The sequence below is a fragment of the Variovorax glucosi genome (genome assembly GCF_051216695.1).
Classification (GTDB): Bacteria; Pseudomonadota; Gammaproteobacteria; order Burkholderiales; family Burkholderiaceae_C; genus Variovorax.
This window is the reverse complement of the sequence record NZ_JBPJZE010000001.1, coordinates 1-54185: the sequence shown is the minus strand read 5'-3', so window position 1 is coordinate 54185 and position 54185 is coordinate 1. Positions and strand designations below refer to the sequence as shown.

Here is a 54185-nt window from a genome sequence, read left to right as displayed (position 1 = left end):
GCCGTGACCTTGTTCTCGGGAATCTCGAGATTGATGCCTTTCAGGGCGTGGAACTTGCCGTAGTAGAAGTTCAGGTCCTTGACCGAGAGCTTCGAGCGAAGCGGCGGCGGTGCAATGGTGGTCGGCATGGTGTGTTTACCCGCTTTCGGTTCGTGTTAGTGCTTGTTGCGGGTCACGACCCGCGCCAGGATGTTGAGTGCCAGGACGGCGACGGTGATGAGAAAGACACCGGCCCATGCCAGCTTCTGCCAGTTCTCGTACGGGCTCATCGCGAACTTGAAGATCGTCACCGGCAGGCTGGCCATCGGCTGGCTCACGTCGGCGGTCCAGAACTGGTTGTTCAGCGCGGTGAAGAGCAGCGGCGCGGTCTCGCCGGCGATGCGGGCAACGGCCAGCAGGATGCCGGTCACGACACCGGCGCGTGCGGCGCGCAGCGTGATGCTCATGATGACCTTCCACTTCGGCGTGCCGAGCGCGTAGGCGGCCTCGCGCAGACCCGGCGGCACCAGTTGCAGCATGTTCTCGGTGGTGCGGATCACGACCGGAATCACGATCAGCGCCAGAGACAGCGCACCGGCCAGGCCCGAGAACGACTTGAAGTACGCCACGACCACCGCATACACGAACAGGCCGATCACGATCGACGGTGCCGACAGCAGGATGTCGTTGACGAAGCGCGTCACCGCGGCAAGCCAGCCCTTGGGGTCGTATTCGGCCAGGTAGATGCCGGCCATGATGCCGATCGGCGTGCCGACGAAAGTCGCCAGGCCGACCATCACGAACGATCCGAAGATCGCGTTGGCGATGCCGCCGACTTCGTTCGGCGGCGGCGTCATTTCGGTAAAGGTCGCGATCGCGATGCCGCCGATGCCTTGGCGCAGCGTTTCCCAGAGGATCCACATGAGCCAGAACACGCCGAAGGCCATGGCGGCCAGCGAAAGTGCGAGAGCGAGCTGATTGACGCGCTTGCGGCTGGCGAAGCGCGCGGCGCGCGTCTCGTGGAGCTTGCGGGCGCTGAGAAGGCGTTCTGCAGTGGTCATGATTTCGTGCCTTCGCTTTTCTTCATGCGCTGGAGCAGAACCTTGGAGAGCGTCAGCACGACGAAGGTGATGAAGAACAGGACGAGTCCGAGATACATCAGCGCTGCCTGGTGCAGGCCTGCGCCGGCTTCGGCGAATTCGTTGGCGAGTGCCGAGGTGATGCTGTTGGCAGCCTCGAAGACCGACGGCGAATTCAGCTGGTTCATGTTGCCGATCACGAAGGTCACGGCCATCGTCTCGCCGAGCGCCCGGCCGAGGCCGAGCATGATGCCGCCGATGACGCCGGCCTTGGTGTACGGCAGCACGACCTTGGAAACCACTTCCCAGGTCGTCGAGCCGAGTCCGTAGGCCGATTCCTTGAGCAGCGGCGGCGTGACTTCGAACACATCGCGCATCACCGAAGCGATGAACGGAATGATCATGATCGCCAGGATGATGCCGGCCGACAGGATGCCGATACCCACCGGCGGACCCGATACCAGCGCGCCGAGATAGGGCACGCCGTCGAAGAGCCGTTGCAGCGGTTGCTGCACATAGGTCGCGAGGATCGGCCCGAACACGAGCAGACCCCACATGCCGTAGACGATCGAAGGCACGGCCGCCAGAAGCTCGATGGCGGTGCCCAGAGGGCGCTTGAGCCAGGCCGGCGACATTTCGGTCAGGAACAGCGCGATGCCGAAGCTGACCGGCACGGCGATGAGCAGCGCGATCGCCGACGTCATCAGCGTGCCGTAGATCATGACCAGGCCGCCGTACTCTTCCTGCACAGGGTCCCAGACGCTGCTGGTGAGAAAGCCGAGACCGTACTTGGCGATGGCGGGCCAGGCGCCGACGATGAGCGAAGCCAGGATGCCGATCAGCAGTGCCAACGTCAGCAGCGCAGCGCCCCTGGCGGCCATGCCGAACAGGCGGTCGGTCGCGGCGCCGGTGCGCGGACGCTTTGCCGGCGGCGGAGTCGCCGTCGCGCGGTTGCGGTCGGCAGAGGCAGCCGATGCAGCAGAAACAGGAAATGTGGATGACACGGGTCGCTCCAGGGGGTCTGGGGAAGGGATCGGCGCGTCGTTCAGCTCACGGGGAAGCGAGGGGCTGGACATGCGGCGCGCCGGTCGTTTCTGCTTGGCTTACTTGAACGCGACAGGCTTGCCCGACGCGTCCTTGATCTCGCCCCAGGCCTTGCCGATGGTGGCCTTCACGCTGTCGGGCATCGGCACGTAGTCGAGGTCGGCAGCCGTCTTGTCGCCGCTCTTGTAGACCCAGTCGAAGAACTTCAGCACGGCGGTGGCGCTGGCCGGCTTGTCCTGCACCTTGTGCATCAGGATGAAGGTGCCGGTCGTGATGGGCCACGAATCCTTGCCCGGCTTGTTGTTCAGGATCTGATAGAAGGTCTTGTCCCAGTCGGCGCCTGCAGTGGCGGCCTTGAAGGTGTCGTCATCCGGGGAAACGAAATTTCCGGCCTGGTTCTGCAACTGGGCATAGGCCATCTTGTTCTGCTTGACGTAGGCGTATTCGACGTAACCGATCGAGTTCGGCAGGCGTCCGACGAATGCGGCGACGCCTTCGTTGCCCTTGCCGCCCGCGCCGGTCGGCCAGTTCACGGCCGTGCCTTCGCCGACCTTGGACTTCCATTCCGGATTGACCTGGCTCAGGTAGTTGGTGAAGGCGAAGCTGGTGCCCGAACCGTCGGCGCGGCGCACCGGCGCGATGGTGGCATCAGGCAATGCCAGCGAACCGTTGAGCGCCTTGATGGCCGGGTCGTTCCACTTGGTGATCTTGCCGAGATAGATGTCGCCGAGCACCTGGCCGCTGAGCTTGAGTTCGCCCGGCTTGACGCCCTGGATGTTGACGACCGGCACGACGCCGCCGACCACGGTCGGGAACTGGATCAGGCCCTTGGCCTGCAGTTCTTCGTCTTTCAGAGGTGCGTCGGAAGCGCCGAAATCGACCGTCTTGGCTTCGATCTGCTTCAGGCCCGCACCGGAACCGACGGATTGATAGTTGATCTTGACGCCGGTGGCCTTGTTGTAATCCGATGCCCACTTGGCATAGAGCGGTGCCGGGAAGCTTGCGCCAGCGCCCGTGATGTCTTGAGCGAGAGCAGGGACTTGGGCGAAAGCGGCGGCGAAAAGGCCGGCTGCTGCGAATTTGAAGGTCGTTTTCATGAGGCTTCCTTGGTGGAGAGGTGCTGCCGGACTGTAGGAAGCTTGTGTGACATCGATATGACACCGCTTTCGACGCCGTCACACAACCGTCACAAGGGCGTCGTCTGCCGCCGGATACCATCGGAGCTACATGCAAAACGGCACACTTCTCGCAGCAGTCGACCTCGGCTCCAACAGCTTCCGTCTCGAAATCGGTCGCGTCGACCACGGCCAGATCCGCCGTACCGAATATCTCAAGGAAACCGTCCGGCAGGGCAACGGACTCGACAAGGACCGCAATCTGACAGCCGAAGCGATGCAGCGCGGCTGGGATGCGCTGGCGCGTTTCGGCGAACGGCTGGCCGGTTTCAAGCGCGCGCAGGTGCGCGCGGTCGCCACGCAGACGCTGCGTGAAGCCCGCAATCGCGACGAATTCCTGCTGCGCGCGCGCACCATCCTGGGTTTCGGCATCGACGTGATTCCCGGGCGCGAAGAAGCGCGGCTCATCTATCAGGGCGTCGCGCACATGCTGCCGCACAACGACGCATCCGACCGCGAACGCCGCCTTGTGATCGACATCGGCGGCCGCTCGACGGAAATGATCATCGGCCGCGCCTACGAGGCGCAGGTGATGGAGTCTTACCGTGTCGGCAGCGTGGCTTGGTCGATGAAGCACTTTCCGCAAGGCTTGTTCACGCCGGCTGCGTTTCGGGAGGCGGAAATCGCAGCCAAGGCGGTGCTCGACGACGCACTCGGCAGCTATGGCGCCGATCAATGGGACGTGGCGTACGGTGCTTCCGGCACCATCGGCGCCGTCGGCGATGTGCTGGTGGCCGCCGGCGCAGCACCGGGGGCGGTGACGCGCGAAGGCCTCGACTGGCTTCTCGACCGGCTGCTCAAGGCCGGCAGCGCCGAGAAATTGCGCATGGAGGGCATGCGCGACGACCGCAAGGCGGTGATCGGCGGCGGCATCAGCGTCTTGCGTGCGGTGTTCGACCTGCTCGACATCCGGGAAATGAAGGTCGCCCAGGGGGCACTGCGTCATGGCGTGCTTTACGAATTGCTCGACCGCGACCAGGGCGTGGCCGATCTGCGCGCGGCGACCGTGGCCGCCCTGGCAAAGCGTTTCGCAGCCGATGCGGCACAGGCGCGACGCGTGGGCGAAACAGCCGCTGCGCTCTACATGCAGATCGACCCGACGGCGCGCGACGCCGACGCCGCGAGCCGCCCGGGGCGCGCGCTGCGCAAGCTTGGCTGGGCCGCGCAACTGCACGAGATCGGTGTGTTGATATCGCACAGCGACTATCACAAGCACGGCGCCTACATTCTGGACAACGCCGATGCACCCGGTTTTGCGACCAACGAGCTTCACCAGCTGAGCCAGCTCGTGCTGGGACATCGCGGGAAACTGAAGAAGCTGGAAACCGCCCTGGACGACGAGATTTTCGTCGCTCAGTTGCTGGCTTTGCGGCTGGCAGTAATCCTGTGCCATGCCCGGCGCGATCCGGATGTGCGCGCGCTGCGCATCGCCAAGTCGGAGGCGCGTGCCTTCACGTTCGATTGCCGCTCCGAATGGGTGGAGGCTTTCCCGCAGTCTGCGCACCTGCTTCGCGAAGAAGCCCTGGCCTGGCAGAAGACCGGCTGGCGCGTCTCGCTCAATGGCTGCTGACGCCTGTCTGCAGACGCGCGACGGCCCGGGAACGTAGCACCGTCGGACAGCAGCTGAGAAACAGGAATGCCAGGGTGCGCGGCTTGAAGGCAACGCCGAGCGACCGCCTCAGGTAGCTGCGCGCGGCGCGCGCGTGGTCGAACAGCAGGTTGTCCTTGCCGACGGCGTAGAGCGCGCCAGCCAGGCGCTGCCGCAGCAGAGCGCCGTGGCGCGGAAAGATGCCGGTTTCCAGCAAGGTGCGGTAGATGTAGACCAGGTGCTCATGCTTGTCAGGCGCACGGCGCGTGGTTTCCATCGCGGCGTGGACGCGATATCGCGTCAATCGCTGCGCTTCGTACCAGGCCTTACCACCCGACGCAGCGAGCAGGAGCGAAATCCAGTAGTCGTACGCGCCGCTCACTTCCCGGACCACCCGCTCCCAGTCGATGGCATCGGCACGAAAGACCGCAGCCATCGCCAGCGGAACGCCGTTGCGACCCAGGACCAGCTCGGTCAGATCGGCCACGTCGCCCGGCCGCAACGCGGCACGGCCGTATGTGCGCGAATTGGCGTCGGTCTCCGGGAACTGGATCTCGCCGGCACCGTTCACGAGCCAGTGGTCGCTGAACGCCAATACGCGCTGGGTGTCTGCATCGAGCGGCGCAACGAGTTTCTCGAGAAAGCCAGGCTCCCAGCTATCGTCGTCGTTCAGCACGGCAATGTATCTGCCTCGCGCTTCGGCGACCGCGGCTCGCAGATTGAGCGCAACGCCGAGCGTTATCGGGTTGGCGCGGTAACGGATACGGTCGGATCCGAGCGAATCCGCTATCTGCCGGATAGCAGCACTGTCCGAATCATCGGTAACGACGATCTCGTAATCCTGAAATGTCTGATTCAGCGCCGATTGCAGCGCCTGCTGCAAGAACTCGGTCCGACGAAAAACGGTGACGATTATGGATACTTTGGGCGTGTTCATCGAAAATCCTGCGGCATGGCCGCCAGATGACCGAATCGCCCGTGATTAAAGCAATTCCGGCGCCTGAACTGTAACAACAATTGTCTGAACGTCACCATCGCGTTCGCGGGTTCGGATCCACCAGACTGCGCCTTTTCGCACAGGGCAACTATCCTGCTGCAGTCCGAGAAGCCGCGAAATCGCCTGTCCGATCGCAGGTTGGTGTCCCACGACCAGCACGACCGATTTGCCGTTCGGCCAGCCGGCGGCCTCCAGCACGGTGTCGGCTGTCGCGTCCGGTGCGAGTTCGGGGCGCACCTTGTACTTGCGACCGAGCGCGATGGCGGTCTGCTCGCAGCGCCGTGCGGGGCTGGTGACGACACGCGTGCCCTCGGGCAGCTGGCGGTCGAGCCAGCCGGCCATGCGCTTGGCCTGTTTTTCGCCGCGCGAAGTCAGCGGCCGAGCCATGTCGTCGCAACCTTCGGTCCAGTCGTCGGCTTCGGCATGGCGCCAGAAGATCAGGTCCATTACTCGGTTCCTCCGTTGATTTCGGTGGCGCGGTGTCGACCGCGCGAGGCGTAGCGGTCCATCAGCGCGCGCTGAGCGCCATGGGCCTCGATGCTGCGGGACGCGCCCTCCTCGCCCGCGTGCGTGTCGGCATTGACGCGGCGATAGATTCCATCGGCGCCCAGGTCCCACGCATCGCGGCCGTCGTGCAGATAAGCGACGAGGCATTCGTCGATCAGCCGCTGGCGCAAGCCCGGATCGGTCACCGGCCATGCGAGTTCGACGCGACGCATCATGTTGCGGTTCATCCAGTCCGCGCTCGACAGATACAGCGACTCGTCCTGGCCGTTGCGGAAATAGAAGACGCGCGAATGCTCCAGAAAACGCCCGATCACCGAGCGCACGCGGATGTTGTCCGTCAGCCCCGGCACCTGCGCCGGCAAGGTGCAGGCTCCGCGCACGATCAGGTCGATCTTCACGCCCTTCTTGCCTGCCCTGATCAGCGCCGCAACCAGCAGATCGTCGGTCAGCGCGTTCATCTTGGCGACGATGCGGGTCGGCTCGCCGTTCTCGGCAGCCATGCCGAGCGCATCGATCTGCAGCACCAGATTGCGGTGCAGATCGAACGGCGCCAGCCACATGCGGTTGAGTTTCGGAAGACGGCTCTGACTCGCGAGATGCACGAAGACGGCTTCCATGTCGGCCGTGAGCAGCGGATCGGCCGTCAGGTGGCTGATGTCGGTGTAAAGCGCTGCGGTGCGCGGGTTGTAGTTGCCGGTCGAAAGATGGCCGTAGCGCCGCATCTGCTTGCCTTCGCGGCGCGTGACCAGCAGCATCTTTGCATGCGTCTTGAGCCCGACGACGCCATAGACCACTTGCGCGCCGATCGATTCCAGCATCTCCGCCCAGTTGATGTTCGCCTCTTCGTCGAAACGCGCCTTCAGCTCGACCACCACCGTCACTTCCTTGCCGCGCCGCACCGCTTCGCGCAGCAGGTCCATCAGCGCCGAATCGGTGCCGGTGCGGTAGATGGTCTGCTTGATCGCAAGCACCTGCGGGTCCAGCACGGCCTCGCGCAGGAATGCGAGCACGCCGTCGAAACTCTCGAACGGCTGATGGATCAACACGTCGCCGCGCTGCAGGCGGTCGAAGAAGGCCTGTCCGGGCGAAAGCGTGATCGGATAGGACGCCTTGTATGGCTCGAAGCGCAGTTCCTTGAAGCGCGGATCGTCGATCAGGTCGATCAGCTGCGTCAGGCGCGCCAGATTCACCGGCCCATGCACGCGGTACAACGCTTCCTGCGGCAGGTTGAACTGCGCGAGCAGAAAGCTGGCCAGCGACTCCGCGCAGCTTGCGGAAACCTCCAGCCGCACCGCCTGACCGAAATGCCGGTGCTGCAGCCCCTGGCGCAAAGCGGTACGCAGATTCTTGACGTCTTCTTCGTCGACCGCGAGATCGGAATGCCGCGTCACGCGGAACTGCGAAAAATCGCCGACCTCGCGTCCGGAGAACATGCTCTGCAGATGCGCGCGCACGATGCTCGACAGCGCGACGAACAGGATCTTGCCGCCCGACACTTTCGCCGGCATGCGGATCAGCCGAGGCAGCACACGCGGCACCTTCAGGATCGCGATCGGGTTCTCGCGCCCGAACGCATCCTTGCCGCCCAGCCGGACGATGAAGTTCAACGACTTGTTGGCCACCTGCGGGAACGGATGCGACGGATCGAGCCCGACCGGAATCAGCAGCGGACGCACTTCACGCTCGAAGTACTCCTGCACCCACTTGCGTTGTGCCGGATTGCGTTCGCCATGCGAAATGATGTGGATGCCGTGCTCCGCGAAAGCCGGCATCAGCGCGTCGTTGTAGAGCGCGTACTGCTCGTCGACGAGCGCATGCGCGCTCTCGGCCAGCCGCTGGAAGGATGCGACAGTTTCGTTGCCGCTGGCCTCGCCCGCGTCCGCGGCGATCAGGTGCGGCGCGGCACGCACCTCGAAGAACTCGTCGAGGTTGGAAGACACGATGCACAGGTAACGCAGTCGCTCGATCAGCGGGACATCCGCGCGCTTGGCCCAGTCGAGCACGCGCTCGTTGAAGGCCAGGATGCTGTGATCGCGGTCGAGCAAAGTCAGCTTGGTAGGTGTCGCGACGGGCTTGACCGTCGATGCCGTAGCAGCGGCCGCAGCGGCCGCGGCAACCGACGAAGCCGGAAGTGTCGACGAGGTGGCTGCGGTCGAAGCCGCTGCGGATGGCGCAGCCGGCTCGGCGCCGGTCGACATTTCAGCCGGAACGCTCGCCGGAGTGGAAATCGTTGAGGGAAGCATGGTCGATTATTCTTGCGCCCGTTCTACAGGGGCGTTGTCAGCGGAAACATCGAAGTGTCGATGACCTTCATGACAGTCCCGTGACGTTGTCACATGACAGCTGTCATGGACAACGTCACGGGCGCCCGCCCTCATAGCCCCAGGAAATGCTTGCGGTAGCGCGACGGCAGATCGGCGATGCGCATGAGCATGGGAAGGTCGGCGGTATTGAAATCCGGGTCCCAGGCCGGTGCGCCGAGCACCTTCGCACCGAGTCGCAGATAGCCGCGGATCAACGCCGGCGGTTCCACATCGAGCCCGCCGTCGAGCCGTTCGACAGGCAGCGGCAACCGCGGCTGCACCTGGTACTGGATCGGCGCCATGTGCGTGGACGAGAGCTGCCGCCAGATGCTGGCCGCCGCATTGCCGCTGTTGACTCCGTCGTGCGACATCGGAATGCTTGCGCAGCCGATCATCGTGTCGAGCTTGTTCCGGTGCATGAAGCCGGCCAGCGCACCCCACAGCGCCAGGATCACGCCGCCCTGCCGGTGGTCGCGATGCACGCAGCTGCGGCCGAGCTCGACCATGCGTTCGCGCAGGTCGCGCAGCCGGGTCAGGTCGAATTCGGTGTCGCTGTAGGTGCTGCCGATGCGCCGTGCCTGGGCCGGCGTCAGCACGCGGTAGGTGCCGATGACCTGCTGCGTGACGTCGTCGCGCACCAGCAGATGTTCGCAGAAATCGTCGAACAGGTCGATGTCGTGACCGTCGATCGATGTCGACAGGCGCGCGCCCATTTCGCCGGCAAAGACCTCGAAGCGCAGACGCTGCGCGGCACGCACATCGTCGAGGTGGCGTGCCCAGCTCACCGTCAGCCCGGGCGCCTTGGCTGCCTCCGGCTGCGTTGCGGGCTCGAAGACCGGCGTACGGATCGGCTCGGGCACCGAAATCCGCGCAGAAGGCGGTGCGCGCCAGAACGACGGGCGTCCGAGCTGCGAGATGGGAAACATCGGATTGGGCAGTTCTTGCATGGGAGCTTCGCCTTTGAGTTTGCGGAAGTCTCAGGCGAGCCGATGAAAGCGCCGTGTCGTCCAGATGGCAATCGCATGACGACGGGGTTTATGCTGCCAGCTTCACCGAGCAAGCAGGACCCAAGCAAATGAATCAGGCCCCCATCGACGTCTACACCTGGCCGACACCGAACGGCCACAAGGTCCACATCATGTTGGAGGAATGTCGCCTGCCCTACGTTGCACATGCCGTCGACATCGGCAAGGGCGAACAATTCGGGGCCGACTTCCTGAAGATCAGCCCGAACAACAAGATTCCGGCCATCACCGACCCGAACGGACCGGGCGGCAAGCCGATCTCGCTGTTCGAATCGGGCGCGATTCTGGTCTATCTCGCCGGCAAGACCGGCAAGTTCATGCCGAACGGCGACCGCGCGAAGTTCGATGTGCTGCAGTGGCTGATGTTCCAGATGGGCGGCGTCGGCCCGATGCTCGGCCAGGCGCATCACTTTCGCCTGTATGCGCCCGAGAAGCTGCCCTACGCCGTCGAGCGCTACACCAACGAAGCGAAACGCATCTACGGCGTGATCGAGAAGCAGCTGTCGAGCAACAGGTTCATCGCCGGGAAAACCTATTCGATTGCCGACATCGCGATTTTTCCGTGGTTGCGCAGCTGGGAGAACCAGGGCGTGACGCTCGGGGACTATCCGCACCTGAAGGCATGGTTCGATGGCATCGCCGCACGTCCGGCAGTGAAGCGCGGCGTGGCTGTCCTGGCCGACCGGCGCAAGCCGCTGACCGGGGACGCGGAGCGCGAAATCCTGTTCGGAAAGCAGCAGTACGCCAAGCGCTGACGCTGTTTTTGAAACTTTCTGCGGCCGGTCCGGGGAAACAGGGCAATTCGCAGGCTAGAATCTGAGGCTCGTCGGGGTGTAGCGCAGCCTGGTAGCGCATCTGGTTTGGGACCAGAGGGTCGAAGGTTCGAATCCTTTCGCCCCGACCATAAAAAAGTGAATGCCCGCAGGGACTCTGGTTCTTGCGGGCATTTTGCTTTGTGCAACACGACGCGCCGCTCGCTATTTCCTCTTTGCAGGCAGGGATGAAACCTCGCTGTAGAGTGAATTTCATTCCTCGGCGAAAGTTGTCGATCCAACTCAAAACCGTATTTCTCCCATGCTCAACCGCCTGATCTACACAAGCCGTGCCGCCGGTGCCTCGCCGCTGCACGAGATCCTGGCTGCGTCGATCGCATGGAACAAGGCGCATGAAATCACCGGCGGACTGGTTTGCGTCGAAGGAACCTATCTGCAATATCTCGAGGGCGAGCAGGAAGCGGTCGATCAGGTATTCGCGATGATTTCCCGGGACAGTCGCCACGACGGCGTGAAGATCCTGGAGCGACGTGCCGTACAGAGACGGATGTTCACCGACTGGTCCATGGCGGTGCTGGACTGGAACGACGAAACCAGAGCCATCTTCAAGAGCTTTTCGCCGGGTCAACGCGTCGATCTGTACGGAACCGATCCGACAACCGCAGCTCCGCTCTTCCGCGCCTGGGTCGCGACGCCGCATTGGAAGACTGGCGTGATCACGGCGTGATGGCCGCTTGCTCGGGAGCCTGCCGAGGCGCTTCGGTCGAAGATGGCGCTGGAGAAACGGAACCGGAAGATATACTCCGCCGCTCGCCTTCCATCGCGGTTCGTGAGCTTGCTGTCCGTAGCTCAGTTGGATAGAGCACCTGCCTTCTAAGCAGGTTGTCGGGGGTTCGATCCCCTCCGGACAGGCCAGAGGCTCACGCCAGCAGATCCGCGATCTTGGTTTCAGCCGGTGCGACCCCGGAATCGGTTGCAGTCTTCTTCAACCGCAATTGAACCGGCCGGTACGACGATTGCGTGAAAACCTGCAACAGCATGCCGACGCCCTTCCGGAAGATCTTGTAGGGCGTGCGAGTCTTCAATGCACTCAGAACCAGATGCGCACCGTTGCGCAATTGCACCTGGGTATTGCTCGCCATCCGGCCGTCTTGCAGGATGCCGCCGTACACGACGGTGCGCTTCGGAAAATTGTCGAAGAGTTCGGTGACGACCTTGACCTCGTCGAAGGGATTGACGCCCTGCTTCGCGAAACTGTCGTAAAGCGTCCCCGTGTAGAACGCACGTGTGTGAGTCATCGTGACTTCGTCGATCACCGCTGCCTTGAACGGCGGGTCCTGCATCAGCATGGCCCAGATATGGTCGGCGCCCCAGCCGCAGACATACTTTTCGATGATGGGTAGCAATGTCTTCATGTACGACGTCTTGATGCACGGCGACATGCATTCGAGGTGGTTCGTATATCGCAACTTGAATCCGGGGCATTGCATCAGAACCGGATAGGAAACGAAGCTGTCCATCGACATCGCAGGCTGCGTGATGGTGAGATCGTGTGCAACGGCGATCTCGAAGATCCGGTTGATCCCGCTGGCCGTCATGAGCAGATCGTCATCCGGCAGCATCACGTAATCGTAACGGTCCAGCAATCCGGGATCGGCGCGAAACTGGCGCGCCAGGCTGTCCCACTTGGTGCCCTGGTCGATCACGGTCGGCAAATCGGCATCGGGCATGTCGACGGCCGCGTCGCCATAAGCATTGAGCTGCAGATCCCAGGTCCTGATGCACGAGGTGTCTTCGGTCCAGGTCTGGTGAAGCGATTTGCCGCCTACACGACCGATGACCAGGAAGCGTCTGGAAGAGTCCGTCATGACATTGATTCCTTGCGGTGCACGCTTCGGGTGAAGCAATCGATTTAGAAGAAAGTCGGGGTGTCCGTATCCAGCAAAGGCCAGGCATCGTCCTTGGCGGAAATGTTGCTGACCGGCAGCGGCCATGCAATGCCGAGGCGAGGATCCGAATAGCGCAGTCCGAACTCCGCTGCAGGTGTGTACTGCGCCGACACCAGATAGCTCACCTCGACATCGTCCGTCAGGCTCTGAAATGAATGAGCGAATCCCGGCGGTACGTAAAGCTGCCGGTAATTGGTTGCCGTCAATTCGAACGCCTGGTGCTTCATGAAGCTTTCCGAGCCGGAGCGCAAGTCCACGATGATGTCCGCGATGGCACCTTTCACGCAGCGCACCAGCTTGGCTTCGACCGCATCGCCACGCTGGAAATGCATGCCGCGAACGGTGCCCCTGTCGGCCGAGACCGATGTGTTCTGCTGGACGAAGGTCGAAAGCAATCCATGTGCTTCGAATTCCGACTTGCACATCGTCCGGGCAAAAAAGCCGCGTTCGTCCCCGCGCTTTTCCAGGTCGATGACCCGGGCATCCTTGAGCATTGTGGGTATGAAGATCATGAGATGTGCATCAGTTCGACGATGGAGAAATCAGGCAGGGAGCAAATGCCGCTTCCTGCTCGGCATAGAGCGCGTCGATGGTGCGTCCCACCGGAATTTCGACGTCGTCGCGGGTGAGAGGTGTGTCTTTGGCAACCGCGCGCACGACTCTGCAACCTACTGCCAATCCGATCGGCAGCAATCGTTCCGCGCGTATCGCTTCGATGTTGTCGGCGACGCCATAGACCTCGTATCCACCCAATTCATCGATCAGTTCACCGGCAACCAGATCTTTCTTGGCTATTGCAATCACGCCGACTTCGGGGCCGGCGAGCGGACTCAGGACCGCATCTGCGAACAGCACCGCCCGCGCAACCGAGGTCGGCACCTCGAAATGGCAGAGGTGATACGGCGTGGAAAAACAGTAATAGGGGCCGGCGCCCAGCTTGTAGAGATTCAGGTAGTGCGCCTGACGCGCGTCGTCATGGGTCGCCAGCACGAAGACGCCGGGTCCGGGACGTGCGCCCACGACGTAATCGACGATGCCCGGCCCGCCGCCATCCAGATGTGCTGCAAACGCACTGACCGTTTCTTCCAGCGGAACCAGCGGCGCGCCAGGATTGCCGCCCGAAAAGTCGGGACCCAGCATGCCGCGGCGTGCGACTTTCATTGCCGTGCCGTTGGCGACGATCGCTTGCTCGAAGGAAATCTTCGTGCCGTCGGCAAAAGACGCCACCATGGCCGGTTTCTGACCCCACTTCTCGGCGAATGCGCGTTGCGTGGTGGGATTTCGATAAGGGTCGTGCAGACCCTTGATATTCCCGCACAGCACCGGCCTGCAACCCAGTCCTGCAACAAAGCGGAACAGGTTCATCTGAACGCCCGGCTGGTCGCCGTCGGAGAAGGTATAGACCACGCCGCGCGCATCCGCCTTCCGTTTGAGGATCGGACCGACGGTTCCATCCAGTTCTGCATTCATCTGCACGACATGCTTTCCGGACTCGATCGCCGCGAGCACCACGGTGGCGGCATGGTCCAGGGAGCCCGTGACTTCGATGATGGCGTCCAGTCCTGCCGCGCGCGCAAGTGCGACCGCGTCTTCGGTCACTGCTGGTTTTCCGGCGGCAATGGCCGCTTCCAGCTCAGCCTGGGTGTCGCAGCGAACCGGTTCGACACCGGCTTCCGAAAATGCCCGGATGGCCGGATCGATGCGCCGGTTGGCGATTGCGCAGAGCCGCATGCCGGGCGTCGATGCAATGATCTGCAGCGCAATTCCGCGCCCCTGAAAACCCGCTCCGACCAGACCGACCTTGATCGGATTGCCAGCAGCGGCGCGCTTCTTCAATGCGGTGTCGATGATGATCATCGAAGAAAGCTCCCGAGTTCCGGCGCATCGGCTTTCTCAATCACGCCAGACCTTCCAGGGAGCCGAAGCGCCCCTGCTCCAGAGGTTCTCGAGCACCAGCTTGTCGCGCAACGAGTCCATGCTCTGCCAGTAGCCCTGGTGGTGGTAGCTCGCCAGCTTTCCTCGTTCGACCAGGCGCGCCATCGGCTCTTCTTCCCACATCTGATGATCCCCGTCGATCACATCGAATATCTCGGGCTCGCAGACGAAGAAGCCGCCGTTGATCAAGCCACCATCCGTGGCGCCTTTCTCCCGGAAACCCCTGACGTGTGCGCCGTCTTCGGAAAGATGAAGCGAGCCATAACGGCCGGGCTGAGTCACTGCCGTCAATGTGCAATGGGCACCCGACTTTTCATGGAAATCCATCAGCTGATCCATGTTCACGTCGGAAACGCCGTCGCCGTAGGTCAGGCAGAAGCGCTCGCCTTCCAGATGTTTTCTTGCACGCCTGATACGTCCGGCCGTCATTGTCTCGAGGCCCGTGTCGAGCACGGTCACGCGCCAGTTCTCGCTTCGGGTTTCGAGCCAGTCGACTTTTCCGGTGCCGAGGTCGATCGTGAAATCCGTGTCCCGCGACTGATGGCGCAGAAAGTATTCCCGGATCATCTCGACCTTGTATCCGCCCAGAACCACGAAATCGTTCAGCCCATAGTGCGAATACAGCTTCATGATGTGCCACATGATCGGCTTGCCGCCGACCTCGACGAGCGGCTTCGGACGCACGGTGGTCTCCTCGCTCAGGCGTGTGCCGTATCCGCCGGCGAGCAACACAACTTTGACCATCGTTCGATTCCTCGCTTGCAGGGTTTGGCTCAGGAAGAGTCGGGCGACCGCCACCTGAAAGACATGTCGAGGCGTTTCTCGTCGACATGGCCCTGCAGGACGTTCAGGCGAATCAGCGGAGACGAACGGAATCCGGCGTCGTTGAACTTCATGCGCCGCAAGCCGGCCAGCAGGTTCTGTATGGATTGCCCCAGGTCGACCTGCGGCTGATGGTCGGGTGCGAGCGATCTGTAGAGCGCGAAGTCGACCTGGTACGAGCGGCTGTCGGCAGGCGCGGAGAGATTGATGGACACCTGGGTGCCCGGCACCGCATCGGCGACGGCTTTCGCGAGATCGCGCACCTGGTAATTGCGATCGTCCGAGCCTGCATTGACGGCCAGATACCGGCCGCCGTTGTCGTTCGTCCGCGTGATGGCCCAGTCGATGGCACGCGCCATGTCTGCGACGTCGATGAGCGGCCGCCACGGCGAGCCGTCCGACAGCACGGTGATCTCGCCCTGACTCAACGCACAGGCGACAAAATCGTTCAGCACGAGGTCGAGCCGCAGCCGGTCGGACATGCCGCAGGCTGTGGCGAAGCGGAGGCAGGTGATCGTCATACCGGTTTCCAGCTCCGACAGCTCGCGCTCCGCGCCGATCTTCGACTTTGCGTACGCGGTGATCGGGTTCAGCGCATCCGACTCCCTGCGCGGGTTGCCGAGGGCGATGCCGTAGACGCTGCAGCTGGAAGCGAAGACGTAGTTCTTGACGCCGGCTGCAGTCGCGGCCCTCGCGATGTCGACGCTCGAGCCCTGATTGATGTCCATCGTGGGCTGCTCGAAGCGGTTGCCCATCGGATCGTTGGAAATCGCGGCCAGCTGCACGACGGCGTCGTAGCCGGCCAAGGTGTCTGCCGCGAGCGTGCGCACATCGCCGTAGAACTGCGCATCGAGACTTCGCTCGGGCAAGACTTCGGTCCCGGTGAGGCCGTGCGCGAAGTACGCGTTGTCGTAGCCATTGAGGACCGCGTCGGGATGCGCTGCGCGAAGGTACTTCGAAACCACAGAACCGACGTATCCCATGTTCCCGGTAAGCAGAATCTTCATACGTAACTTTTGTAACAGATGAACGGCTCATCATGAGCACGTAAGTGTTCATTTACGCACAATATTTAACAAAGCTGAACAATGTAGTCAGGTACGAATTTTTCCACCTTATTGGCGTTTTGCGAGTGAACAGACGGACAAAATTCCGGCCGATGAGCTGGCTTTCCTCTATTGCTTTCGGCGTAGCCCGAAACAATTGTTAAAACGCGGCATAGACCATTTCCCCCCGGCTCCTAGAATCCTCCGATGCCCGCAAAAGCCGAATCCGCCGAACCCGCCGATTTCGAGCAGGCCCGACGACTTTTCGTCGACGGGCTGGCCGACCTGCTCGCCGGTCGGCTTGCGGAGGCGGAACGACAGTTCTGCGCCAGCCTGGCATTGCTGCCCGACCGCATCTCGACACTCGTCAATCTGGCTGCCGCGCGGCTCGGGCTGTCCCGTCCGGACGCAGCGCTGGAGGCTGCCGATCGCGTGATCGCGATCGAGCCCGACAACGTGGAAGCCTGGTTCCATCGCGGCAGCGCCATGACGCAACTGAGCCGCTGGAACGAGGCGCTTCGCAGTTTCGAGCGCGCAGGCAATCTTTCAGCGACGTTCGCGGAGCCGTGGTTCCGCCACGGCCAGGTGCTGCAGCGGCTCGACCGCGACGTCGAAGCCATGCGCTCATACCAGCGCGCCGTTGCCGCGAACGCCGGCTTCGCGCCTGCATGGACGAACATCGGCACGTTGATGCGGGAGGTCGGGCGCATCGGTGACGCGGCGGATGCCTTCCGCAAGGCCAGGGAAAACGGCGCCGACGATGAGCTGAACGACTATTACCTCGCGGCGGTAGGCAGCGGAACGGTGCCGGCGACGGCGCCCGCTGCGTACGTCGAAACGCTTTTCGACGACTATGCCGAGGGCTTCGCTACCCATGTCGTCGAAGCGCTGGACTACCGCGCGCACAGCACGCTGGCTCGAACGCTGCAGCAGATCGCGCCGCAACGACGTTTCGGCCGTACCCTCGACCTGGGTTGCGGCACAGGTCTCTGCGGCGTGTTGATGAAGCCGCTGACCGGCCAGCTCGTTGGTGTCGACCTGTCCGCGGGCATGCTGGCCGAGGCCGAAGCGACGAAGGCGTACGACGTCCTCAGCAAGAATGACATCGTCGAATTCATGACGCTGGAGCGTTCGACCTTCGATCTGGTGACCGCAGCCGACGTCTTCATCTATCTGGGCGACGTGTCGCCCGCCTTCGCCGCGGTCCGAAAAGTGCTGGCGAACGGAGGCATCTTCTGCTTCTCCGTGGAGCTAGCGGCGAACCTGTCGACGGAGTTCCAGTTGCTGCCGAGCCTGCGCTACGCGCATGGAGAACGCTATCTCCGCAAGCTGGCGAGCGATCATGGCTTCCGTGTGTTGCAGACCTCCGAGGGGCAGATCCGCCATGACCAGCGACAGCCCATCGGCGGTCTTTTCATGTTCGTGACGCCGGATTGATTGACCACGGCGCGCGATGGTCGACGGAGGCGTCAATCCCTCAGCGCGTCGCCTGTCGCACGCGCAAACAACGCGCTCAGACGATCGCAATCGATCTCGCAACGCGACAGCACATGGTTCGATTCGGTCGGATCGAAACCTTCCATGTAGCGCGCCATCAGCAGGAGATCGCCGAGCGCCCCTTCGAACGACAGGATGGCCGACTCGATCCGCGGGCTCAGCGCAACCTGCGCAAGCATCTGCTCGCTCGACTGACCGGTGACCACATGCATCAGCGAGAAGATGCCCGCCTGAAAGGCCGCATCGGCAAAAGCGTCGTCGTCAGGCTCGATTTCATGAGCCATCAGCTCCATGAAGCGCGCACGCGTGTTGACCAGCTGCAGCAATGGGTTGTCTTCGAGATGCTTCCCGGAATCGCCGGCAAACAGCAGGAGCTGGGCCAGACGGGCCAGCTGCCGGGTGCCGACACGCGCTATGGCGTCGCCGACGGTGAGCTCACCACGCCCGGAAGCGGCGGCCGAAGCCGAGCCGGCAAACTTCATCAGCTGCGCCAGCAGCACCGGATTGCGTTTCACCTCCAGTTGCAGATCGGACAGCTTTGGATCGGCAGCCAGCACACTGTTCAGCTTGAGCAGCGCCGATTGGGACGCGCTCATCTGGTTCTGGCGAAGAATCTCCGGACGGGCAAAAAAGTAGCCCTGGAACAGGTCGGCACCCAGATCCAGGATCTGCCGGTACTCCTCGAAGCTCTCGACCTTTTCGGCCAGTACCGCACAGCCGGCCTCGTGGGCCTTGCGGATCAGCGAGGGCACCTCTGCCATCACGACGCTGCGCAGGTCGATCTTCACGATGTCGACCAGATCGAGCACGCGCGGAGGTATCCGATCGATGGAGATCACGTCGTCGAGCGCGATCTGGAATCCGGCCTCGCGCAGGCGGCGGCACTCGGCTTCGACCTCGCTGTCGATTTCGACGTTCTCGAGGATTTCCAGCGTGAACCGGTCGGGTTCGAGTAAGAGGATGCTGTCCGAACCCAGGGACGCACGTCCTATGTTGACGAAGCCGCGGTGCTGTCCCAACGATCCCGCCACACCAAACTGCGAGATCGCATTGACTATGACCTGATCGGTCGCGCTCTGGTCGTCCGCGATCGCGGCTTCGTTCATCGGGCCTCCCCTGAAGAGGAGCTCATAGGCGACAAGCGCGCCGACGCGGTTCACGATCGGCTGCCTGCCCAGCAGCACGCTGGCCATCGGATCGTGTTTCGAGTTGTCTGTACCCATCGTCGAACGTGCTTGTGATTGAAAACCGGGAAATTAATCGGCCTCTTACGAATTGTCACCGATTCTTATTCACCGGAACTCCGGAGCTTTGCCATTGCAAGGTTTTTTCAGTCATCGTCATTTGTAGGCACTTTCAGTGCCAGCTCCCGAAAGCGCTGTGCCGCCGCGCCGTGTCCGTCGGTACGCGAAGCCATCGCCAATGCAATCTCCGCCGATGCGGGCAGGTCCGTCACCGGTCTGAAAACCACGTCGCCGGACGCCAGCCGCGCGCTGACGGACGGGACCAGCGCCACGCCCATACCGCTCTGCACCAGACTGATCACGGTCTGTACCTGCGTCGCCTCCTGCGACACCCGTGGCGCCAGGCCAGCCTGTTGAAAAGCCAGCATCACCATTGCGTGCAGGCCCGGAACGCGTGTCGATGCGTAATCGACGAAGGGCTCGCCCGCCAGCATCGCCAGCGTCAGTTCGCAGTGCATCGCCAGCGGGTGGTCCGCCGGCAGCACGGCACAGAACACATCGCGCTCGACGACCTCGAAGCGCAAGGCACTTGCGGAGCCGGTCGGATAACGGACCAGGCCGATGTCGAGTTCGCCGCTGTCGACCAACGCCAGAAGTTCGAGGTTCGTCGATTCGCGTAGCACCAGTTCGACGTCCGGGTAGCGCTTGCGAAACGCCGGCAGCAGCCGCGGCATCAGCGCATACGTTGCCGAGCCAACGAAACCAACCCGTAGCAACCCGCGCTCGCCGCCTGCCGCTGCCTGCGCCGCATCGCGCAGCGCACCTGCGTCGACCAGGCAGCGGCGCGCCAGCACAAGCGCGGCGGCGCCGGCCGCGGTCAGCGCGACACCGCGCGGCAGGCGCTCGAACAGTCGCGCACCGACCTCCGCTTCGAGCTTGCCGATGGCAACCGACAACGGCGGCTGCGCCATGTGCAGACGCTCGGCAGCCCGACGGAAGTTGAGCGCCTCGGCGACGGCGACGAACTGTTGCAGCTGGCGCAGTTCCATTGGTACGACTTACCGCTGATGTATCGCAAACGACATGAACGGTATTGGACGCCTTGGGTCTGCGTTCCTACCATTCGCGCATTCCCCTAGGCAATCCAATGACCGAAACCGTTCTCACCACTTCGCCATACCGTGCGGCTTCCGTCCGCGACCGCGTCAGCGACGCCGAATGGAAGGTCCGCACGGACCTCGCCGCCTGCTACCGGCTGGTCGCGAAATACGGGATGAGCGACCTGATCTACAACCACATCACGGCGAAGGTGCCGGGCGACGCGAAGCACTTCCTGATCAATCCGTTCGGCCTGCTGTACACGGAGATTACGGCCTCCTGCTTCTACACGCTGGACCTGGACGGGAACGTCGTCGACAAGCCCGCAGGCGAGTTCGGCGAGTTTCCGGTGAACCGGGCCGGCTTCATGATCCACAGCGCGGTACACGGCGCCCGCAGCGACCTTCACTGCGTCATGCACACGCACACGCGCGCCGGCATGGCCGTGTCGGCGATGAAGCACGGGCTGCTGCCGCTCACGCAGACGGCCATGCGCTTCTACGGCGCGGTCGGCTTCCACGACTACGAGCAGCCGACGGTCGACATGGGCGAGCGCGATCGCATCGCGCGCGACCTCGGGCCGCACAGCACCCTCATCCTGCGCAACCACGGCCTGCTCGGCTGCGGCCCGTCGATCCAGGACGCCTGGAATCTCATGTACTGGCTCGAAACCGCCTGCAAGGTGCAGGTCGACGTGCTTGCGAGCGGGGCCGAAATCAGCATGCCCAGCCCCGAACTGGCTGCGGTGATGGCCAGGCGTTACGGCCCGGAAGGAAAGATCAATTTCGCGCCGATGGAATGGCCGGCACTGCTGCGCCAGCTCGACCGGGAGGACCCTTCTTACAAGACCTGAGGTCCGGCATACCTGGCGCCAGCACTGCCGGCGACCGAATAAAAAAGGAGACAGACATGTTTTTCAAACCACTTGCCACTGCAATGGCTGCCGCCGCGGCGTTCGCGCTGCCTTTCTCGCCTGCGCTTGCGCAGGACCCTTACCCGTCGAAACCGGTCAAAATCATCGTGCCGTACGCGCCCGGCGGTCCGAACGACATCGTCGCGCGCCTGCTTGCGCAGAAGCTGGGGGAGATGGAGAAACAATCCTTCATCGTCGAGAACAAGCCGGGCGGCGGCTCCAACATCGGCGCGGATTTCGTCGCCAAGTCGCCGGCCGACGGCTACACCTTCCTGATCGCGGCCACATCGCACGCCATCAATATGACCCTGTTCCCGAAGGAACAGCTCAAATACGACCTGCTGAAAGACCTGGCACCGGTCTCGATGATCATGACCGGGCCGCTGGTGCTGGTGACGCGGCCCGACTTTCCGGCCAACAACCTCAAGGAACTGGTCGCGGCCGCGAACGCGAAGCCCGGGGAGCTGTCGTTCGCGTCATCGGGCAACGGTTCGTCGACACATCTCGGCGGAGAGATGCTCAACAGCGCCGCCGGAATCCGGACGATCCATGTGCCGTACAAGGGCAGCGGACCCGGGTTGACCGACGTCATGGGCGGACAGACCACCTACATGCTCGACACGATGATTTCCGCCCTGCCCTTCGTCACGTCGGGCAAGCTGAAGGCGCTGGCAGTCACCGGCAGGAAGCGTTCGCCGGTGTTGCCGGATGTTCCGACGGTTGCCGAACAGGGCTACCCCGCGTTCAAAGCTGTCGCCTTCATCGGAATGATGGCGCCCGCTGCAACGCCCAGACCGATCGTCGACAGGATCAGTGCAGACATGCAGAAGATCCTCGCGATGCCGGAAATCAAGGACAAGCTCGCCGCACAGGGTTTCACCGCCGAATGGATGAAGCCCGCCGATTTCGGAAGCTATCTGCAGAAGGAAGTGCCGAAGTGGGGGGCGATAGTCAAAGGAAGCAACGTAAAGATCGACTGAGGTCAGAGCGGGCGCTCGGCCCTCGCCCGCAGACGCGCCAGGAAGAACGCCAAGCCGAGACGCACCAAGACCGAAGCTGCCGCGACGATGCTGCCGACCCGCAGGATCTCGCGCTCGCGCAACCGTGCGTCTTCCTGCTGGGCGCGCAGCTGAGCTTCTTCAGAAGCGCCGATGCCGGCCACCTCGGCCCGCACCTTGTCCATCAGCTGTTTCCCCTCGCGCTTCGTGATCGCGTTCGAGGCGCCCTGGAAACCTTCGCGACGGCGGATCTCGATCACATCTCCAAGCTCCGCCAGCTTGGCTTCGACGAGACTGTCGAGTTGCGCCACGCGTGCAGCCTGGATCGGCGACGAATCGAGCAGGCGACGCAGATTGGCGATGTGGCCGCTGGTCTGCCCGACGGCGCTCAGGTATGGCTCGAGATAGGCGTCTTCACCCGTGATGATGAAGCCGCGCTGACCGGTTTCCGCATCCTCGACCGAAATGAAGAGCTTGTTGAGCCCGGCCAGGACCTGATAGGTGTGATCGACCCGCTGCCGGCTCTCGACCAGCAGCGAATGGCCGTGGTACGTCAGGATCGCTCCGGCAACGACGACCAGCGCGATAGGCCCCGAAGAGATCATCGACCACATCACCACACGCTTCGGCGGCGCCCCGAGCCTGCGGGCGCGCATCCACCAGTGGCGCCGATGGCCGGTGCCTCGGGCGGCGACAGGAACGGCGGCTTGATTGCTCATGCATCCGATATTGCTGCCCCGCAACAATCCGCGGATGCGCCGCCCTGCGCTTCAGTGTGTAGGGCAAGAGCCCCAACGATCAGTGGCCGGACGCACCCGAGGCGCCGATACCGGTTTCCGAGCGCACCTGCTGCGGCAGGAAGCCGGCGCGATCTTCGGCAGCGCGAGGGCTGCGGTCGAGGATCGAGAACAGCCAGATGCCGACGAAACCGATCGTCATCGAGAACAGGGCCGGCGACGCATACGGGAACAACGCGGAGCCCTTCGGATAACCCAGCGTGGCTTCCCAGACGGCCGGCGACACGATGGTCAGCGCAACCGAGGAGATCAGCCCGAGGAAGCCGCCGATCACCGCGCCGCGCGTGGTGCAGTCTTTCCAGAGCACCGACATCAGCAGCACCGGGAAGTTCGCCGATGCCGCGATCGCGAAGGCCAAGCTCACCATGAAGGCGATGTTCTGCTTCTCGAACACGATGCCGAGCACCACGGCGACGAAGCCGAGCGCGAGGGTCGTGATGCGCGAAACCTTCAGTTCCGAAGCGCTGTCCGCCTTGCCCTTCTTGACGACCGTGGCGTAGATGTCATGCGAGACCGCCGAGGCACCCGACAGCGTCAGGCCTGCAACCACCGCAAGGATCGTTGCGAATGCAACCGCCGAGATGAAACCCAGGAACACGTTGCCGCCGACCGCCTTGGCCAGATGCACGGCCGCCATGTTGCCGCCGCCGAGCAGGCCGCCCTTGGCATCGAGGAACTCGGGATTCGTCAGCACGAAGGTGATCGCGCCGAAACCGATGATGAAGGTCAGGATGTAGAAGTAGCCGATCCACGTCGTCGCCCAGAGCACCGACTTGCGTGCTTCCTTGGCATTCGGCACGGTGAAGAAGCGCATCAGGATGTGCGGCAATCCGGCGGTGCCGAACATCAGCGCCATGCCGAAGCTGATCGCAGAGATCGGATCCTTGATGAAACCGCCGGGGCCCATGATCGAGAAGCCTTCTGCGGCAGCCACGTCGGCCGGCTTGCCCGCCTTGGCCGAGATCGCCGTCTTGATCTCCACGGCCTTGGCGAACATCGCTTCCGGGCTGAATCCGAAGTGCAGCAGCACCATGAACGCCATGAAACTCGCACCGGCCAGCAGCAGGCAGGCCTTGATGATCTGCACCCAGGTCGTCGCCGTCATGCCGCCGAAAAGCACGTAGACCATCATCAGCGCACCGACGATGACCACCGCGATCCAGTACTCGAGACCGAACAGCAGCTTGATCAGCTGGCCGGCGCCGACCATCTGCGCGATCAGGTAGAACGCCACGACGACCAGCGTGCCGGACGCCGCGAAGATGCGGACCGGTGCCTGCTTGAAGCGGAATGCAGCCACGTCCGCGAAGGTGAACTTGCCAAGGTTGCGCAGCCGTTCGGCCAGCAGGAAAGTCACGACTGGCCAGCCAACCAGGAAGCCGATCGAATAGATCAGTCCGTCGAAGCCACCGACCATCACCGCGGCCGAGATACCCAGGAAGGACGCCGCCGACATGAAGTCGCCTGCAATCGCCAGGCCGTTCTGGAAGCCGGTGATGCCGCCGCCAGCCGTATAGAAATCGGAGGCGCTCTTTGTTTTTGCAGCCGCCCATTTGGTAATGAACAACGTACCGACGACGAATACGGCAAACATGCCGATCGCCGTCCAATTGGTCGGTTGTTTCTGCAATTGACCCAGATCGCCGCCCGCCGCATAAACGACCGGTGCGAATAAAAGGAGCGCAATGACGCCCAGCCAGCCGGCTGCTTCTTTTCTCACTTGGAAACTCCCTTTGCGATCTGCTCGGTCAGCGCGTCGTATTCGCGATTTGCCCGGCGGACGTAAATCCCGGTAATGACGATGGTGAAGACAATGACGGCCAGCCCCAGAGGCATGCCGATCGTCGTGACACCCGAACCCAGACGCGTGGTCAGGAAAGGCTTGTTGAAAGCCACCAGCAGGATGAAGCCGTAATAGACGACCATCATCGACAGGGTGAGCCACCATCCGAAACGCGTGCGTTTCGATTTGAGTTCGATATAGCGCGGATCGCTTGCGATGCGCGCCGCGAGGGCATCTTGCATGGGTAGTTTCCTTTGTCTCTGTCTAATTGAATATGGATTCATGGTCGCCAGACTTGCTTTCACCAAGCTTGCACCCGGCGACCGCATTTCTAGTGGTTTTCCATGACACCCATCGGAATCGAAAAATAACCTAGTCAATTCAGCTTGCCGTAAGCTATTTAATGGTGGGCAATTCCTTGCTATTTCGCGCTCCGCGACAGCGCTCGGAACAATACTTGACCTCGTCCCAGTTCTTCTCCCATTTCTTTCGCCAGGCAAACGGCAGTCCGCAGCTGGCGCAAATCTTCTCGGGCAGGTCCGCCTTCTTGCGCATACGCATTTCAAATGCTCCAGATTTCGACGATCGGTTCTCGACCCGCCGGAGTATCCGGCTTTCAGGTTTCCCGGGCTGCGGCATCATCGGACACCATGCCCATTGAACGCCGTCACTTCCTGCAATCCAGCGCCGCAGCCATCGTCGCCCTCCTCGCGCAAGGTTGCGCCCAGCCGTCCGGCGCCGGCGCATCGCGCGAAACCGCCGGCGTCCTGCGCTTCGGACATGTCCCGGCCAACGTCCGCGACACCATTACGCTGCCGGCCGAATACACGTCGCAGGTGCTGTATCCGTGGGGCGCCCCGACCGGCATTGCCGGCGCGATGCCGGCTTTTCTCGCCGACGCCGGCAACAGCGCCGCCGACCAGGCCGCGCAGGCCGGCATGCACCACGACGGCATGCATTTCTTCGCGCTCGACCAGCGCGGCGACCGCGGCCTGCTGGTGCTGAATCACGAATACACCGACGAGCGGCTGCTGCACACCGATGGCGTGACCGAGTGGACCGCGGAGAAAGTGCGCAAGTCGCTGCACGCGATGGGCGTCTCGGTGATCGAGATCGTTCGTGGCGGCGACGGCCAGTGGACGCAGGTACTGCCCTCGCCCTACGCGCGGCGCATCCACGGCCGCACGCCGATCCGGATTTCGGGTCCGGCAGCCGGAACGCCGCTGATGCGCACGGTTGCCGATCCCGAGGGCACACGCGTCTTCGGCACCTTCGCGAACTGCGCGATGGGCGTCACGCCCTGGGGCACTTACCTCACCTGCGAGGAAAACTTCCATGGCTACTTCGGCGGACCGAAAGACGCAGCAGCCTTGGCCAATGCCAAACAGCGACGCTACGGCACGGTTGCCGGCAAGCAATGGGTCGAATACTGGCAGTACGACGAGCGCTTCGACGTCTCGAAGCATCCGAACGAGTCCAACCGCTTCGGCTGGGTGGTGGAGATCGACCCCTTCGATCCGACCTCGACACCCGTCAAGCGCACCGCGCTGGGCCGCAAGCGCCAGGAAAGCGCGACCTGCACGCCGACCCGCGACGGCCGCGTCGCCGTGTACATGGGTGACGACACGGCGTTCGAGTACATCTACAAATTCGTCAGCCGCAACAAGGTGCGGCCCGGCAACGACGCCGCCGCGCGCGCGGCCAACCGCACGCTGCTCGACGAAGGCACGCTCTACGCGGCGCGCTACGACGCCGGGGGTCGCGGCCGCTGGATCGAGCTTGTCCACGGAAGCGGCGGCGTCGATGCCGGCAGCGGCTTTGCTGACCAGGCCGACGTGCTGGTTCACGCGCGACTGGCCGCCGATACCGTCGGCGCCACGAAGATGGACCGCCCGGAATGGATTGCCGTCCATCCGCAGACAGGCGAGGTCTACGTCACGCTGACGCAGAACCCCCAGCGCGGCACGCCGGGCAAACCCGCGATCGACGCGGCCAACCCGCGCGGCCCCAACCTGTTCGGCGGCATCCTGCGCTGGCGCGAAGACGGCGGCGACGCCGGTAGCCTCGGTTTCGACTGGGATCACTTCGTACAGGCCGGCGACCCGGACATCGCAGACGTCGGCGCGCGCTATCCACGTCCGGACGGCGACGGCTTCGGCATGCCCGACGGCCTGCATTTCGACAGCGGCGGGCTGCTCTGGATACAGACCGACATGGGCGGCCCGATGTCCGGTTCCAGCGCGGAAACCGTGCAGGGCAACAATCAGCTGCTGTGCGCCGACACGGCAAGCGGACGCATCCGGCGCTTCATGGTCGGCCCGCCTGGCTGCGAAGTGACCGGCTGCGTCGTGACGCCGGACCGGCGCACGCTCTTCGTCAACATCCAGCATCCCGGCGAACGCGGCGAGAAAAGCACCGGCACGCTCAACAGCGCCTGGCCGGACGGTCAATTGCCGGCCAGCAAGCGGCCCCGGTCGGCGACCGTTGCCGTACGGCGTCGCGATGGCGGCATCGTCGGCACCTGACTTTCTTCCGCTTCCCCGTTCTTTTCAACTACGCCGAGGTCACCGCATGAATAGCGCCAACACCGCCAATACAGACATCGCCACCCAGACTGGGAGCCGCAAAGTCGCCATCGTCACGGGCGCCTCGCGCGGCATCGGCGCCACCATCGCCGAGCGACTCGCGCGAGAAGGTTGCGCCGTCGTCGTCAACTATGCCGGCAGCGCGACGGATGCGGCAGCGGTCGTCGATCGCATCGCGGCCAGCGGCGGCGCGGCCATTGCGGTGCAGGCCGACGTGGCCGATCCCGAGGCCGCACGCCGCCTTTTCGACGAAGCCGTTGCCGCGTACGGTCGCGTCGACGTGCTGGTGAATAACGCCGGCGTTATGGCCGCGGCGTTGCCGATGCTGGCCGACACCGACGATGCGACCTTCGACCGCCTGTTCGCCGTCAATGTGAAGGGCAGCTTCAACACCATGCGCGAGGCCGCCACCCGCATGCAGTCCGGCGGTCACATCGTCAATTTTTCGACCAGCGTGATCGGGCTCGCCCTGCCCGGCTATTCGATCTACGCGGCCACGAAAGGCGCTATCGAGGTCATGACGAACATCTTCGCCAAGGAACTGCGCGGCCGGAACATCACCGTCAACGCGGTCGCACCCGGACCGACCGCCACAACGCTGTTCCTCGACGGCAAGACAACGGAACAGATCGAACGATTCTCGAAGATGCCGCCGCTCGAACGTCTCGGCGAGCCCGACGACATTGCGGGCGTCGTTGCGATGCTCGTCGGCGGAAACGCGAACTGGGTCAATGGGCAGACGCTGCGCGCGAACGGCGGTCTGGTCTAAAACCTCCAGCCGGCCCCGAGCGTCATAAATCTGTCATATGAAGGTTGCGACAATCCGGCAGTAAGTGAAAGGATTTACCCATGAACGCTATCAAATCTGCCCGGAAATTCATCGTTGCCAATCCAGCCAGCGAGTCCGCCAGAACACTGGCGCAGCTGGTGCTGTCGCTGGAGTCGGAGACCCATTTCCAGATCGCCGATCTCTACAAGCTGGAACTGGAAACCTTCGATATCGCGATCGACATCCTGAAAGAATGGCGCATTGACCGTTACTACGCCGGCAAGGCGAAACTGTTCGATCTGTCGCTGCAGGTCTCCAGCCTGAACGCCTGAAAAATCAGTTTCCTTTGCGGATCGGCTTGCGCGGGCCCGGGTTGCCACCCGCACTCTTCCCCGACCCGTTGTCTCGCGGCGGCAGGCCGGTGTGCTGCGTCAGCAGGCGGCCCTTGACGGGCGAATTCACCGGCGACGCCTTCACGCGCTCGACCACAGCCGAAGCACTCGAATTCTTCTTCCGCGCGCTGGTGTAGCTGCCATCGGTCAGCGGCTGCCAGGTCGGGATCAAATGATGCTTGCCGTTGCCGATCAGGTCGGCGCGGCCCATCGACTTGAGCGCCTCGCGCAGCAGCGGCCAGTTGTTCGCATCGTGATAGCGCAGGAAGGCCTTGTGCAGGCGGCGGCGCTTGTCGCCGCGCACGATGTCGACCGTCTCGCTGGTGCGCGTGATCTTGCGCAGCGGGTTGCGGTTGGTGTGGTACATCGTCGTCGCGGTAGCCATGGGCGACGGGTAGAAGGTCTGCACCTGGTCGGCGCGGAAGCCATTCTTCTTCAGCCAGATCGCGAGGTTCATCATGTCCTCGTCGCTGGTGCCCGGATGCGCGGCGATGAAGTACGGAATCAGGTATTGCTTCTTGCCGGCCTCGGCCGAGAACTTCTCGAACATCTGCTTGAACTTGTCGTAGCTGCCGATGCCGGGCTTCATCATCTTGGTAAGCGGGCCCTGCTCGGTGTGCTCGGGCGCGATCTTCAGGTAGCCGCCGACGTGGTGCTGCACCAGTTCCTTCACGTATTCCGGGCTCTGCACGGCCAGGTCGTAGCGCAGGCCGCTGCCGATCAGGATCTTCTTGATCCCGCGCAGCGATCGCGCGCGACGGTAGATCTTGATCAGCGGATCGTGGTTGGTGCCGAGGTTCGAGCAAATGCCGGGGTAGACGCAGCTGGGCTTGCGGCAGGCGGCCTCGATTTCGGGGCTCTTGCAGCCGAGCCGGTACATATTGGCCGTCGGGCCGCCGAGGTCGGAGATGGTGCCGGTGAAGCCTGTCACCGAGTCTCGGATCGCCTCGACTTCCTTGATGATCGATTCTTCGGAGCGGCTCTGGATGATGCGGCCCTCGTGCTCGGTGATCGAGCAGAAAGTACAGCCACCGAAGCAGCCGCGCATGATGTTCACGCTGAAGCGGATCATTTCCCAGGCCGGGATCTTGGTCGCGCCGTCGTGGCCGCCCTTTTCGTCGGCATAGCGCGGATGCGGGCTGCGCGCGTACGAGAGGTCGAACACGTGGTCCATCTCGGCGGTGGTCAGCGGGATCGGCGGCGGATTGATCCAGACATCGCGCGCGGTCGCACCTTCGCCGTGCGCCTGGACCAGCGAGCGGGCGTTGCCGGGGTTGGTCTCGAGATGCAGCACACGGTTGGCGTGGGCATAGAGGATCGGGTCGGCGCGGACCTGTTCGTAGGACGGCAGGCGGATGACGGAACGGTCGCGCGGCGGGACCTTGAGCTTGACGGACGGGTTGGCGACGAAAACGATCGGCTTGACAGCCGGGTTCGCGCCGGCCGTGCGTGCGCGCACCGATGCCAGCGCCTGGGCGCCGGCTGCCTCGGCGGTCGCCGCCACGACCTGTGCCTCGTCTTCCTTCGCACAGGTCGCACCGTTGGCCTTCGCCTGATCCGACACCATCAGATAAGGATTGACATGCGCCTCGACGCGGCCCGGCTCGTCGACGCTGGTCGAATCGATCTCGAACCACGCTTCCGGCGTGATGCGGCGCACGAAAGCCGTGCCGCGAACGTCCGTGATGTCCTGCACCGGCTCTTTCGCGGCCAGACGATGCGCGATCTCGACGATCGCGCGCTCGGCGTTCCCGTAAAGCAGCAGGTCGCACTTCGAGTCCACCACGACAGACCGGCGAACCTTGTCCGACCAGTAGTCGTAGTGCGCGATGCGGCGCAGCGAGCCTTCGATGCCGCCGAGGATGATCGGCACGTCGTTCCAGGCTTCCCTGCAGCGCTGCGAATAGACGATGGCTGCGCGGTCGGGGCGCTTGCCGCCGATGTCGCCGGGCGTGTAGGCGTCGTCGCTGCGAATCTTCCGGTCGGCGGTGTACCGGTTGATCATCGAATCCATGTTGCCCGACGTCACGCCGAAGAACAGGTTCGGCTTGCCCAGCGCCTTGAACGGCTCGGCACTCTGCCAGTCGGGCTGCGCGATGATGCCGACGCGAAAGCCCTGCGCTTCCAGCATGCGGCCGATCACCGACATGCCGAAGCTCGGATGGTCGACGTACGCATCGCCGGTGACCACGATGACGTCGCAGCTGTCCCAGCCGAGCGCCGTCATTTCCTCGCGCGATGTCGGCAGGAACTTGGCCGTGCCGAAACGCGCTGCCCAGTACTTGCGGTAACTGGTCAGCGGCTTGGCGGCACGCGCGAAAAAGGAGACGTCGACTGGGGCGTTCATCAGGTATGTGGAGCTTGCTGGGGCTGTGGTGCCCGCTTGGAGCAACCCGCGATTTTAAGGTTTCGGACACTTTTTGTCGCCCCGTGGTGCAGAAAGGTGCCTCGATGCATGGTCTCCCCGAAGTTACAACGCGCGTTTCCACCGATAAAGTGAACAAATGACAACGCTTCGCAACATTCGCTACTCGTACCCGGCCCTGATCGAGTTCTCCACCGCCCTTCTATCCAAAGCCGGCCTCGATGCAGAAAAAGCCACCGCCGTTTCCGAAATCCTGGTCGAGGGCGACCTCATGGGGCACGACACGCACGGCCTGGGGCTGCTAGCGCAGTATCTGGACGAGTTGGCCGCTGGACGCATGGAGAAGGCCGGCAATCCGGCCGTGATCGCCGATTTCCCCGCCGCAGTCACCTGGGACGGACGGCGCCTGCCCGGTCCGTGGCTAGTGCTGGAGGCGATGGCGCTCGCGACCGAACGCGCGGCAACCCAAGGCACCTGCACCGTGGTCATCCGCCGCAGTCACCACATCGCCTGCCTCGCCGCCTACCTGAAGCGCGCCACAGACCAGGGCCTGATGATGGTCTTGACCTGCTCCGACCCGAACGGCGCCAGCGTCGCGCCGCACGGCGGTCTGGACGCCGTTTTCACGCCGAACCCGATCTCGGCCGGCTTTCCCACCACGGGCGTCCCGTTGCTGCTCGACGTATCGACATCGACGACGACCAACGGCATGACGGGTCGCCTGCACAAGGAAGGCCGGAAGCTGCCAGCCGACTGGCTGGTCGACGCGCAAGGCGTGCCGACGAACGACCCCGCCGTACTGTTCGCGGACCCGAAGGGCACGATCCTTCCGCTCGGCGGCAAGGATTCGGGTCACAAGGGCTACGGACTGACGCTGCTGGTCGAGGCGCTGACGGGTGGTCTGGCCGGGCACGGCCGCGCCGATCCGCCGGAAGGCTGGGGTGCCACCGTGTATCTGCAGATCATCGATCCGCGCGCTTTCGCGGGCGGCGATGCGTTCGCGCGCCAGACCGGCAACGTGAGCGATCGGTGCCATGCGTCCAGATCGATCGATGCCGGTTCGCCAGTCCGAACGCCCGGCGAAAAGGGCATTGCACTGGCCACAAGGCAACGCGATGAAGGCGTTGCGCTCTATCCGACCATCATGCCGAGCCTCGCAGCCTGGGCGGCGAAGCTGGACATCGCGCCGCCCGCCGCCCTGCCCGGCTGAATCAGCTCACTGTTACTGCATGAACCAGCCGTGGCTCACGACGAGCGATTGGCCGGTCAGCGCATTGGTCGGGAAGGCCGCGAACAGCAGCGCAACGCGCGCCACGTCGTCGGTGGTCGTGAACTCGCCGTCGACGCTGTCCTTGAGCATCACCTTCTTGATCACGTCTTCCTCGCTGATGCCGAGGTTCCTAGCCTGCTCCGGAATCTGCTTGTCGACCAGCGGCGTGCGCACGAAGCCGGGGCAGATCACGTTCGCCCGCACGTTGTGCTTCGCGCCTTCCTTGGCGACGGTCTTGGCCAGCCCGATCAGGCCGTGCTTGGCCGTCACGTAGGGCGCCTTCATGACGGATGCTTCCTTCGAATGCACCGAGCCCATGTAGATCATGCTGCCGCCACGGCCCTGCGCGTACATGTGCTTGAGGCAGGCCTTGGTGGTCAGGAAAGCACCGTCGAGATGGATGGCCAGCATCTTCTTCCACTCGGCGAACGTGAATTCCTCGACCGGATGAACAATCTGGATGCCCGCATTGCTCACCAGGATGTCGATCCCGCCGAAAGCGCTGGCCGCCGCTTCGACCGCCGCATCGACCTGCTCTTCGCTCGTGACGTCTACCGCGACGCCCATCGCTTCCGCGCCCGATGCCTTCAATTCGGCAGCCGTCGCATCGGCGGCTTCCTTGTTCATGTCGGCGATCACGATCTTCGCGCCTTCCCTGGCATAGAGCAGCGCTATCTCCTTGCCGATGCCGCTGGCCGAGCCCGTGATGAAAGCGACCTTGTCCTTGAGTTGCATGACGTGTTTCCTTTGACTGTGAAAATTCGGAAGATTGTTCTCGTTCGAACAATTGAAGCGCACGAAGTCAGCGTGAACCTGACTTCGTCGCGATATTCATAGGATGCCGCACGCGGCGCGCATTCGGCTCGGTCAGATCGAAGGTCGTGACGCCGTTGACTTTCGAAGCTTCAAGGAGCAGTTCGGGATGGTCCAGCGTATTGCGGATGTCTCGCAAACCGGTGTCCCAGTGCTCCTCGACCGCGGCGCGCGAAAACTCGTAGTCCTTGGAATCGAGTTCGTAGGATTTGTTGCGGTAGATGAGATGGACGATCTCGATCGGCTCGTGCGTCAGCTGCGCGCGCACCGCAGCCACGCTCGCGTCGTCCTGCAGCCGCTGCGGCAGTTTCTCGATCAGGTCGGCGATCGCCTGTTGCAGATTGAGGTTCGACGCCAGCGCATCGGTATTCATCCGGGTGCGGCTCGAATAGGTGATGTCCTTCTGCCGCTCGAGCGTTTCGGAGATCGTCTGCGGCATCTTGCCGTGTGCGCTGAACAGATCGACCTGCAGCACCAGCAGCGCCTGATCGCGCGGATGCACGTCGAGCACGTACTGTAGCGGCGTGTTGGAGACGATGCCGCCATCCCAGTAGTCTTCGCCGTCGATGTGTACCGGCGCGAAACCCGGCGGCAACGCGCCGCTGGCCATGATGTGCTCCGGACCGATCGTGTCGACGGTGTTGTCGAAGTAGACCGAATTGCCGGTGCGCACATTCACCGCGCCGACGCTCAGGCGCATGTCGCATCGGTTGATGCGGTCGAAATCGACCAGGCGCTCGAGCGTCGAACGCAACGGCGCGGTGTCGTAATAGCTCAACACCGGCGCAGCGCCGCCGAGAAGCAGAGCCGGATTCTGTCGCGGTTCGAAGAAGCCCGGTATGCCGAACAGCGCCGCGGCGCCCGCACTCCACTGGTTCAGCAGCTCGCGCTTTCCAGCCCACGACGGAAGCTGTTGGGCCGGGCCGGAAGAAACCAGATGCCAGAACTCCTTGAGTCGTTCGACGCGTTTCTCGGGCGCATTGCCTGCAATCAGCGCGGCATTGATCGCACCGATCGACACGCCGGCCACCCAGTCGGGCTGACGCTTCTCGGACGCGCCGGCATAGACCCCTGCCTGGTAGGCACCGAGCGCGCCGCCGCCCTGCAGGACCAGGGCGCGCGGGGCATCCGTGATGTCCATCCGCACCGGCGCTTTTCTTTTAGACATGTGAGATCAGTTGGTTCGGGGCGCTTCGTCGCGGGTCGGCGGCGCATGGCCGGCGGTCTGTACCGGCGCCAATTTACCCGCGTTCCGGAACGAACCGAATCGGTGCGCGTACACCCAAGTGAACTCGGCGCCGAGCAGGAAGATCTGCGCGGAGTAATAGACCCACACCAGCAGCACCACCAGCGACCCGGCCGCTCCGTACCCCGACGCCACGCTGCTCTTGCCGATGTACAGCCCGATCAGATGCTTGCCGACGGTGAACAGCAGCGCAGTTACGCCGGCGCCGATCCACACGTCGCGCCACTGCACCGTGACCCTGGGCATCAGCTTGTAGATCATCGCGAAGATCACGGTCACCATCGCGAAGCTGAAGACGAAATTCACGGCCTGCGCCAGCGTCGCCCAGCCGCCGAACATCGGCGACCACCACTTGCCCACGGCGGCCAGGGCGGCACTCGCGACCAGCGAAACCATCAGCAGGAATCCGATGCCCATCACCATGCTGAACGAGAGCAGACGCACGCGGACCAGGCTCCAGATTCCGCTGCTGGTGTCGCGGGCCGGCGCGCGCCAGATGCGGTCCATGGCGTCCTGGAGTTCGCCGAACACGGTCGTGGCGCCGATCAGCACCAGCACGATGCCGACGACCGTCGCGACGATGCCTTCGGTCGGCTTGTTCAGCGCCTCCAGCATCCCCTGCACGGCCATGGCGCCCTGCGCACCCATCAGTCCGGCAAGCTGGGCGAATATCTCGCCCCGAGCGGCGTCGCGGCCGAATACCAGCCCCGCGACCGAAATCACGATCAGCAGCAGCGGTGCCACCGAAAACACCGTGTAGTAGGCGAGCGCCGCGCCCATGCTGGGCGCGTAATCGTTCTTCCATGAAGAAAAGGCGTCGCCGAAGAGCTTGAGGATCGGACGTAATTGCATCTGAATAGTCTGGCAGCGCGCGGCCGCATCGTTGTCGGTTCAGCGCCCGGCAGCGCATCGGAAACGCAACCATAATCGATCGCCATGCAACCGGCCTCCCCCAACGCCGCGGCCGAGGTCGCGACGCCGATACCCTCCTCCCCGCCTGCGTCGACCCGTCCCGGCCCTTCCTCTCCACGCGATCTGTTCTTTTCCTTCACGCTGCTGGCGCTTCAAGGCTTCGGCGGCGTTCTGGCCATCGTCCAGCGCGAGATGGTCGAGAAAAAACGCTGGCTCACGCCCGACGAGTTCCTCGAAGACTGGGCCGTCGCTCAGGTCCTGCCCGGGCCGAACGTCATCAACCTCGCCGTTATGATCGGCGACCGGTATTTCGGCTTTCGCGGTGCCGCAGCGGCCTTCGCCGGCCTGCTGGCCGTTCCGCTCTTCGTGATCCTCGCGCTGGCGGTGCTCTACGCCCAGTTCGCCGGCAACCCGCAGGTCGCTGGCGCGTTGCGCGGCATGGGCGCAGTGGCCGGCGGATTGATCGCGGCGACCGGCATCAAGCTGATCCCGCAATTGCGAAAGCATCCGCTGGGCTTCGGGCTCGCGATGGTGTTCACGGCTGCGGTCTTCGCGGCGATCGCTTTCGGGCGCATGCCGCTCGGCTGGGTGCTTCTGGTCGTCGGCGGCGCGGCCTGCGCACTGACCTGGCGAAAGATCGCGCCATGATCGTCATGCAATGGCACGACTGGCTGGCGCTCCTTGCGCAATTCATGATGCTTTCGCTGCTGTCGGTCAGCGGCGCCATCACCACCGTGCCCGACATGCACCGCTACCTCGTCGACCAGAACCACTGGCTCACCGATCCGCAGTTCACGTCGTCCATCGCCATCGCACAGGCGGCGCCGGGCCCGAATGTGCTGTTCGTCGGCCTGATGGGCTGGAACGTCGGGCTGAATGCCGGCGGCGGTATCGGCGGAGGCCCGCAGGCGTGGCTGCTGGGCGGCTTCGGGCTGATGCTGACGATGCTGGGCATCCTGCTGCCGAGCACGACGCTTACGTATTTCGCCACCCGCTGGGCACATCGCAACCGGGCGCGCCGCGGTGTCCGCGCGTTCAAGCAGGGCATGGCACCGGTGGTCGTCGGCCTGCTGGTCGCGACCGGCTGGGTGCTGGCGATCGGCAACACGACCGCCGATGCGCCGGCTTGGCATCTGTATCTGTTGACGGCCGCCAGCGCGCTGATCGTCTGGCGCACCCGCATCCATCTGCTGTGGCTGCTCGGCGTCGGTGCCGCGCTCGGCGCCGCAGGCTTCGTCTGATCCCCGATTCATCTTCATCAAGGAATCCCCATGGAATATCGCTCGCTCGGCCGTTCGGGCCTCCAGGTTTCGCCGCTCGCTTTCGGCGGCAACGTCTTCGGCTGGACGGTCGACGAGGCGATGTCGTTCCGGCTGCTCGATGCGTGGCTCGATGCGGGTTTCAATTTCATCGACACCGCCGACGTGTATTCGCGCTGGGTGCCGGGCCATGAAGGCGGCGAGTCGGAGACGATCATCGGCAAATGGCTGCGCCAGACCGGCAAGCGCAACCGCATCGTGCTCGCGACCAAGGTCGGCAAGCCGATGGGCGACGACAAGGTCGGGCTGTCGGCGGCATACATCCGCGAAGCGGTCGACGCGTCGCTGCGGCGGCTGAAGACCGATCACATCGATCTCTACCAGTCGCACGACGACGATGCCGCGACGCCGCTCGAGGAAACCGCAGGCGCGTTCGCCGAACTGATCAAGGCCGGCAAGGTGCGCGCCATCGGCGCATCGAACTTCACCGCGCCGCGTCTCGCCGAAGCGCTGGACGTTGCCGAGCGCACCGGCCTGCCCCGTTACGAAAGTCTGCAGCCGCTCTACAACCTGTACGACCGCGCGGTGTTCGAAGCCGAGCTGGAACCGTTGTGCCTGGAACGCGGTGTCGGCGTCATCAACTTCTATGCACTGGCGGCGGGCTTTCTGACCGGCAAATACCGTACGGAGGCCGATGCCGCGAAGAGCGCACGCGGCGCGACGACGACCAAGAAGTACCTGAATGCACGCGGGCTGCGGATTCTCGATGCGCTCGATTCCGTCGCCCAACGGCACGGCGTGTCGCCGGGCCAGATCGCCATCGCATGGCAGCTTGCACGTCCCGGTGTGACGGCGCCGATCGCCAGTGCGACTTCGATCGCGCAACTCGACGACCTCGCCGCGGCCGTCGCACTGAAGCTGGATGCGGAATCCGTCACGGCGCTGAACGCAGCCAGCGAGGAATCCTGACGAGACGCTGCGCCCGACCGCGTCACAATCTTTTCATATCAACTCCGGAGCGGGAACATGTCCTTTGCGATCTACATGGTCGGTTATCTGATCTTCCTGGGCGGCCTGGCCTGGGGTGCCTCGGTCGCAGGCGTGCCTACGCTGTATATCGGCATCGGCGCCCTCATTCTTCTCGGCATCGGCATCTTCAGCGCCGTCGGCCGCACACGCGGCAAGGATCCGTCCTGACCTGGAAAAAACGGCGCCCATGAAAAAGCCCGCCCGGTTCGCACCGGCGGGCTTTTTTCCTGCCTGCGGAATGCAGGCCGGGCTTCGAATTACTTCGGTGCGGATGCAGCATTGCGTGCTGCATTGGTTGCGGCATTGGCAGCGTCCAGCGCGGACGATGCCGACGACGAAGGTGCCATCGTGCCGGTAGCGTCCGAAGCCGGTGCTGCGGGCGTGGTGGCAGGTGCGGCGGGGGTCACGACGACGGGTGCCGGCGTCACGACGGTCGGCACGGGCTCTTCCTTCTTGCCACAGGCGGTGAGTGCGGCGGCGGCGATGACGGCTGCGATCAGTACGGACTTGTTCATGGGTTCTCCTTGAGCGATCTTTGAAAAACAAAATTCTAGAACCGCTTTGGTGCATCGAAGTGTGATCGCGGCGTTGGCTTACAGCGGTCGGATGCACCGCAATGGCGCCGAAAAAGTCCGGTCAGCGCCTCTTCAGAGCCCGAGCATCGTCGCCGGAAACGCGGGCCTGCCGCGTCTCAGGCATTCGTCGATCTGCTCGCGGAGCGCCCGACGACGCTCCGGATCGCTACCGCTGACACCGCGGCTGCGCTCCAGGTCGACGCGGTGCATCTGCTACGACGGGCTCCAGATCGCGCTCGGCACCCGCGGCGCACCGGCACCGCTGCACGCACGGCAATCGACGATGTGACTCCAGGTACGACGCCATTCGACGAAGCGCATGTGATCGCGTTCGAACACCGCGAAGCTGCCGGCCAGCAGGAGCAATGTGCGCCCGCTCGACGCCCATGCGTTCAGCCGCTCGATGCTGGTGCGCTCGCCGAGCGGCCAGTCGGCGAACGTCGGATCGCTGAAAGCCAGTTCGCGCCAGCCTTCCCGCGCCGCCGTTTCCAGCGCCATGCGCAACTGCGCTTGAAAGGCGATGCGCCCGTCGAAAGCACCTTCGGGAAGCAGGCTGTCTTCAGTCGGCATGAACCCAGCCTGCCTCGCACCAGTCGCCCAGCAACGCGAGTGCGTCGTCGCTCACCCGCCGAAGATCGCGCGTGTCGAGCGTCCGCCGGTCGGCGAGCCGCCGCATCAGCGCCGCATCTCGGCCGCCCGCGCGAAAGCTTTCGCCGTTGATGTAGATGTGCCGCTCGTCGTAGAGCATTCGGGTGCGCCGGTCCAGCGTGATCTGAGCCGGCGACGTCCCGGGCGCTTCGCCTTGGTCGAACCAGACATTGGCCTTGGGTTCCGTCATCGACTCGCCGAGTGCGCGGTCGACGGCATCGGTTTCGCGCAGCGCCTTCTCGACCGCCTGGCGCGCGAATGCCTGCAGCGCAGCCGGAATCGCTGCCGGTGCCGCGACCGCTTCCTGCGACGGATCGCGGTAATACACGGGTTGGGGCGCGTCGTCGTCTTCCAGCGCTTCCGCCTGCGCCTCGGCCATGCGCACCAGCAGATCCGCACCCAGCGGCGCCGAAGCCGGCGCGCGCAGCCCGACTGAATAGGTCATGCAGTCGCCGCCGAGCGCCACGCCGTCATGGGCGTAGCGCGGCGGCAGATAGAGCATGTCGCCGGGCGCCAGGTCGAAGGTCTGCTCGGGAACGAACTTGTTCAGGATCTTGAGCGGCACGTCAGGCTGCAGACTCAGGTCGCGCTGCCGGCCGATGGACCAGCGCCGGTGGCCGTGTACCTGCAGCAGGAACACGTCGTAACTGTCGAAATGTGCGCCGACGCCGCCGCCGTCGCTCGCATAACTGATCATCAGGTCGTCGAGTCGCGCGTCGGGCAGGAAGCGGAATTCCTGCAGCAGCGCATGCGCGCGATCGTCGTGCAGATCGACGCCCTGCACCAGCAGCGTCCAGCCGGCCTGCTGCAGCGGCGGCAACGCGCGGCGCGCGAACGGGCCATGCTTGAGCTTCCAGCCTTGCGGCGATTGGCGGATGAGGCGCGATTCGACGTCTTCGCGCGCCGCGAGGTCGAACAGCGCGCTGCGACCGACCGGCAGATTCGCCGGATCTGAGAGCGACGGCACGGCCTGGCGGATGAGTAGAGGCTTTTTCTGCCAATGGCGGCGCATGAACTGCGCCGGGGTGAGGCCGCCGAGCAGCACTGAGGGTTGGGTGATCTCCATGGGAGAATTCTGCAATGGAAATCTCTGAACAATGTGTGGTCGGTCTGACCTGGACGCTCAAGGACACGCTGGGCGATGTGCTGGATGAGCTGGATGAACCGGTCGAATTCCTTGTCGGCGGCGACGATCTCTTCGATGCAATTGAAGCTGCGCTGCAGGGTCATGAACCCGGCGCGCGGGTGCAATTGCATCTCGAACCGGAACAGGCATTCGGCGACTTCAACGACAAGCTGCTTTTCCTGGAACCGCTTTCACTCTTCCCGGCGGGCACCGAAGCCGGAATGACTTTCGACGGCGCCGCATTACCGGCAGGCGTGAGCGCCGATATCGCGCGCGATGCAATCTATACGGTGAGTGAAATCTATCCGGAGCATCTGGTGCTGGACGGCAATCACCCGCTGTCGGGCATTGCATTGCGGCTGGATCTGACGGTTCGCTCGGTGCGCGAAGCCACGGAAGACGAAATCGGTCGCGGCACAGCCGGGACCGGTTTCTTCAAGATTGCGTCTGCAGCACCCAACAGCGGGTTGCTGCACTGACCCCCGGTCAGAACCGCGAAATCTGACCGTTGTCGATCCGCACGCGGTCGCCGGTCCGCAGGTCGCCCGGCGTCGGCACATCGAAAGCGCGATAGCCGCCGTTTTCGGTCTGCACCGAGATCCGGTAGCTCTCATAGGCGCGCGGCGCATTCGCGTTGGATTCGATGTTGTTGCCCAGCAACGCCCCGCCGACCAGACCAATCGCCGTCATCGCGGCACGACCGCCGCCGTGACCGAACTGGTTGCCGACGACGCCGCCGACCAGACCACCAGCGACCGCACCGCCGCCCGAAGGTCCCGCACCGCGCGTCTCGCTGCGGATGACTTCGATGTTGGCAATACGTCCGTATTCGACATACGGACCCTGCACCGCGGCGTGATATGGCGCGTGATACGGCTGGCGGCTGGTCTCGTAGATCGGCTGCGGTGCGACGCAAGCCGTCAGCGTCGCGAGTGCCGCCATCGATGCTGCAATGGAGATGAAACGTAACGGTTTTTTCATGGAATTGTTCATGGTTTCGTATCCTGTCATTTGAGCGATTGGAATCGTCGAGTTCTTGGAGGCGGCCCGATGTAGGGAGTTCCGCGCTTTGCACGTCGTCCGCTTCGGGCCTGCGTTTTCTGCGTTTTCTGCGTTTCTTTACCGATCAGTTGCGTCCGGTTGAACCATAGCCGCCGGCGCCACGTTCGCTGGGTGCGAAATCCTCGACGACATTGAATTGCGCCTGCATCACCGGGACGATCACCAATTGCGCCAATCGCTCCATCGGCTGCAATACAAAGGCCTTTTCGCTGCGGTTCCAGGCGCTGATCTTCAATTCGCCTTGGTAGTCGCTGTCGATCAGCCCCACGCCAAGACGAAGTTGAGACGTCTCAATATCTTGACCATCTTCTTCATATCTTGAGGGGGTGCCGGGGGACGGGCGCCGTGTGGGCCACTCTCCGCGGTGGATAAAATTCGACGTCCGGCCCTGGTGGCGATTAGATCCGCTCGTCCTGGCAAAGCAAGCCAGTCGCATTCCGCGACCTAGACTCTCAGGCTATCGCGCCGCCACAGTGGAGCAGTGGCGGCGTGCCCGCCGAACGCCTGAATTACCCCCACCCAGCACGCCCTCCCCTTCAGGTGCGTCAGTCGACCCCTCATCCAAGTCGATCTTAGGCGGTTCATTGGATGTGGCTACTCACCCGGCTTGGCTTTGCGGACAGCGCCTCCAGCGAACTTTTGTCCGAGGGGACGCCCCCTCATCTTCTTTGGCTCTTGCGTGCTCTCAATGTCAACAGCGGCCGCCTGCCTTGCAGCAGCCTTGCGCTCCGATGCACGCTTCGCGACGGCGGCTCGCCGGGCGGCCGCACGTTGCATCGCAGCAGTAAGCGCTTCGCTGCTGACTGAACCCCGCTCCACGTCTAGTCGCCAACACGGTGGTAGCTGCCGCTAAGCCTCAGCCAAAAGCTCTGCGCCCGTCGTGCCAACATCGACAGCAAGGTGTCGCCCCTTCGCGAACACAGACAGCACCGCCCTCATTGCAGCGTCGCCGCACCGCCTCCCCCGCTGCTAATCGTTTGATGCTGTTGCCAATAGACGCTTTAAGGCTCGGTGAGCAACTCACCAGCTTGCATACCAAGGACCGTGGCTAGCAGCACCAAGCTGTCCAGCGTGATGTTGCACTTTTCGCGCTCTAGTTGGCTCACATAGGTTCTGTGCAAGCCAGCCAACTCGGCAAGCTGCTCTTGTGAAATTCCCTTCGACGCCCGCACGCGACGGATGTTGTCGGCCAGTATCGCTCTCGCGGGCCTATGCTTTTTCATAGTGCGCGAGAGTCGCGGACTTCAGTCTAAAAATCTACAGACCCACAATCTACTGGATTTAACTATACTGTCTATAGCCATGTTTTTGTGTCTGCGTGACTATCGCTGGGTTCCTCTAGAGCGAGCCACCGTATCGCGGAGCAATGCAAAACGTGCTTGAGACTGTTGGGTCTAGCTCTGGCTCCGATATGCACACCTCATGATCTTTACAGCTCGCTCACCATCATTCATTCAGTCCATCGGCGAAGCTCATTTCGGCGTAGGCAAGGCCCTGCACCAAGCGGCCTATAAGACGCACCAGCCTTGGTTCGTCCTGACCTATCTCAGCGAAGATGAGGGGAGTGGGTCCTGGGAAACAGTGTGCGCCCAGGCCCTTCGAGACATCCTTGAACATTTGAAGACACGACCGCAGGCGCAGCTGGCGAGCCTCCTCATGATGGCGCCGCCGCGCTGGTCAGTGAAACGAAAATGGTCACCATTCAGGGTGGACTTCATCGAGCGTGGAAAGCACCAAGGAGCGGAAGTCTTTGTCTATCACGTAGCGGGCCGCGGGCAGTTCTGCTTCGACGCGCCTGGTGTGGAGGCTGAGGACGTTACGCACCGTCGCCGCGTTCTAGAAGTCGGCTGGTTCCGTCACTTCGACGTGTGGTGACTCGATGCACCGGCCAAGGCGATTGCGCGTATTCGCACTTACGGGCAGTGCTTAGCTCACGACAGCTTGTTTGAAGAATTTTTGAGGCGGCACATCCTGCCTCTAAAGAGGATTCGGTGGCACTTGAAAATCTAACGGCGGAGCAGCGAGAGTTGGCTGAATTAATGTCCGATTTGTCTCGGCGCGCTTACTGCGCGGTCTGGATGGTCGGGATTGAGTATGAGCTTTGGAAGGCCATCCAAACGCCCTTAGCTCTAACGACGACGCTTCTGATGAGCGATGCGGATGTAGGTCGGCTTGCGACCCTGAGCGTTCGATGCGGCGGCTGGATAACCCTTAACGACAAAAGGCAGGAAACCTTCGTTTCATTTTCAGACTGGCACGCCCTTGTAGCGAGCCGCTGCTAGCCGCCTTTTTCACGAAGACGCGGCCGTGATCGGGCGATGGATGACCTTCTGAAGCGCAGAACCCGACCGTCCTTGGTATCTGCGGCGTCACCCCGTGTTTTGCTGGCAGTTGAGGTGACGCAGCAATCGGCGCCGAAGTAGCTGCACACCGGTAAATCTAGCTGTGACGCGGCAGTTCCATGAAAATTTACTCTGTTATTCAGCCAAAATTTACTCTGGTATCTCCCGCGATCATCGTGACGATGATGCTTCGACGGGTGCGAGCGTGGGCCACGCTTGGGGGGCAGACATCGTGCGGCGGAGTTCTTCGTGCACCGCCACATCTACGGCAAGTGGGCCTGCCGCTGCTGCCAGTGCCTGGTGCAGGAGACTGCCGCACCGCAGGTCATCGAGGGCGGAATGCCGGCCGCCGGCCTCATCGCCCATACCTTGGTCAGATGATGGGCATGAAGGTGCGCTTCAACCCCTCGGAGCTCGAAAGCAACCTCAGGCATGTCGGCGACCGTGCCGTCAAGGGGATGAGCGCGCGCATGCGCCAGGTGGCCATAAAGATCGCGACCTGGCCCGCTCCTACGCGCCGGTCGACACGGGCCTGCTCGAGCAGCACATCGACTACGCCACGGTCAAGCAAGACCGGCGCAACAACTTCACCGTCTACATAGACCTAGACGCTGCGCGCTCGACCGGAGAGGGCGTGCTCGGCGACCACGCCCTGGTGATGGAGGAGCAGTTGCACCCCTACGGCCGCCAGGCAGACGCGCGTTACTACCGGCTGGGCAAACGCTCGCAGGCCAAGGCCGCGGGCGGCAAGAAGGTCGACGGGCGCTTCATGTCGCGCGTCATCAAAGGAGGGCACCAAGGACATCGAGGAGCTAATGGCCGGCGCCGTGCGCCGCGTCACGTGTGCCCGCACCGTGCCCATGAACTTCCAGAACCCAGATTCGGACGACGACGAATGAACCTCGAATTCCTTGCCATCTACCTCGCGTCCAAGGGGCTGGGCAAGCAGGCCGAAACCCTGTTTGCCGACGAGATGCCCACGGACTGCAAGGAGGGCGTGCTGCTGCGCAACGGCTACGACGGCACGCCGATCAACCATTACATGCGCGGGCACATCAAGGACGAGTTCCGGGTGGCCATTCGGGCGCTCACCTATGGCGAGGGCTATGTGCTGGCCAACCAGGTGGCAGCCGCGCTCACCGCCGACAGGGAAGGCCCGCTCGGGCCCTATATCTGGAGCAAGCAGTGTCTGCTCATCAAGGAGCCGCGCGGCTGCCCGAGTGCCTTTGACGCGCCTAGATGTTGGCCTGCAAGTTCCAGAGTCGAGGGACAGTCGCACCTCCGAGTCGATCTCTGCTGCAGACCGTTGCAAGAATGCCGTACGCGGCATAGCATGTAACGGAAAGCATCTTACAAGGGACGAGGTCATGGCAGAGAGCATCCTTAGCCAGGGTGATACCGTGTGGATTAATGACGATACCGAGCGGCTCATTCGCATCATCGAATCAAGCTCGCCGTCACCTGACAACTCTAAAGTCCTAGACGACCTCCAGGCGTCGCTGCTGAACACGCTTATTGGCCCGTTCGGGCTTTCGGCGGACCTGCTCGCAGATGTCGATGGCGGCAACGTGACTACGCTCAGCAACTTCAATAAAGGAGTCACCGCAAACGGAGACGACGCCGCGCGTCGCCAGGGCCACCAGAACGCGCAGACCGAGACGCTTAACCGCAAGGACTACAACGCAGCGCGCAAGAAGGCCGAGAAACGGAAAGAGTCCTTTCAAGAAGAGGCGCCGCGGGTTGATGCGTACAGCGGCAAAGAGCTTCCTCGCAACGGCCAGGCGCACCGCGACCACGTCATGTCAGCATCCGAAATCGAGCGCTCCTCGAAAGGACATTTCGCTCAAACGCGCCATGAGCGGGTCAACACGGCCACCCATGAAGACAATCTCGTGTGGGCGGACGGGCGCATGAACCAGTCAAAAAGCGACCACAAGCTGGAAGACTGGGCAGACAAGCCGAGCTCCAAGGACCGTGCGGTTAAGAACGCCGAAGCCTTTGGGGTGGACCGGGAAAAGATGGCCGATGTGGACGCGAAGGCTCGCAAGGCCGTTGATCGAGTTCAAGACCGTGCCGTTCTCAAGAAGAACGCTCAAGACCTGGCATTACAGGGCGGGATCGAGGCCGGCAAGGTCGCACTTCGCCAGATTGTCGGATTGGCGCTTCGTAGCTTGCTCAAGGGCGTAGTCTCAGACATTCGTCAGCTTGCACGAGATGGGCTTCGCGACATTGAAAAGATCAAGTCCGTACTCACAGCCCGCGCAAAGGCCGTGATCGAAGAGATGAGGACCAAGTGGGCGGAATTCCTCAAAGAGGGCTTGGCCTCGGCCGTCTCTGGACTGCTCTCCAGCTTGGCAACCTTTCTCATCAACTCGTTTATCACGACCGTCAGCAATGTGGTCACGATCATTCGTGAAACGGTCGTTGCGCTCGTTCGTGCAGTCAAGGTCGTCGTAGCGCCTGACCCCGGCATGACGAAGTCTGAAATTGCGCGTGATGTACTAGCCATCATCGGCGGCGCCGCAGCCACCGTGATTGGCATCGGTGCTCAAGAAGCCATTGCCAAGATGCTACAGACGCTCCCCCTACTCGCTCCCTTCGCTAACGAGCTGGCCACGGTGATCTCCGGCGCGATGATAAGCGTGGGCGGCATCCTCCTCCTCCTTGCCTTCGACCATCTGAAATCGAGTCTGGCATTTCGGAACAAGAAATTTGCCGACGTGGAACGCCGCAATCAAGTCACGCTCTTAAGCATGCGGCGTGCGTGCTTCATGCTGGACGCATCTGAAGAGCTTATGACGAGAGCGCACGGCGAGCTTCGTCTCAGCGTCCAAATCAACACGGCGCAGCGGCACGGCCGCAGGGCAGCCCTCGATACGTCCATCGCGGCCTACGGCAACGAAGTCGATGATCTCGAACAAATGCTGAAGTCGATCAAGAAATGACAGCCCTGATCCAATCAAAGCGGTCGAACACGGTAGCGCCCGAAAGCCAAGCTTCACGTCTCTTGGGCCTCGTCAAAGAGATAGAGAACGCCGCCAAGGAAGCCAATGTCAAGGTCGCTGAAATTGAAAGCCGCGGCTTCTTAAAGAACTTGGTCACCAGCAGTCGCGATGACCTAGTCTCCACCGCCAAGTCGCAGAGCCGCATCAACGACTTGCTCGTTCGCCTAAACCAAGAGGTCGTAGCGCTCAACACGTTGGGCTACGTGTACCTCGCCAGCGTTTTTGCCGAGTTTGAACGTCAGATCAACGAAGGCGTGAGAGACAGCGATGGCAAGATTCACGTGCTCTCGGAAAGTGGAAAGCGAGTTGCGAGCGCGGCCAAGGAGATGTTCAGCGCAATTCTCGATTCATCGCGTTCGACACAAGAAAAAATCGATGCAACTGCCGAAGTGGCGGATGCTCTTCGTGCGGACGTTGACCGCCTGACTCAGGGCGCACTTGCTCACTCGGAACTCATCGACGGTCTTCAAGTCGACTGCTCAGCACTGCTGGAGCGCTCAGAGCGCCTGGGTGCGCTTGCCGTGCAGCAGCACGTGTCGATTGAGCAACTTGCCTCCCGCGTTGAAGAAGACAGGCTGCGAGCCTCAGAAAGTGACAGTCGGATCGCGCAGACAATCCGACGGCTAGAGAGCGAATTTGAGCGTGTCGCCGCGAGCGCATTTGCTCACTCGGAGCTCATCGACGGTCTTCAAGTCGACAGCTCAGCACTGCTGGAGCGCACAGAGCGCCTGGGTGCGCTCGCCGTGCAGCAGCATTTGTCGATTGAGCAACTCGCCTCCCGCGTTGAAGAAGACAGGCTGCGGGCCTCAGAACGTGACAGTCGGATCGCGCAGACAATCCGACGGCTGGAGAGCGAATTTGAGCGTGTCGCCGCGAGCACCGTTGCACTCCGAGATCAGATGCACTCACTTCTAGAGGCTACGTCCCGCGCGCAGGCAACCTCAGAGGAGCATCGAGCGCTTGCCGCAGAACATTCAGCGGAGATCGGAAGGGCTGCGGAGTCTGTTCGCAAGCTCATCGCAGTCGAGGGCGAGACCACGGCCCAACTGGAGTTACTGGTGAAGAGCTACAGGGGCTTCGAGCACGACGTTCCGACGCTAGCTGCGCAGATGGCGAAGATGACGGCAAGCCAAACTAACGAGAAGTCGCAGCTTTTACGGGCGATCTGGGCGCTAGGAGCTAACGTTGCTGCGCTGATAGCTCTCTCTTGCGTCCTCGCCCTTAAAACCTGGCAAATTTTTTAGAGACCGCGCGCAGGTCTGTGGCCTAGGGATCAACTCAAGGCTTGGTTTCGCGACCTTCGGTGGTGGTGATCGTCGATCCCTTGCTGTACCCATGCGCTCAGTCGCTCAGCGTGCTCAATCGCTTCAAACAGCTTTTCCCTGCTGATGTGGATGGCTGCAGAGAGGAAGTTGCTAGAGCCAGCATCAGCGCCTTCGTCCTCGGGACGGACGAAAAATGGCCTGGGATATGCCTGCAAGGACTTGTCGTCGTGCGTCAGATGATCCAGGACAAGGTCCGAATGCTGCGCGCGGTTGCGAGCCAAGACGACCTGTTTGAGTACATCTAAGTCGGCAGGACACCCGGACCAGTCAAGCTCGAAGCCTTCAGCAAAGCATGCCACGTAGCCTGCGATAAATCCTGAATCGAACGCCTTCTTGAAACACTTGGCGCACGGTGGTTCAGACCATGTTCGTCGCTCCCAGGTAACGAGGAACTGCTTCAATGCATCGGACAACATTGAAACCGCGGCACGACCAATCAATTCATGTTCGACGTCAGCCTGGAGCCACTCTGCGAGAAAGGCTGGCTCGCCACTTTCGTCGTAAGGAGGATCATCGAAAGGTGGGAGGGCATCTTTGATGCGCCGCTTTGTTTCAACAAACGGCGCTGATGCTGCGTCGTAGAAGTGCCGGATGAGGTCCGTACGTTGCTTGAGGAAGAAGTAGACGTCCATGGACACAGGCCACAACGGTCACAGTTCCTGGACATCGGCCGCTTCAGCTATGCCGAGAGGCTTCGCTGCCTGGGCACCGGTGCTGGACATTAACCGCTGAATCTCTCGAAGCTTCTCCAGCAATTCGTCGAAGGTTAGCACTGCGACGTCCTTGGAGCTGTGGCGAAACAGATCGAAAGAGCGCATCTGTTCGCCTGTGGCTGGAGTTCTTCCGGCGACTACCACGCAGTGGACGGCAGCAGCGTGCGTGTTCTTGAGGGACGGATCGTGTGACTTCGCGAGAAAGTTGGCCATCAACTGATAGCGTTGGTCGAGCGCCTGGGCCATCGCGCTTGTTAGGTCTTTGTGTGGGGCATGCAAGTCTCCGCGAAATGTCTTGTTTTCGATGAGCAGCATCGACGGCCGCTTGATTTCAATGAGTGCGAGGCTGCCGGTGAAGCGCTGAGCAAACAGGAAGTCCACGATGCTCTCGCCGGCTCCTTTGAGCAAGGTTCCTCCGACGTACGCTTGCTCTTGAACCAAGAAAACTGGGTGCGCAAATGCCAAGCTTAGGACGAAAGGATTCGCCTTAAAAAAGGCCTGCCACTTCGACTCGGGCAAGTTCTTTGTGAGCATCTCCTCAATTTTGAGGATGAGCTCCTTCAAGGTGATATGCTCGATGACGGACTTGAGCTTGTACAGCTCAGTTGGCTGCTTGGCGGCCACCTTCGCGGCGTCCTCGCACACGACCGCAGCTGCGGCCAATGTGTCGTTCACGCTTCGGTACTGTGACCGGCCACCCAGTTTGACCAACTCGTAAATTTCACCCGGCTTAACCTCGGCAAAACGGCGTTCGAACTTTTGCGGTTCGGCCTCGTGAAGCAACTCATTGAAGGCAAGTAACCTACGGTCGCGCAGGGACTGAGCGCGAGCGCGGTTAGTGATTGAGTCGATGGACCGCTTGATGGCTGCGAAGCGATCCAGGCCAACTTTGAACTTGGGTAGTTCTACGGACGCGCCATCCCCGGGCCCAATCACTAACTCGGTAACTCCTTCGATTTCGAGGATCGCATCTGGGATGAGCCGGTACTCCCATCTAAATCCCAGGCCGTACTTTGCATGTCGACCAAACCCCGTCGGAAGGTTGTCAAGCATGCCGTCGAAGTCGTCAACGTCCTCTGGAAGATGCCAAGGAAAATTTTCGTCACCGAGGACCGTGATAGTGGTCAACTCGTTGTACTTCGGTGTTAGGAACGCCGGCCGATACGATGCCGACACCAGCGGAAACATGGTGAGCGCGCGCTCCGTCACCATTGCGAGAAGAACTGACTGCTGGGTCTTCTCCGCCTCGTCGTTCAGGCGTCCCTCGCCGTGCGCGTAGACCTCAACACAGTCCTCCCCACCACGATTGATTCGTCGGAGCGATACATCCATCGCTTCGGCATCGGGCCTAGTTCCGGGCTCCAGAACGTCGGTCGGCTCCGACTGACCGGAAAGGTAGAGTCGAGGTCCTCAGATTCAGTCTGACCTTCAATAGCCCGCGTCATCTACTGCTCCCCCGTACTCGTTGTCTTTTCAATCTTAGGCGACCACTCTGAAGCGCTGACATGTCAACATTTGAAGTTGGCTAGAGCGCTCTCCCGGCGTTACCTACGAAACCGTCGGAAGTCGATGACGTCACCGACGTTTCGGGCAGGGCTGGCTAATTTCTCATCTCTCGTTTTGGCGTCTCGAAGCATCGCTAGGTCCATAACCTGACCTGGCGCTTCGAAGTAACGCTCGCGAAGGTGACAGAGCTTCTCAATGTCTAAAGTTGATGTGCCAAGGAAATATGGAATTCGCTCTGCCGAAAGCACCCCCTCGGCAACTAGCAGTTCGATGCTTCGGCGAAGTAGCCGCGGCTTCTCGGGAATCCACGCTTGGTCTCCCGGTTCTGACTTCACTCCCCAACGTGCTGACCTTCGCTTGAACATCGCCAGCTTTCCCTCATCGCTCAGAATGCGCAAAGCGTGGAGGCGCATGAGCATTGCGGCAACAGAAGCACCCCATCGCTGCTTCAGAGAAAGCAGGCTATCCAAATTCACCGGCAGCCTGACCTCATCTGCAAAAGTCTGCGCCGGAAGAAGCAACGCACCAGCAAATTGGTGCGCTTGCCTCTCCATAAGGTTGTAAGCTTCCTTGTTAGGTGGAGGTGGAAGGTCCCGATGAAGAACTAGGTGCCCAATCTCGTGGGCGAGGTCAAACCTACTCCGGAATGCGTTTTCCTTGTCAGCCGACAAATGCACGAGGGGGCGACCGCCAAGCTCTTCACTCCAGCAAGATAGCCCCTCGATGACCGGAATTTCGGTCTCCTCCCGTACAACCACTACGCCAGCACCTTCGGCTGCCAGCAGCAGGTCCTGAATCGGACCCTTGCCCAACTGCCACAGTACGCGGCACTCTTCGGCCGCGGCTTCAATGTCGGCGCTGGTAATCTGGTCAGCACTTGTGAAGTTCCGATATGGAAGGTTCAGGCGAGGAAAGTCAACATGCTCCGACAAGAGCACTGCAACCTCCTGAAGCATCGTTGTGCGAGCTTCAAGCCGCTCTCGACCAGATTTAAGAGCCGACGCGTTGCTCCGGAAGAGCGGGGCGGAAACGCGCTTCATCGGCAATCGGGTGAGCCACTCCGATTTCACATTGAGCACGCTGGCCAAGCGCTGAAAGGTCTCGGCTTCAGGGGACTGGTCGCCCTTGCACCACTTCGTAACGGTCGACGCTGCGACGCCGACCAGAGCAGCAAGCTGCCCCTTGGTCAAGCCGCGAACCGAGAGCAACTGTTCGAGCCGCTCCGGCTGAAGGTCATCAATTCCCTTGGTCATCACCAGTTTTCTTGTTTGGAACGCTCTTGAGTACAGGCTTAGCGTTGTCGGGCTGGACAACAGTTTCAGGAACTTCGTATAGCGCCAAAATCTTTGACAAAGGCTGGATATACAGCCAAGACCGCAAGTCGGGAGCTGGCAGGGCAACCATCACCGTAGTCAGTTGAGACAACCCGTTCTCGTCCTGGCCGTCCATCACGCCGAGAATGAACAGCGTGGCTTCAGAAATCTCACCATCCGACTTGGCAAACAAGTCGTTCTGCACGTAGCGTCGCTCGATGGCAGTGTTGATCTTGGCCAGTTGTGGTCGCGTCTTCCCCCGCCGAAGATCAACCCACTTATGACCGGGAACATTCAAACGCGCGACATTGAATTTACCCAGCCGCCCGACGACGACCCGGTTGCCGCGCAGTGCGGTGGGGTTTGCGCCGTGCGCCTCGAACGCCACAAACATTGTTTCGTTCAAAGCAAAGTGTTTGTCCTGTCCGCCGGCAGAGCGACGGTGACCGGGTGCAAACCGAGCTCCGTATTCACGCCCCTTCCGGTCTCCGTCCCGGTACGCGTCTTCAAACGCCATGAAGGTGTCCTTCGCAATGTTCGCGACGATCAACTTCTCAAGCTGGGCTTGGCCTTCAATCGAACTCATGATGGGTGGTGGAGAATTGCGGATGACAGGAATTTTAACAAAAAAAGTTTCGTGTAGGCTGGTATTTCCAAAAAATTCCGACGCCGCACTGTTCTTTTGCACAGCCATTGAGGGCATTGAATTGAACAGCACCACGCAGCAGAGTCAGCGTAGCTATGCCCACGTGAATACGTGACTACCGCGGTACACGATCCTCCCTCCAGGGCATGGTTGGGTACCGGCCTAATCACGCATGAACGTGCGAGCCGTAACGTGGTCTATCGCGCCGACTCCGGCCAAATGAACGGCCAGCTCGGCCAGCTCGGCCAGCTCGGCCAGGCGGCAAGGCCGTTCTGCGGGCTGTCGAGATGGGTGTCCGCTGCGTGGATGAACTTCATCGCGACCCTCCCCGGGGATGCATATTTGGAGTGCTGCATTTCGTTTGGACTAGGTGGACTGACAACGCAAGACCTGAACCTACTCGGGTATTGGCTGAACTTCGCCAGGAAAAAACCACTTGCTTTTTTCCGCATAGGCGAGCGCTTGCTCGGCGTCTCGTGCCCAGAGCACCAAGGCCAAGCTCTCTTCGGCCCGGCTGCAGGTCACGTAGAGGAGGCGAAGTGTGCGATCAATCGAAGTTTCCTTTTTTGCCCCCACGTTTTTGAGATCTGAATCACCTAGCGGTGCCCCGAAAAGGCGGTCGTAGGCGAACAAGAAACCTCCGGCGTCTTCGTCGTCCATCACGACCATGACGTGCTTGAACTCGGAACCTTTGACGACTTGGTGGGTCGCCAGATGCGAACTTCCACTCAGATAGTTCTTTAGCCGCCGAAGCTGCATCCAAGGTACTGCAAACAGCGCGTGCCATCCACGAGCAAGTCGATCCTCATGACTTTCTTTCTGACCTCGCTTTGGCGGAGCCGGGGGCGGACGGGTGTCATGAAATCCGGCGAGGAGCCGCGTGTCAGCTTCAAATAGCCCGCTATCGAGAATCGGCTTCACCACCTCGCGTACCGTGGCCGACGGCTTGCAGCAGGCAGCGACAAAATCGTCGACAGCTTGGTTATAAGTCTTGAGGACCGGTGCTCGTGCATCGCTCTCCTCGGGGAGCGCCAAGAGTCGACCGAAGCGATGAAGAACCTCGGTAACGGCAAAGTCGACGGCAAGACCTTGGTCGTCGATGCAGTCGGCCAGGTCCATCATCTCGCGCAACAGCATCTGCGCGGCTGTGGGCCCTGTGGTCTCCCCGCTGGCATCGGGACGAACTGAGTCTGGATCGAGAAGCGCAAGGGCATCCAAGGCCTCCAAGAAGTCGCCCCGACGACCCACAAGTCTGTGCTCGAGAGCCAGTACCTTGTGGCCGGGGCTGCCGGGTTGCCACTCCACAGTAGCAGTTGCAGCCTCCATTGCTACTTCGCACAGCCCCTCTCGCCGCAGCTTGTCCTCGGCCGGAGCTGAGGTGCCGCCGATGAAAACTCGCACTAGCCCTCCGGACTTCTCTTTGCGCGGATGCTGTTGCACCGCCTTCCTTGACTGGGTTCGTCCCTCCAGGTCAGAGTCCCAAATCTCATTTATTAGGTCAACGATGCGGCGCTGACTTCGATGGTTCATCTCCAGCTTTGGCGTAGCCCACTCCAGAGGGATGATCCCAAGAAGGTCCGCATGCCCATCCATGTAGATGCGCTGGCGGTGGTCGCCGAGCAAGCCCAACATCAGCTTCGACGGGTCTTCAGCCACGACCTCCAGCAACGCATCGAGGACGTTCTTCATCGTGTCCTGAGATTCGTCAATCAGGATGACCGGATGTTGGTCACGAAGAATGCGGCGGAGCGTGGGTCTCTGCTTAAGCAACCATGCGGCCACACCAAGGACGCTTGCGTGACTCAATGCCCCGTCACCGTATCGTCTCCGGTCGGGGCTGTACGTGAACTCAGGCGTTGCGGCGATACTGTGGGCTTCCCCCGATTTCCCGGACGCTTTGCCTAGCCCTTTAAGCGCTGCCGCTCCTCGAATTGAACCGGGCTGAGGTAGTTCAATTTTGAGTGTTTCCTGAATGGGTTGTAAAACCGCTCGATGTAGTCGAATACGTCGGCCCTGGCCTGCGCCCTGGTCTGGTAGACCGTGCGAGCGCAGCGCTCGGTCTTCAACGTCGAGAAAAAGCTTTCCATCGCCGCGTTGTCCCAGCATTCACCGCGCCGGCTCATGCTGCAGGTGATGTTTTGACTCTTTAACAGCTGCTGGAACTCGTCGCTGGTGTACTGGCTGCCCTGGTCCGAGTGGTGCATTAGCGCAGCCGGCTTCCCTCTTCGCCACAAGGCCATCAGCAGCGCATCGCTCACCATTCGAGCTTGCATGGTGTCGCTCATCGACCAGCCCACAATGCGGCGCGAGTAGAGGTCCGTCACCGCTGCTGCGTAGAGCCAGCCCTCTGCCGTCCAGATGTAGGTGAAGTCTGCAACCCACTTCTGGTTGGGCTCCAGCGCCTCGAACGCGCGCTGCAGATGGTTCGGCGCGATGTGATTCTCCAGCCTGCTCGCACCATCTCCGGGAAGCCTACGGCGCTTGCGCCTGGCCTGCAGGTTCGCCACCTTCATTAGGCGTGCCACGCGGTTGATGCCGCACTGCTCGCCGGCGGCCCTGAGGTCGTGCCATACCCGCGGGCTGCCGTAGGTGCGGTCGCTAAGCTCGAAGCTCTCCCGAATACTGCGTGTGAGCCTTGCATCGGTCTGGCTGTGCTCGCTGGCGGGCCTGCCGAACCATTCGTAGAACCCGCTGGCCGAGACGTTCATCGCCCGGCACATGACCCGCGTGGGCCACACGTCGCGATGGCGAACGATAAAGGCGTACTTCACTGCGGGTCCCTTGCAAAGTAG

Annotated in this window: 55 protein-coding genes, 2 tRNA genes and 2 pseudogenes (1 of these 59 running past the window's edge); 22 read left to right on the top strand and 37 right to left on the bottom strand. The window is 62.4% G+C overall.

Going from position 1 to position 54185, the window contains the following annotated elements; genetic code table 11:
* The 4 genes in view from pstB to pstS are tightly spaced (at most 27 nt apart) and all read right to left on the bottom strand, a layout consistent with a single transcriptional unit that may run on beyond the window.
* Positions 1-128 carry the start of a phosphate ABC transporter ATP-binding protein PstB gene (gene pstB / locus ACSFA3_RS00295; RefSeq protein ID WP_435503412.1) on the bottom strand. Its footprint begins 655 nt before the window's first position, so the window shows 128 of its 783 coding nt (coding positions 1-128); the start codon lies at positions 126-128; its stop codon lies off the left edge, out of view.
* A gap of 27 nt (positions 129-155) precedes the next feature.
* Positions 156-1040, bottom strand: a complete 885-nt coding sequence (gene pstA, locus ACSFA3_RS00290) for a phosphate ABC transporter permease PstA (RefSeq protein WP_435503411.1) — start codon at positions 1038-1040, stop codon at positions 156-158.
* Positions 1037-2134, bottom strand: a complete 1098-nt coding sequence (gene pstC, locus ACSFA3_RS00285) for a phosphate ABC transporter permease subunit PstC (protein ID WP_435503410.1) — start codon at positions 2132-2134, stop codon at positions 1037-1039. The genes pstA and pstC overlap by 4 nt, the downstream gene beginning before the upstream one ends.
* 27 nt (positions 2135-2161) lie before the next feature.
* On the bottom strand, positions 2162-3199 hold the full coding sequence (gene pstS, locus ACSFA3_RS00280) for a phosphate ABC transporter substrate-binding protein PstS (protein ID WP_435503409.1): 1038 nt from the start codon (positions 3197-3199) through the stop codon (positions 2162-2164).
* 130 nt (positions 3200-3329) lie between these two features.
* On the opposite strand from pstS, the gene ACSFA3_RS00275 reads away from it, so the two are divergent.
* Positions 3330-4847, top strand: a complete 1518-nt coding sequence (locus ACSFA3_RS00275; RefSeq protein WP_435503408.1) for a Ppx/GppA phosphatase family protein — start codon at positions 3330-3332, stop codon at positions 4845-4847.
* Here ACSFA3_RS00275 and ACSFA3_RS00270 read toward each other — a convergent pair.
* From ACSFA3_RS00270 to ACSFA3_RS00250, 5 genes and pseudogenes are all read right to left on the bottom strand, one after another.
* Positions 4834-5460 (bottom strand): glycosyltransferase family protein, encoded by a 627-nt coding sequence (locus tag ACSFA3_RS00270; protein ID WP_435504997.1) that lies wholly within the window; start codon positions 5458-5460, stop codon positions 4834-4836. The two genes, ACSFA3_RS00275 and ACSFA3_RS00270, sit on opposite strands and share 14 nt — an antisense overlap.
* A 66-nt stretch (positions 5461-5526) precedes the next feature.
* Positions 5527-5802, bottom strand: a pseudogene (locus tag ACSFA3_RS00265) (glycosyltransferase family 2 protein); the annotation flags it as partial.
* A gap of 45 nt (positions 5803-5847) precedes the next feature.
* Positions 5848-6309: a SixA phosphatase family protein gene (locus ACSFA3_RS00260; RefSeq protein WP_435503407.1), complete on the bottom strand. Its 462-nt coding sequence runs from the start codon at positions 6307-6309 to the stop codon at positions 5848-5850.
* Entirely contained in the window at positions 6309-8567 is a 2259-nt protein-coding gene (gene ppk1, locus ACSFA3_RS00255) for a polyphosphate kinase 1 (RefSeq protein ID WP_435504912.1), read from the bottom strand. The genes ACSFA3_RS00260 and ppk1 overlap by 1 nt, the downstream gene beginning before the upstream one ends.
* Before the next feature lie 176 nt (positions 8568-8743).
* Positions 8744-9619 (bottom strand): GNAT family N-acetyltransferase, encoded by an 876-nt coding sequence (locus ACSFA3_RS00250; RefSeq protein ID WP_435503406.1) that lies wholly within the window; start codon positions 9617-9619, stop codon positions 8744-8746.
* 128 nt (positions 9620-9747) lie between these two features.
* Here ACSFA3_RS00250 and ACSFA3_RS00245 point away from each other — a divergent pair, with 128 nt between their 5' ends.
* The 4 genes from ACSFA3_RS00245 (at position 9748) to ACSFA3_RS00230 (ending at position 11385) form a co-directional block, all read left to right on the top strand.
* Positions 9748-10452, top strand: coding sequence for a glutathione binding-like protein (locus tag ACSFA3_RS00245; RefSeq protein ID WP_435503405.1), 705 nt, complete (start codon positions 9748-9750; stop codon positions 10450-10452).
* A gap of 72 nt (positions 10453-10524) precedes the next feature.
* Positions 10525-10601: transfer RNA gene (locus tag ACSFA3_RS00240), tRNA-Pro, on the top strand.
* 170 nt (positions 10602-10771) lie between these two features.
* A complete protein-coding gene (locus ACSFA3_RS00235) occupies positions 10772-11197 on the top strand; it encodes a BLUF domain-containing protein (protein WP_435503404.1) in 426 nt (141 codons plus the stop codon).
* Positions 11198-11308: 111 nt separating this feature from the next.
* Positions 11309-11385 (top strand) — tRNA-Arg (locus tag ACSFA3_RS00230).
* A 5-nt stretch (positions 11386-11390) separates the two neighbouring features.
* Here ACSFA3_RS00230 and ACSFA3_RS00225 read toward each other — a convergent pair.
* From ACSFA3_RS00225 to ACSFA3_RS00205, 5 genes are read right to left on the bottom strand one after another with little or no spacing between them, the layout of a single operon-like run.
* On the bottom strand, positions 11391-12338 hold the full coding sequence (locus tag ACSFA3_RS00225) for a hypothetical protein (RefSeq protein ID WP_435503403.1): 948 nt from the start codon (positions 12336-12338) through the stop codon (positions 11391-11393).
* Positions 12339-12382: 44 nt separating this feature from the next.
* Positions 12383-12931 carry a dTDP-4-dehydrorhamnose 3,5-epimerase gene (rfbC, locus tag ACSFA3_RS00220; protein WP_435503402.1) on the bottom strand — a complete coding sequence of 183 codons (549 nt, stop codon included), beginning with the start codon at positions 12929-12931 and terminating at the stop codon, positions 12383-12385.
* 10 nt (positions 12932-12941) lie between these two features.
* Positions 12942-14276 carry an NAD(P)H-dependent oxidoreductase gene (locus ACSFA3_RS00215; protein WP_435503401.1) on the bottom strand — a complete coding sequence of 445 codons (1335 nt, stop codon included), beginning with the start codon at positions 14274-14276 and terminating at the stop codon, positions 12942-12944.
* 36 nt (positions 14277-14312) lie between these two features.
* Positions 14313-15098 (bottom strand): glucose-1-phosphate cytidylyltransferase, encoded by a 786-nt coding sequence (gene rfbF, locus ACSFA3_RS00210; protein ID WP_435504911.1) that lies wholly within the window; start codon positions 15096-15098, stop codon positions 14313-14315.
* Between the two features lie 29 nt (positions 15099-15127).
* Positions 15128-16183, bottom strand: coding sequence for an NAD-dependent epimerase/dehydratase family protein (locus tag ACSFA3_RS00205; RefSeq protein WP_435503400.1), 1056 nt, complete (start codon positions 16181-16183; stop codon positions 15128-15130).
* Positions 16184-16429: 246 nt separating this feature from the next.
* Between ACSFA3_RS00205 and ACSFA3_RS00200 the strand changes: the two genes are divergently transcribed.
* Positions 16430-17659: a methyltransferase gene (locus ACSFA3_RS00200; protein WP_435503399.1), complete on the top strand. Its 1230-nt coding sequence runs from the start codon at positions 16430-16432 to the stop codon at positions 17657-17659.
* Between the two features lie 32 nt (positions 17660-17691).
* On the opposite strand, the gene ACSFA3_RS00195 is transcribed toward ACSFA3_RS00200, so the two are convergent.
* Positions 17692-18942 (bottom strand): EAL and HDOD domain-containing protein, encoded by a 1251-nt coding sequence (locus ACSFA3_RS00195; protein ID WP_435503398.1) that lies wholly within the window; start codon positions 18940-18942, stop codon positions 17692-17694.
* 107 nt (positions 18943-19049) lie between these two features.
* Positions 19050-19952: a LysR family transcriptional regulator gene (locus ACSFA3_RS00190; protein WP_435503397.1), complete on the bottom strand. Its 903-nt coding sequence runs from the start codon at positions 19950-19952 to the stop codon at positions 19050-19052.
* Between the two features lie 98 nt (positions 19953-20050).
* On the opposite strand from ACSFA3_RS00190, the gene ACSFA3_RS00185 reads away from it, so the two are divergent.
* Positions 20051-20854 carry a class II aldolase/adducin family protein gene (locus tag ACSFA3_RS00185; RefSeq protein ID WP_435503396.1) on the top strand — a complete coding sequence of 268 codons (804 nt, stop codon included), beginning with the start codon at positions 20051-20053 and terminating at the stop codon, positions 20852-20854.
* Positions 20855-20910: 56 nt separating this feature from the next.
* Positions 20911-21894: a tripartite tricarboxylate transporter substrate binding protein gene (locus ACSFA3_RS00180; RefSeq protein ID WP_435503395.1), complete on the top strand. Its 984-nt coding sequence runs from the start codon at positions 20911-20913 to the stop codon at positions 21892-21894.
* A gap of 2 nt (positions 21895-21896) precedes the next feature.
* On the opposite strand, the gene ACSFA3_RS00175 is transcribed toward ACSFA3_RS00180, so the two are convergent.
* The 4 genes from ACSFA3_RS00175 to ACSFA3_RS00160 form a co-directional block, all read right to left on the bottom strand.
* Entirely contained in the window at positions 21897-22631 is a 735-nt protein-coding gene (locus tag ACSFA3_RS00175) for a CHASE3 domain-containing protein (protein WP_435503394.1), read from the bottom strand.
* 79 nt (positions 22632-22710) lie between these two features.
* On the bottom strand, positions 22711-24405 hold the full coding sequence (locus ACSFA3_RS00170) for a cation acetate symporter (RefSeq protein ID WP_435504910.1): 1695 nt from the start codon (positions 24403-24405) through the stop codon (positions 22711-22713).
* Positions 24406-24425: 20 nt separating this feature from the next.
* Entirely contained in the window at positions 24426-24734 is a 309-nt protein-coding gene (locus ACSFA3_RS00165) for a DUF485 domain-containing protein (RefSeq protein WP_435503393.1), read from the bottom strand.
* Positions 24735-24888: 154 nt separating this feature from the next.
* Positions 24889-25047: a DUF2256 domain-containing protein gene (locus ACSFA3_RS00160; protein WP_435504909.1), complete on the bottom strand. Its 159-nt coding sequence runs from the start codon at positions 25045-25047 to the stop codon at positions 24889-24891.
* 95 nt (positions 25048-25142) lie between these two features.
* Between ACSFA3_RS00160 and ACSFA3_RS00155 the strand changes: the two genes are divergently transcribed.
* The 3 genes from ACSFA3_RS00155 (at position 25143) to ACSFA3_RS00145 (ending at position 28178) form a co-directional block, all read left to right on the top strand.
* Positions 25143-27017, top strand: coding sequence for a PhoX family protein (locus tag ACSFA3_RS00155; RefSeq protein ID WP_435503392.1), 1875 nt, complete (start codon positions 25143-25145; stop codon positions 27015-27017).
* A 46-nt stretch (positions 27018-27063) separates the two neighbouring features.
* Positions 27064-27846, top strand: coding sequence for an SDR family oxidoreductase (locus ACSFA3_RS00150; RefSeq protein ID WP_435503391.1), 783 nt, complete (start codon positions 27064-27066; stop codon positions 27844-27846).
* An 80-nt stretch (positions 27847-27926) separates the two neighbouring features.
* The gene (locus ACSFA3_RS00145) at positions 27927-28178 is read left to right on the top strand and encodes a hypothetical protein (RefSeq protein WP_435503390.1); all 252 of its coding nucleotides are present in this window, start codon (positions 27927-27929) and stop codon (positions 28176-28178) included.
* Positions 28179-28182: 4 nt separating this feature from the next.
* On the opposite strand, the gene ACSFA3_RS00140 is transcribed toward ACSFA3_RS00145, so the two are convergent.
* Positions 28183-30585 carry a YgiQ family radical SAM protein gene (locus ACSFA3_RS00140; RefSeq protein WP_435503389.1) on the bottom strand — a complete coding sequence of 801 codons (2403 nt, stop codon included), beginning with the start codon at positions 30583-30585 and terminating at the stop codon, positions 28183-28185.
* 157 nt (positions 30586-30742) lie between these two features.
* Between ACSFA3_RS00140 and ACSFA3_RS00135 the strand changes: the two genes are divergently transcribed.
* Entirely contained in the window at positions 30743-31813 is a 1071-nt protein-coding gene (locus ACSFA3_RS00135; protein ID WP_435503388.1) for an Ldh family oxidoreductase, read from the top strand.
* A 12-nt stretch (positions 31814-31825) separates the two neighbouring features.
* Here ACSFA3_RS00135 and ACSFA3_RS00130 read toward each other — a convergent pair whose 3' ends face one another.
* From ACSFA3_RS00130 to ACSFA3_RS00120, 3 genes are all read right to left on the bottom strand, one after another.
* Complete coding sequence (locus ACSFA3_RS00130) at positions 31826-32608, bottom strand: 3-hydroxybutyrate dehydrogenase (RefSeq protein WP_435503387.1); 783 nt, start codon at positions 32606-32608, stop codon at positions 31826-31828.
* A gap of 67 nt (positions 32609-32675) precedes the next feature.
* Positions 32676-33854, bottom strand: a complete 1179-nt coding sequence (locus ACSFA3_RS00125; protein ID WP_435503386.1) for a patatin-like phospholipase family protein — start codon at positions 33852-33854, stop codon at positions 32676-32678.
* Positions 33855-33860: 6 nt separating this feature from the next.
* Entirely contained in the window at positions 33861-34784 is a 924-nt protein-coding gene (locus tag ACSFA3_RS00120) for a YihY/virulence factor BrkB family protein (protein WP_435503385.1), read from the bottom strand.
* An 84-nt stretch (positions 34785-34868) separates the two neighbouring features.
* Here ACSFA3_RS00120 and ACSFA3_RS00115 point away from each other — a divergent pair, with 84 nt between their 5' ends.
* From ACSFA3_RS00115 to ACSFA3_RS00100, 4 genes are read left to right on the top strand one after another with little or no spacing between them, the layout of a single operon-like run.
* Positions 34869-35492 (top strand): chromate transporter, encoded by a 624-nt coding sequence (locus ACSFA3_RS00115; RefSeq protein ID WP_435503384.1) that lies wholly within the window; start codon positions 34869-34871, stop codon positions 35490-35492.
* Positions 35489-36085, top strand: coding sequence for a chromate transporter (locus ACSFA3_RS00110; RefSeq protein ID WP_435503383.1), 597 nt, complete (start codon positions 35489-35491; stop codon positions 36083-36085). The genes ACSFA3_RS00115 and ACSFA3_RS00110 overlap by 4 nt, the downstream gene beginning before the upstream one ends.
* 30 nt (positions 36086-36115) lie before the next feature.
* Positions 36116-37072, top strand: a complete 957-nt coding sequence (locus tag ACSFA3_RS00105) for an aldo/keto reductase (protein ID WP_435503382.1) — start codon at positions 36116-36118, stop codon at positions 37070-37072.
* Positions 37073-37129: 57 nt separating this feature from the next.
* On the top strand, positions 37130-37300 hold the full coding sequence (locus ACSFA3_RS00100) for a hypothetical protein (protein ID WP_435503381.1): 171 nt from the start codon (positions 37130-37132) through the stop codon (positions 37298-37300).
* Positions 37301-37389: 89 nt separating this feature from the next.
* Here ACSFA3_RS00100 and ACSFA3_RS00095 read toward each other — a convergent pair whose 3' ends face one another.
* The 4 genes from ACSFA3_RS00095 to ACSFA3_RS00080 all read right to left on the bottom strand — a co-directional run bounded on the left by ACSFA3_RS00095 (position 37390) and on the right by ACSFA3_RS00080 (position 39421).
* Positions 37390-37647 carry a hypothetical protein gene (locus ACSFA3_RS00095; protein ID WP_435503380.1) on the bottom strand — a complete coding sequence of 86 codons (258 nt, stop codon included), beginning with the start codon at positions 37645-37647 and terminating at the stop codon, positions 37390-37392.
* Between the two features lie 132 nt (positions 37648-37779).
* Positions 37780-37917 (bottom strand): hypothetical protein, encoded by a 138-nt coding sequence (locus tag ACSFA3_RS00090; RefSeq protein ID WP_435503379.1) that lies wholly within the window; start codon positions 37915-37917, stop codon positions 37780-37782.
* Positions 37918-37920: 3 nt separating this feature from the next.
* Complete coding sequence (locus ACSFA3_RS00085; RefSeq protein WP_435503378.1) at positions 37921-38277, bottom strand: hypothetical protein; 357 nt, start codon at positions 38275-38277, stop codon at positions 37921-37923.
* Positions 38267-39421 carry a JmjC domain-containing protein gene (locus ACSFA3_RS00080; RefSeq protein ID WP_435503377.1) on the bottom strand — a complete coding sequence of 385 codons (1155 nt, stop codon included), beginning with the start codon at positions 39419-39421 and terminating at the stop codon, positions 38267-38269. The genes ACSFA3_RS00085 and ACSFA3_RS00080 overlap by 11 nt, the downstream gene beginning before the upstream one ends.
* Positions 39422-39435: 14 nt before the next feature.
* Between ACSFA3_RS00080 and ACSFA3_RS00075 the strand changes: the two genes are divergently transcribed.
* Complete coding sequence (locus tag ACSFA3_RS00075) at positions 39436-39960, top strand: FKBP-type peptidyl-prolyl cis-trans isomerase (protein ID WP_435503376.1); 525 nt, start codon at positions 39436-39438, stop codon at positions 39958-39960.
* Positions 39961-39967: 7 nt separating this feature from the next.
* Here ACSFA3_RS00075 and ACSFA3_RS00070 read toward each other — a convergent pair whose 3' ends face one another.
* The 3 genes and pseudogenes from ACSFA3_RS00070 to ACSFA3_RS00060 all read right to left on the bottom strand — a co-directional run bounded on the left by ACSFA3_RS00070 (position 39968) and on the right by ACSFA3_RS00060 (position 41766).
* Positions 39968-40462 carry an outer membrane lipoprotein gene (locus ACSFA3_RS00070; protein ID WP_435503375.1) on the bottom strand — a complete coding sequence of 165 codons (495 nt, stop codon included), beginning with the start codon at positions 40460-40462 and terminating at the stop codon, positions 39968-39970.
* Positions 40463-40607: 145 nt separating this feature from the next.
* Positions 40608-40811, bottom strand: a pseudogene (locus ACSFA3_RS00065) (dCTP deaminase/dUTPase family protein); the annotation flags it as partial.
* A 733-nt stretch (positions 40812-41544) separates the two neighbouring features.
* Positions 41545-41766 (bottom strand): helix-turn-helix domain-containing protein, encoded by a 222-nt coding sequence (locus ACSFA3_RS00060; protein WP_435503374.1) that lies wholly within the window; start codon positions 41764-41766, stop codon positions 41545-41547.
* Positions 41767-41965: 199 nt separating this feature from the next.
* On the opposite strand from ACSFA3_RS00060, the gene ACSFA3_RS00055 reads away from it, so the two are divergent.
* The 5 genes from ACSFA3_RS00055 (at position 41966) to ACSFA3_RS00035 (ending at position 47134) form a co-directional block, all read left to right on the top strand.
* Positions 41966-42418 (top strand): hypothetical protein, encoded by a 453-nt coding sequence (locus ACSFA3_RS00055; RefSeq protein ID WP_435503373.1) that lies wholly within the window; start codon positions 41966-41968, stop codon positions 42416-42418.
* 716 nt (positions 42419-43134) lie between these two features.
* Positions 43135-43266 (top strand): hypothetical protein, encoded by a 132-nt coding sequence (locus ACSFA3_RS00050; RefSeq protein ID WP_435503372.1) that lies wholly within the window; start codon positions 43135-43137, stop codon positions 43264-43266.
* A gap of 253 nt (positions 43267-43519) precedes the next feature.
* Positions 43520-44224: a phage tail terminator protein gene (locus ACSFA3_RS00045; protein ID WP_435503371.1), complete on the top strand. Its 705-nt coding sequence runs from the start codon at positions 43520-43522 to the stop codon at positions 44222-44224.
* 28 nt (positions 44225-44252) lie between these two features.
* Positions 44253-45830, top strand: coding sequence for a hypothetical protein (locus ACSFA3_RS00040; protein WP_435503370.1), 1578 nt, complete (start codon positions 44253-44255; stop codon positions 45828-45830).
* Positions 45827-47134, top strand: a complete 1308-nt coding sequence (locus ACSFA3_RS00035) for a coiled-coil domain-containing protein (RefSeq protein WP_435503369.1) — start codon at positions 45827-45829, stop codon at positions 47132-47134. Before ACSFA3_RS00040 ends, ACSFA3_RS00035 begins: the two co-directional genes overlap by 4 nt.
* 29 nt (positions 47135-47163) lie before the next feature.
* Here ACSFA3_RS00035 and ACSFA3_RS00030 read toward each other — a convergent pair whose 3' ends face one another.
* The 6 genes from ACSFA3_RS00030 to ACSFA3_RS00005 all read right to left on the bottom strand — a co-directional run.
* Positions 47164-47847, bottom strand: a complete 684-nt coding sequence (locus tag ACSFA3_RS00030; protein ID WP_435503368.1) for a hypothetical protein — start codon at positions 47845-47847, stop codon at positions 47164-47166.
* Between the two features lie 18 nt (positions 47848-47865).
* Positions 47866-49260, bottom strand: coding sequence for a Shedu immune nuclease family protein (locus ACSFA3_RS00025; RefSeq protein ID WP_435503367.1), 1395 nt, complete (start codon positions 49258-49260; stop codon positions 47866-47868).
* A 212-nt stretch (positions 49261-49472) separates the two neighbouring features.
* Positions 49473-50687, bottom strand: coding sequence for an XRE family transcriptional regulator (locus ACSFA3_RS00020; RefSeq protein ID WP_435503366.1), 1215 nt, complete (start codon positions 50685-50687; stop codon positions 49473-49475).
* A complete protein-coding gene (locus tag ACSFA3_RS00015) occupies positions 50671-51468 on the bottom strand; it encodes a hypothetical protein (protein WP_435503365.1) in 798 nt (265 codons plus the stop codon). The genes ACSFA3_RS00020 and ACSFA3_RS00015 overlap by 17 nt, the downstream gene beginning before the upstream one ends.
* A gap of 321 nt (positions 51469-51789) precedes the next feature.
* The gene (locus ACSFA3_RS00010) at positions 51790-53199 is read right to left on the bottom strand and encodes a UvrD-helicase domain-containing protein (RefSeq protein WP_435503364.1); all 1410 of its coding nucleotides are present in this window, start codon (positions 53197-53199) and stop codon (positions 51790-51792) included.
* Between the two features lie 95 nt (positions 53200-53294).
* The coding region (locus tag ACSFA3_RS00005; protein ID WP_435503363.1) for an IS3 family transposase at positions 53295-54185 on the bottom strand (891 nt) is incomplete at its 5' end.

What these genes read in the sequence shown, in the direction of transcription:
- ACSFA3_RS00140 (WP_435503389.1), bottom strand. Translation starts at nt 30,585, where the DNA reads ATGAACGCCCCAGTCGACGTCTCCTTTTTCGCGCGTGCCGCCAAGCCG.
- ACSFA3_RS00020 (WP_435503366.1), bottom strand. Translation starts at nt 50,687, where the DNA reads ATGACCAAGGGAATTGATGACCTTCAGCCGGAGCGGCTCGAACAGTTG.
- ACSFA3_RS00215 (WP_435503401.1), bottom strand. Translation starts at nt 14,276, where the DNA reads ATGATCATCATCGACACCGCATTGAAGAAGCGCGCCGCTGCTGGCAAT.
- ACSFA3_RS00120 (WP_435503385.1), bottom strand. Translation starts at nt 34,784, where the DNA reads ATGCAATTACGTCCGATCCTCAAGCTCTTCGGCGACGCCTTTTCTTCA.
- ACSFA3_RS00200 (WP_435503399.1), top strand. Translation starts at nt 16,430, where the DNA reads ATGCCCGCAAAAGCCGAATCCGCCGAACCCGCCGATTTCGAGCAGGCC.
- ppk1 (WP_435504912.1), bottom strand. Translation starts at nt 8,567, where the DNA reads ATGTCGACCGGCGCCGAGCCGGCTGCGCCATCCGCAGCGGCTTCGACC.
- ACSFA3_RS00080 (WP_435503377.1), bottom strand. Translation starts at nt 39,421, where the DNA reads ATGGAGATCACCCAACCCTCAGTGCTGCTCGGCGGCCTCACCCCGGCG.
- ACSFA3_RS00030 (WP_435503368.1), bottom strand. Translation starts at nt 47,847, where the DNA reads ATGGACGTCTACTTCTTCCTCAAGCAACGTACGGACCTCATCCGGCAC.
- ACSFA3_RS00100 (WP_435503381.1), top strand. Translation starts at nt 37,130, where the DNA reads ATGTCCTTTGCGATCTACATGGTCGGTTATCTGATCTTCCTGGGCGGC.
- ACSFA3_RS00110 (WP_435503383.1), top strand. Translation starts at nt 35,489, where the DNA reads ATGATCGTCATGCAATGGCACGACTGGCTGGCGCTCCTTGCGCAATTC.
- ACSFA3_RS00225 (WP_435503403.1), bottom strand. Translation starts at nt 12,338, where the DNA reads ATGACGGACTCTTCCAGACGCTTCCTGGTCATCGGTCGTGTAGGCGGC.
- ACSFA3_RS00145 (WP_435503390.1), top strand. Translation starts at nt 27,927, where the DNA reads ATGAACGCTATCAAATCTGCCCGGAAATTCATCGTTGCCAATCCAGCC.
- ACSFA3_RS00060 (WP_435503374.1), bottom strand. Translation starts at nt 41,766, where the DNA reads ATGAAAAAGCATAGGCCCGCGAGAGCGATACTGGCCGACAACATCCGT.
- ACSFA3_RS00160 (WP_435504909.1), bottom strand. Translation starts at nt 25,047, where the DNA reads ATGCGCAAGAAGGCGGACCTGCCCGAGAAGATTTGCGCCAGCTGCGGA.
- pstA (WP_435503411.1), bottom strand. Translation starts at nt 1,040, where the DNA reads ATGACCACTGCAGAACGCCTTCTCAGCGCCCGCAAGCTCCACGAGACG.
- ACSFA3_RS00105 (WP_435503382.1), top strand. Translation starts at nt 36,116, where the DNA reads ATGGAATATCGCTCGCTCGGCCGTTCGGGCCTCCAGGTTTCGCCGCTC.
- ACSFA3_RS00090 (WP_435503379.1), bottom strand. Translation starts at nt 37,917, where the DNA reads ATGCACCGCGTCGACCTGGAGCGCAGCCGCGGTGTCAGCGGTAGCGAT.
- pstC (WP_435503410.1), bottom strand. Translation starts at nt 2,134, where the DNA reads ATGTCCAGCCCCTCGCTTCCCCGTGAGCTGAACGACGCGCCGATCCCT.
- ACSFA3_RS00055 (WP_435503373.1), top strand. Translation starts at nt 41,966, where the DNA reads ATGATCTTTACAGCTCGCTCACCATCATTCATTCAGTCCATCGGCGAA.
- ACSFA3_RS00180 (WP_435503395.1), top strand. Translation starts at nt 20,911, where the DNA reads ATGTTTTTCAAACCACTTGCCACTGCAATGGCTGCCGCCGCGGCGTTC.
- ACSFA3_RS00035 (WP_435503369.1), top strand. Translation starts at nt 45,827, where the DNA reads ATGACAGCCCTGATCCAATCAAAGCGGTCGAACACGGTAGCGCCCGAA.
- ACSFA3_RS00250 (WP_435503406.1), bottom strand. Translation starts at nt 9,619, where the DNA reads ATGCAAGAACTGCCCAATCCGATGTTTCCCATCTCGCAGCTCGGACGC.
- ACSFA3_RS00185 (WP_435503396.1), top strand. Translation starts at nt 20,051, where the DNA reads ATGACCGAAACCGTTCTCACCACTTCGCCATACCGTGCGGCTTCCGTC.
- ACSFA3_RS00195 (WP_435503398.1), bottom strand. Translation starts at nt 18,942, where the DNA reads ATGGGTACAGACAACTCGAAACACGATCCGATGGCCAGCGTGCTGCTG.
- ACSFA3_RS00130 (WP_435503387.1), bottom strand. Translation starts at nt 32,608, where the DNA reads ATGCAACTCAAGGACAAGGTCGCTTTCATCACGGGCTCGGCCAGCGGC.
- ACSFA3_RS00040 (WP_435503370.1), top strand. Translation starts at nt 44,253, where the DNA reads ATGGCAGAGAGCATCCTTAGCCAGGGTGATACCGTGTGGATTAATGAC.
- ACSFA3_RS00070 (WP_435503375.1), bottom strand. Translation starts at nt 40,462, where the DNA reads ATGAAAAAACCGTTACGTTTCATCTCCATTGCAGCATCGATGGCGGCA.
- ACSFA3_RS00275 (WP_435503408.1), top strand. Translation starts at nt 3,330, where the DNA reads ATGCAAAACGGCACACTTCTCGCAGCAGTCGACCTCGGCTCCAACAGC.
- ACSFA3_RS00175 (WP_435503394.1), bottom strand. Translation starts at nt 22,631, where the DNA reads ATGAGCAATCAAGCCGCCGTTCCTGTCGCCGCCCGAGGCACCGGCCAT.
- ACSFA3_RS00075 (WP_435503376.1), top strand. Translation starts at nt 39,436, where the DNA reads ATGGAAATCTCTGAACAATGTGTGGTCGGTCTGACCTGGACGCTCAAG.
- ACSFA3_RS00205 (WP_435503400.1), bottom strand. Translation starts at nt 16,183, where the DNA reads ATGAAGATTCTGCTTACCGGGAACATGGGATACGTCGGTTCTGTGGTT.
- pstS (WP_435503409.1), bottom strand. Translation starts at nt 3,199, where the DNA reads ATGAAAACGACCTTCAAATTCGCAGCAGCCGGCCTTTTCGCCGCCGCT.
- ACSFA3_RS00165 (WP_435503393.1), bottom strand. Translation starts at nt 24,734, where the DNA reads ATGCAAGATGCCCTCGCGGCGCGCATCGCAAGCGATCCGCGCTATATC.
- ACSFA3_RS00115 (WP_435503384.1), top strand. Translation starts at nt 34,869, where the DNA reads ATGCAACCGGCCTCCCCCAACGCCGCGGCCGAGGTCGCGACGCCGATA.
- ACSFA3_RS00235 (WP_435503404.1), top strand. Translation starts at nt 10,772, where the DNA reads ATGCTCAACCGCCTGATCTACACAAGCCGTGCCGCCGGTGCCTCGCCG.
- ACSFA3_RS00095 (WP_435503380.1), bottom strand. Translation starts at nt 37,647, where the DNA reads ATGAACAAGTCCGTACTGATCGCAGCCGTCATCGCCGCCGCCGCACTC.
- ACSFA3_RS00260 (WP_435503407.1), bottom strand. Translation starts at nt 6,309, where the DNA reads ATGGACCTGATCTTCTGGCGCCATGCCGAAGCCGACGACTGGACCGAA.
- ACSFA3_RS00245 (WP_435503405.1), top strand. Translation starts at nt 9,748, where the DNA reads ATGAATCAGGCCCCCATCGACGTCTACACCTGGCCGACACCGAACGGC.
- ACSFA3_RS00190 (WP_435503397.1), bottom strand. Translation starts at nt 19,952, where the DNA reads ATGGAACTGCGCCAGCTGCAACAGTTCGTCGCCGTCGCCGAGGCGCTC.
- rfbC (WP_435503402.1), bottom strand. Translation starts at nt 12,931, where the DNA reads ATGATCTTCATACCCACAATGCTCAAGGATGCCCGGGTCATCGACCTG.
- rfbF (WP_435504911.1), bottom strand. Translation starts at nt 15,098, where the DNA reads ATGGTCAAAGTTGTGTTGCTCGCCGGCGGATACGGCACACGCCTGAGC.
- ACSFA3_RS00085 (WP_435503378.1), bottom strand. Translation starts at nt 38,277, where the DNA reads ATGCCGACTGAAGACAGCCTGCTTCCCGAAGGTGCTTTCGACGGGCGC.
- ACSFA3_RS00135 (WP_435503388.1), top strand. Translation starts at nt 30,743, where the DNA reads ATGACAACGCTTCGCAACATTCGCTACTCGTACCCGGCCCTGATCGAG.
- ACSFA3_RS00125 (WP_435503386.1), bottom strand. Translation starts at nt 33,854, where the DNA reads ATGTCTAAAAGAAAAGCGCCGGTGCGGATGGACATCACGGATGCCCCG.
- ACSFA3_RS00150 (WP_435503391.1), top strand. Translation starts at nt 27,064, where the DNA reads ATGAATAGCGCCAACACCGCCAATACAGACATCGCCACCCAGACTGGG.
- ACSFA3_RS00025 (WP_435503367.1), bottom strand. Translation starts at nt 49,260, where the DNA reads ATGGATGTATCGCTCCGACGAATCAATCGTGGTGGGGAGGACTGTGTT.
- ACSFA3_RS00155 (WP_435503392.1), top strand. Translation starts at nt 25,143, where the DNA reads ATGCCCATTGAACGCCGTCACTTCCTGCAATCCAGCGCCGCAGCCATC.